This is a genomic window from Actinoallomurus purpureus (assembly GCF_024055795.1).
GTDB classification, from domain to species: Bacteria; Actinomycetota; Actinomycetes; order Streptosporangiales; family Streptosporangiaceae; genus Actinoallomurus; species Actinoallomurus purpureus.
In genome coordinates this window covers 112,059-158,615 of the sequence record NZ_JAMXMY010000024.1, presented here as the reverse complement: position 1 = coordinate 158,615, position 46,557 = coordinate 112,059, and the positions used below count along the sequence as shown (strand labels likewise).

Below are 46,557 nucleotides of genomic sequence, written 5' to 3'. Positions count from 1 at the left end.
GGCCCACCGTGGTGGGCCTGCACGACGGATTCGGCCGGGCGATCGCGTCAGGACAGCGCGGTGATGCGGTCCCTTGCCGGGACGGTGAGGCCGGTGGTGCCGGCGGCGCCGAGGTAGTCGACGAAGGCGTCGATGTCCTGGGCGCCACCGAGCGGCTCGGTGCCCTCGTTGAAGACGGTGAACCCGTCGCCGCCGGCCGCGAGGAAGTTGTTCATCGTGACGCGGAAACTCGTGGTCGGGGTGACCGTCGTGCCGTTCACCTTGATCTCACCGATCTTGCCGGCGCAGGTCGCGGCGGACGGGTTCGACTGGTAGGTGAGCGTCTTGGAGATCTGCAGGATCTTCTGGGTGCTCTGGCCGCCGCAGCCGGCGAACTGCTGCTCCAGGGTGCGCCGGAGCATGTCCCCGGTCATCGTCTTGGTGACGAGGCTGTTGCCGAACGGCTGCACCGTGAACGCCTCGCCGTAGGTGACCTCGCCGGGCGCTTCGCTGCCCGCGATGTCGCCGGTCTTCAGGTCGGCGCGGACGCCGCCGGGGTTCATCAGCGCGAGCTGCGCGCCGCCCTTGCTCGCGTCGGAGGTCGCGGCGAGCTGCGCGTCGGCGATCACATTGCCGAGCGTGGTCTCCCCGAGGGGCGTCGCGTCGCGGGTCAGGTCGCCCTGGATCTTGCCGACGATCTTGTTGGCCAGCGGCGCGGACGCGTCGACGTACTGCTTGACGACCTTGGCCACGGCCGGGTCGGCCTTGGAGGGGTCGTCCTTGCGGGTCACGCCGGGGCCGGGGGCGTTGAGGGCGTTCTCCACGACCGAGTTGGCGGCGTCGGCGGAGACGAGCGTGCCGGTCCGGTCGTCGACCGTGAGCTTGATGTCGCTGAGGATGCGGCCGTACGACGCGGCGCTGGTGATGAGGCGCGTGACGCCGTTGATCGTGATCGTGCAGCGGTACTCCGCGTGCGTGTGGCCGGACACGATGACCTTGATCGAGGGGTCGAGCTTCTTGGCGATGGCCTCGATGTCGCTGCCGGCGAGGTTGCCGGCGCAGCCGTTCGGCGCGGTCAGCGTGCCGGTCTGGAACCCGCCCTGGTGGATCACGAGCACCGGGACGTGCACGCCCTGGCGGGCGAGCTGCTTGACGGCGCGGTTGGCGGCCTCCGCCTCGTCGGTGAAGTCCAGCCCGGCGACGCCGGTCGGCGTGACGATCGTCGGCGTCGCCTGCAGCACCTCACCGATGAAGCCGACCCGGACGGACCGTCCGCCGACGGCGGGGAACCGCTTGATCCCGTACGCGGGGAACAGCGTCTTGCCGGTCGCCTTGTCCGTCACGTTGGCGGACAGGTACTGGAAGTCGGCGCCCGGGTAGGTGTTCGTCGTCGTCCACCGGCCGTGGCGCTTCACGTCGTACGGCGCGCCCTTGCAGCCGGTGGGTGCGCAGCCGCCGTTCTGGACGCGCTGCAGCTCCGTCTTGCCCTTGTCGAACTCGTGGTTGCCGACCGAGGAGAAGTCGACGTTCATGAGGTTGGCCATGATCGTGGCCGGTTCCTCGTTGAAGAGCCCGTTGACGAGGGGGCTCGCGCCGATGTTGTCACCGGCCATCACGGTCGCCTCGCGGGCGCCGTACTCCGCCTGCTTGTCGCGCACCGCCTTGGCGAGGTAGGCCGCTCCGCCCGCGTACTTGCCGTAGATGTTCAGGCCGGCGGGTTCGAGGTTGCCGTGGAAGTCGTTCCAGGCGAGAAGGTGGACGTCGGTCGTGCGGCCGGGCCGGTGCTTGCCCGCCCAGTCGACCGTGACCTTGTCGGAGAGCGTACGGGCGCCGGCGATGGTGACCGCGCCGGCCGGCTGGGAGCCGGTGACGGCCAGCGGCGCGGCGGCCACCGCGCCCAGCGCGACGGCGATCAGTCCCGCACGGGCAGCGCGGGAACGCAGGAAGGCAGGGATCAAGGATTTCTCCGAGGAGCCGGGGACCACGCCGTAGTCGGCGGTGGACGCTGATACGGGCCGTACGTTGCCATGATCGGGTGTCGGCCGGGAAGCCGCCGGGTTAATTCGTTTTCATGGCGTGATCTCGTCTTGTGACCGTTTTGCGGCGATGAGTAGATTGCCGGGTGTGCCGACCCCCGCCTCCTCTCCGGAGGCCCCTCCCGCCGCTGACGCGGCCGCGCCCGGCCGCCGTCCGCGCGGGGCCGGACTTCCGCTCGTCACCGTGCTGATCGTCGCCGCCGTGCTCCTGCGGCCGGTGCTGACCGGGCTGCTCGGCCACCCCGCCATCGCCAACTGGGCGACCGTCTTCGTCGCGATCACGATCCAGGCCCTGCCGTTCCTCGTCCTCGGCGTCGCCGTCAGCGCGACGATCGCGGCGTTCGTCCCGCCCGGACTGATCGCCCGGCTGCTGCCCAAGCGCCCCGCGCTCGCGGTGCCCGCCGCCGCGGTGGCCGGAGCGGCGCTGCCCGGCTGCGAGTGCGGGTCCGTCCCGGTCGCCGCGCGGCTCGTCTCCATCGGCGTGACCCCAGCGGCGGCGTTCGCCTTCCTGCTGTCGGCGCCGGCCATCAACCCGGTGGTCCTGGTCTCGACGGCGGTCGCGTTCCCCGGTCGGCCCGCGATGGTCGTCGCCCGCTTCGTGGCGAGCCTGGCCGCGTCCGTCGCCATGGGGCTGCTGTGGATCGTGCTGGGCCGCGACGACCTGATCACGCCACAGCGTTCGCACCGTACGGAGGACGGTCCCCGGCTCACCGTCTTCCTGGCCACCGCCCAGCACGACTTCCTCCAGGCCGGCGGCTTCCTCGTCATCGGGGCCGGCACGGCCGCCACCCTCCAGACCCTGGTGCCCCGGCGCATCGTGGACTCCGTCGCCGGGACCGGTCCGCTCTCGCTGCTCGCCCTCGGCGTCCTGGCCGTCGTGGTGGCCCTCTGCTCGGAGGCGGACGCCTTCGTCGCCGCCGGGCTGAAGCAGTTCTCCCTCACCGCCCGCCTGGCGTTCCTCGTGGTCGGGCCGATGGTGGACGTCAAGCTGTTCGCTCTGCAGGCGGGGACGTTCGGCACCCGGTTCGCGTGGCGGTTCTCGCTGGCGACGTTCGCGGTGGCGGTCACGTGCGCCGGCCTCGTCGGGTGGTGGCTGCTGTGACGGAGGACGCCCGCGCGACGACGGTCCTGCTCGTCGGGGCGATGATGGTGCGCCTCGCGCTGACCGGCGCGTACGCGAAGTACGTGCGCACCGGGATGGGCGGCGTGCTGCTGGCCGCCGGGATCCTCCTCGTCTGCCTCGGCCTCGTCGGCGTCGCCCGCGCGCTGGGATTCGGGCCGAAGACGGGAGACACCCGCGGGCACGACCACGCCCACGGCGATCGGGCCGGGTGGCTGCTGCTCGGGCCCGTCCTGGCGCTGCTGCTCGTCACGCCGCCCGCGCTGGGCAGCTTCGGCGTCGGCCGCAGCGCCGCGGTCGACGTCAGCTCCGGCGGACGGACCTTCGACCCGCTCCCCGCCGGGCGCACGATGCCGATGACACTGCTGGAGTTCGACGACCGCGCCGCCGATCACGGCGGCGCCAGCTTCGGCGCGACCCCCGTACGCCTGACCGGGTTCGTCACCCCGGCGAACGACCCGACCGGCTTCCGCATCGCGCGCTACCAGATCGCCTGCTGCGCTGCCGACGCCGTCGCGGCCGTCGTGCACGTCACGGGCACGACCGGGAACCCGCCCGTCCGCGATCAGTGGGTGACCCTGACGGGCACGTTCCAGCGCTCCGCCGACGGCGTCCCCGAACTGCGCGCCACCAGTTTCACCGAGGTGCCCGCCCCGCACGACCCGTACGAGTAGGCGCCCTCGTCACCGCCGCCGTACGCACCCGGTGCCCGCGCTCAACGCAGGAGCCGCTCCGGGAGGGGTACGTGCCGGGCGCGCAGCCATTCGCCCAGCGCCTTGGCCTGGGTGTCGAAGCGGCGTGCCTCGGTCGCGCCGCCGTCCAGCAGGCCACGGACGACGAAGTTGACCGCGCGCAGGTTCGGCAGGACGTACCGGTCGACGGTCAGCCCGCGCGTCTCGGGCAGCAGCTCCTGGAGCCGGTCGGTGGTCATCGTGGCGGCGAGCCACGGCCAGGCCTCCGGATCGCGGGTCCACAGGCCGACGTTGGCGTTGCCGCCCTTGTCACCGGAGCGGGCGTGGACGAGACGGCCGAGCGGCCCCTCGACGGTCGGCCCCGCGTCGTACGGGACGTCGTCGGCGGGGGCGGCCGTCTCGACGGGTTCGGCGGTCGCCGGGACCGGGATGATCTCCTCCCGCCCGTCGGGGTGCACGACCGTGTGCCGGAGCACCCGCTGGGGGATGAGCGTCGGCCAGTAGACGCCGTACGGGGAGCCGGCCGACGGCACGCCCATGCCGTAGATCCCCGGGTAGCTGGAGAGGGCCAGCTCGACGCAGATCGCGGAGAACGCCCGGCCCGCGCCGTGCTGGTCGCCGTCGACGGCGACGTGCAGCAGGCTGGACCCGGCCATCTGGTCGGCCGGGTCGGTCGCGGGCCGGCCGATCCGGGTGAAGCGCAGGTCGGTGACACGCGGGTCGCCGTCGAGCCGCGCGTGCACCGCCCGTTCGACGAGTGCGGCCTTGGCGTCGATGTCGAGGCCCGTCAGCACGAACGTGCAGCTGTTGCGCCAGCCGCCCAGCCCGGTCACGGCCACCTTGGTGGTCGGCGGCGGCGCGTGGCCCACCGCGCCGGTGACGCGCACGCGGTCGGGCCCGTCCCGATCGAGGCGGACGGTGTCTAGCCGGGCGACGACGTCCGGGTTGAGGTAGCCCGGCGCGCCGATCTCGTACAGCAGCTGGGCCGTGACGGTGTCGACCGTGACCGCCCCGCCGGTGCCCTCGTGCTTGGTGATGACGCTCGTCCCGTCGCGGTCGACCTCCGCGATCGGGAAGCCGGGGTGGCGCAGGTCGGCGATGCCGGTGAAGCCGGAGAAGTTACCGCCCGTGGCCTGTGCGCCGCACTCGATCACGTGCCCGGCGACGACGGCCCCGGCGAGGGCGTCGTGGTCGGCCGGCGACCAGCCCCACCACCAGGCGGCGGCGCCCGTCACCAGGGACGCGTCGGCGACCCGGCCGGTGATCACGATGTCGGCCCCGCCGACGAGGGCCGCGGCGATGCCGAACCCGCCGAGGTACGCGTTCGCGGTGAGCGGCTCGTGCCCCCAGCTCGTGAACGGCTCGCCGGTGTCGAGGTGGGACAGGTCGTGGCCCTGGGCCGCCGGCCCGGTCAGCCGGGAGGACAGGTCGTCGCCTTCGACGTGCGCGACCGTCAGGTCCACCCCGGCCTCGGCCAGCAGCGCGCGGGTGTCCCGCGCCAGGCCCGCCGGGTCGAGGCCGCCCGCGTTGACGACGACCCTGATGCCGCGCTCGGCGATCTCGGCGGCCACCGGCTTGAGCTGGCGCAGGAAGCTCGCGGCGTACCCGCCGGTGGGCTTCTTCATGCGGTTCTTGGCCAGCACGAGCATGGTGACCTCGGCGAGGTAGTCGCCCGTGACGACGTCGACCGGGCCGCCGCGCACCATCTCGGCGAGAGCGGAGAGCCGGTCGCCGTAGAAGCCGGAGCAGTTCGCGATTCGTACGGGCCGGTTCATGGGCAGCTCCCGGGTGACGACGCCTGCACCGGGGACAGGACCGCGTCGCCCCTGCCCCGGAGGCGAAGTTACCGTAGGGTCGCCCGCGGACGAACCCGGGACCACCGGCTGACCGCCGGTGTCCCGGGCTCGGATCGGCTCACTTCTACGCGTACGACGCTGGGACGCACACCGACAGCGGCTCGTTCGCCGTGTCGGACGTGTTGCCGACGTACGCCGTGATTCCGGCGTCGGCGTTCAGGCAGATCTTCCCGCCCTTGTCGATCCCCTTCCCGTCGCTGCCCCAGTGCCACTTGACCGGGGCGCCGCTGTTGAACTGCTCGTAGTGCGACCCCCGGCCGTAGCGCGTCGCCCGGTCGGCGGCCGTGGTGCTTCCGCAGCGTTTGGTCGTGTTGACGCTGACGCCCCACTTGCCCTCGTGGTCGACGCCGATCGTGATGCCGACCTTCCGGTTGCACTTCCAGTCGTACCAGCGCTGGTCGAGCCTGGTCCGGCTGACCGTGGCCTTCTTGGCGCCCTTGTCGCACTTGGTGGCGACCTTCACGTCGATCTTCGGATTGATCAGGGTCGGGTCGTGGAACCGCACCCGGATCCCCTTGTTGAACTTGTATGCGTTCCGCTGGTACTGCACGCGCCCCGACAGCCGCACGACGAACGACCTCTTCAGCTGCTTGGAGGTGAAGCAGTAGCCGGTGGAGTAGGAGTGACTCAAGGTCTTCTTGCCGAGCGGCGGATAGGCCGAGGCCAGCGCGGGCGTGGGCGCGATGAGCGCGCCCACGGCGACCGCGGTCGCGGCGACGATGACGCGGTGAATCACTTCGAGCCCCACGACGCCGTCACGCAGACATCGAGCGCCTGGCTGGCCATGTCGGACCTGTTGCGGATGTACACGGTCGCGGCGGCGTCGGCGTGCAGGCAGATCTTGCCGCCCTTCGTGATGCCCTTGCCATCACTGCCCCAGGACCAGCGCACGGGCGCACCGGAGTTGTACTGCGTGTAGTGGGAGCCCTTGCCGTAAGGGCCGGTGTTCCGGTCCGCGGCCTTCGTCTTACCGCACTTGTAGGTGCCGCTGACCCCGACAGCCCAGGGGTAGCCGACGAACACCGCCACCGTGGTCTGACACTTCCAGTCGTACCACTTCTGGGTGAGGTCGGCGTGGTCGACCTTGGCCGCCTTGGCGCCCTTTCCGCACTTGTTCGTGGTCGTGACGGTGATCGTGGGATTCACGAGCGTCGGGTCATAGAAGCGAACGCGGATCCCTCGGTTGAACTTGTACGCGTTCCGCTTGTACCGGACCGTCCCCGAAAGCTTCTCGGTGATCCCCCGCTTCAATTCCTTGGAATTATGGCAGAAGCTCTTCGAGTACGGCCGGCTCAGGGTCTTCATTCCGAGCGGCGGATACGTGCTGGCCTGCGCCGGGGCGGACACGAGCAGGACACCGATCATGGAGGCGCCCACGGCCGCCGCACCTGCCGTAACATTCTTGAAACTCAAGGCGGGACCCTTCGCTTTCGGCGGGGGATGTTCCGCAGAAAATAACACCCGAGATAGGCGCGGAAAATGAGCCTCGGGTCCCGATTAAACTGATACGGCAGTCCTATTGCCGACAGAGCGAACCCCTGCTACGCGCATCGCCTGCGGTCTGCGGGGAATGACGGCAGGCAGAGGGTGGCGAGCCGAGCCGCAGACAAGAGCGGGCCTCACGGGTCAGCGGAGATCACGGGCCGACTGGCCGATCGGGTTTCACAGCAGAGAGCGGCTGGACCCACCCGCCGCTCACCGCCCGCCGACTGCGATCCGTACCGACGCAGCCCGCCGTTTCCCGTACGGTGCCGTTGCGGCCGTAGGGTCGGTCCGGCGTGTCCGCCGGTTCGATCGGCCAGGGCCGTCGTTCACTCGAAGTCGTCCGGGCTGAAGTCCTCCGGATGGGCCGGTCCGGTGCTGGGACCGCTGTCCGGGTCCTCTTCTTCGTCGGTGGCGGTGGTCACGCCGGCCGGGCGCCGAGCGGCGTCCGCCTCGCTGGAATCGTCGGCGCTACCCCGCTGCCGGTCCTCGCCCTCGTACGGCTCTCCCATCGTCCGTCCCCTCCCCCCGGGACGCCCCTGAAGGGCCAGGCTTCCCCTACCCGCCCCTCGTCGACTGACACCCTCCCCTACGCCCTTCTCGGGATATTGGAACGCGTGTCGGATAGGTCGCCGTTAGGGTGATCAGCAGCAATGCCGACCGATGAGAGGTCAACGGGGTGGACCAGGCATTCCAAGTCGATCTGCGCGGCGTCGTCGATCTGTTGAGCAGACACCTCTACTCCAGCCCCCGCGTGTACCTGCGGGAGCTCCTGCAGAACGGCGTCGACGCCATCACCGCGCGCGGCGACGGGCCGGGGCGGATCCGGATCGAGACCGGAGACGAGCTCCGGGTGCACGACAGCGGGATCGGCCTGACCGAGGCCGAGGTCCACGAGCTGCTGGCGACCATCGGCCGCTCCTCGAAGCGCGACGAGCTCGGGCTCGCCCGCCACGACTTCCTCGGCCAGTTCGGCATCGGCCTGCTGTCGGCGTTCCTCGTCGCCGACGAGATCACCGTCGTCACCCGCTCCGCCCGTGGAGGAGACGCCGTGCGGTGGACCGGCTTCGCCGACGGCCGCTACCGCGTCGAACCCGGCACGCGCGACGAGCCGGGCACCACCGTGAGCCTGCGGCCCCGGCGCGGGGCGAGCGACTGGCTCACCCCCGCGACCGTCACCGAACTGGCCGAGACGTACGGCGAGCTGCTGCCCGTCGATCTGACGGTCGACGGGCGGCGGATCACCGGTGACGGCCTGCCCTGGCGGGCGGCATACCCCGATCCGGGCCGCCGCCGCGCGGCGCTCGACGAGTACTGCCGCCGGCAGTTCGGGTTCGCGCCGTTCGACGTGATCGACCTGGACGTCCCCGAGGCCGGGCTGACCGGCGTCGCGTTCGTCCTCCCGCAGCCGGTCGCCCCGACCGCGCGGGGCGCGCACCGCGTGTACCTGAAGCGGATGCTGCTGGCCGAGGGCGTCGAAGGGCTGCTCCCCGACTGGGCGTTCTTCGTACGCTGCGTCGTGGACGCCGGCGAGCTGCGCCCGACGGCCGGACGCGAGGCGCTGTACGAGGACGAGCTGCTCGACGCCACCCGCGACGCGCTCGGCCGGCAGGTCCGGCAGTGGCTCATGCGGCTGTCGGAGACCGACCCGGCCCGGCTGCGCGCCTTCCTGCGCCTGCACCACCTGGGCGTCAAGGCGATGGCCCTGCGCGACGACGACATGCTGCGGATCGTCGACCGGTGGCTGGAGTTCGAGACGTCCGCCGGTCCGATGACCCTGGCGGAGTTCCGCACCCGGCACCAGGGTGGCCGCTACACCGCGGACCTGGACGAGTTCCGGCGCCTGGCGGCCGTCTCCGGTGCGCAGGGCGTCGCGCTGGTCAACGGCGGCTACGTCTATGACACAGAGATCATCGAACGGCTGCCGGCCATCGACCCCGACGCGGTCCTGCCGCCGCTGGACGCCTCGGAGCTGACCTCTCACTTCGGTGTGATCGACCCGGAGACCGAGCTGGCGCTGCGCCCTTTCCTGGCCGTCGCGCAGCGGGCGGTCGACTCGCTCGGCTGCGAGGTCGTCGTCCGCGACTTCGACCCGGCGTCGCTGCCCGCCCTGTACATGACCAGCCGGGCCGCCCGTCACCAGGCCGAGCTGCGCGAGGCACGCGAGTCCGCCGACGCCCTGTGGTCCGACGTACTCGGCGCGCTGGAGGGCACGGCGTCCGTGAGCGACCGCCCGCAGCTGGTCCTCAACCACCGCAACCCGCTGGCCCGTCGCATCACCGCACTGACCGAGACCGGCCTCATCGAGCTCGCGGTCCAGGCCCTGTACGGCCAGGCGCTCCTGCTCGGCCACCACCCCCTGCGGGCCGCCGACACCGCCGTGCTCAACCGGTCCTTCCTCGGCCTGCTCGACTGGGCCGTCCACGACCCCGCCCCGGAGGACAAGTGACTGCCTCGGTCACCCCGCACAGCACCTCGGTCACTCCTCCGACGAAGGAGGACAAGTGACCGAGCGAAGCGAGAGAACCGATAAGCACAGCACCTCGGTCACTCCTCCGACGAAGGAGGACAAGTGACCGAGCGAAGCGAGAGAACCGATAAGCACAGCACCTCGGTCACTCCTCCGACGAAGGAGGACGAGTGACCGTCGAGCAGGCCTATGAGCTGATGAGCCGCGCCGGCGAGCTGCCGTACGGCCAGGCGCGGACCATCATGGTCGAGGAGGCGCTGCGGCAGGCCGAGGCCGCCGCCGACGAACGCCTGGCGTACCGGCTCCGCAACCACCTGCGCACGGAGTACGTCCAGAGCGGCGAGCGCGCCAAGGCGTTCGCCGTCTTCGTACGCTGCCTCAGCGACTTCGACCGGAACCCCGACCTCGGCGAGGAGCACCTCCTGTACTGGGGGTTCAAGTCGACCGTCACCGGGCTGACGAAGTTCCCCGAGATCCCCTTGGACCGCACACTGGCGGTCCTGGACGACATGGAGCGCCGCTACCGGCTCGCCGACGGGGGGCTGCAGCCGGTGCACATGTGCCGCACGGTGGTCACCCAGCACGTGCACGGGGCGGAGGCCGCCGAGGAGTGGTACACCCGGTGGCACGCGGCCCCTCGCACGCGGCTGTCGGACTGCGAGGGCTGCGACCCCAGCATGAAGGTCGCCTACCTGGCCGCGCGCGGCCGGGACGAGGACGCCGTGGCGCTCGCCGAGCCGCTGCTGCGGGGCGAGCTCGGCTGCGACGAACAGCCCCAGACGATCCTCACCGAACTGCTCCCCGTATTCGTCCGCACCGGCCGCCTCGAGGCGGCGGCGGACGCGCACCGCCGCGCCTACCGGGCCCAGCGCGACCGGCTGGCCGAGCTGTGGGGGATCGCCGTACACCTGGAGTTCTGCGCGCGCACCGGCAACGAGGCCCGCGGCCTCGAACTGCTGGAACGCCACCTCGGCTGGCTCGACCGCGCGCCGACCCCGCACGAGGGCATGCGGTTCGCCGCCACGGCCGCGCTCCTGCTGCGGCGGCTGACGGAGATCGGCCACGGGGACGTGTCCGTACGCCGGCCCGCGCACGGCGACCGGGCCGCCGCCGAGGTCCCCGCCGCCGAACTGCACGCGGACCTCACCCGGCACGCCCTCGACGTCGCCGCCCGGTTCGACGCCCGCAACGGCACGCCCGAGCAGGGCCGGCTCATCCGGGAGGTGCTCGACGCGGAACCGCTCGTCGACCACCTACCGCTCACCCCGTACGCGCGTCGCACCCCGGCGCCGCCGCCCGCCCCGGCCCCCCAGGCCGATCTCGCGGCCGTTGACGACGTCGACCGGCTACTCGACCTGGCCGAAGAGCACTGGAGGCGACGCGAGTCCGCCGCGGCACTCGCCGCCTGGCGGCGCGTCGACGCGATCGGGGGCGAACTGTCCCTCGTCCAGCAGGGCCGGCGGGTCGACGGCGAAGGCCTCGAACGCCTCCTCGCGGGAGACCCGCAGGGCGCGACGGACGTCTGGCGGCGGTCCGCCGAGCTGTACGCGCGGGGCGGTGACGAGGAGTGCGCCCAGGCGGCGACCAGCAGGTTCGCCGCGGTGCTCTGCCAGATCGGCCAGGCGGACGCGGGCCTGCCCCTGCTGGAGGCCGCCTTCGCGTGGCTCGACACGCACGAGGCGAAGCCCCGGCGGCGGCTGGCGGCCCGGGGGCGGCTGGCCGCGGCGTACGGCGAGGTCGGCCGCACCGACGAGGCGCTCGCCCTGCTCGACGGCGCGTCGCCGCCGGAGGATCCCGACGAGCTCGCCGACCTGGAGATGACCCGCGTCCGCGTCCTGGCATCCGCCGGGCGTGACGCGGAGGTCACCGCCGCGCTCCGGCGCGCCGTCGGCGGGTACCGGCGGAGCGGTCAGCGCGCGGCCCTCGCCGAGGCGGCCCTCCTGCTCGGCCGGCGGCTGGCCGCGAGCGAGACGGAGGAGGAGCACGCCGAGGCGGACGGGCTGCTGACCGAGGCCGTCACCAACGCTCCGGCCGACATGCCGGCGCTGCGCTCCGCCGCGTACGCCGTCCGAGGGGAGCGCCTGCTGGCCCGCGGGGACGCCGGCCAGGCCGCCGAGGATCTGATCGAGGCGGTCGCGGGCTTCACCGCCGAGGGCTCCCACTACCAGGCCGCCTACGCGCGTCAGGACCTGTGCGTCGCCTACCTCGAGACCGGCCGGCACCTCGAGGCGGCCGAGACCGCCGAGGAGGCGCTGCCGGTGTTCGAGGCGCACGGCGACACCGACGCCCTGCGCCGGACCCGCTACCTGCTCGCCAACGCCCAGCGTGAACTCGGCGAGGTCGATGCCGCCGCCGAGGCCTTCACCCGCCTCGCCGAGGAGGAACGCGCCGAGCAGCCGGCCATGGCCGCACGCCTCCTCCTTCAGGCCGGCGACCTGCTCAGCGACCTCGACAAGGACGCGACCGCCGCCGAACGCTTCGCCGCCGCCGCCGAGGCCTCCCTGGCGGCCGGCGATCCGTATGGGACCCTCCAGGCACGACGACGCCAGGCTCTGTGCGTGATGTGGAGCGGCAGGGCCGAGGATGGCCTGGCGGTCATGGCCTCCGCGCGGGCCGGGCTGGCCGCCCTGCCCGGCGACGAACCGGCCGCCCTGACCTGGGAGACGGCTCTCATCGACTTCGACGAGGCACGGATCCTCGGCGCCCTGGAGCGGTTCGACGAGGCCGTCGCCGCCGTGGAGCGCGCGGCCGCCGCATTCACCGCCCTCGACCAGAAGGATCCCGCCGAGGCGGCACAGAACCTGCGCGCCGACCTGATCGCCGCGAGCACCGGTGACCCCTCCGCGTCGGGGTGACCATCGCGCCCCGACCGCGTCCCCTTCCAGGAGGCCCATCGTGTACTCGGAGAAGCAGCGCCGACTGCTCGAGCAGCAGCAGCGCCGGCTGCTCGAGCAGCGGTACATCGTGGGCGAGGACCTCGCCAACGACCCCACCCTGCTCGACGACTGCCCGCATCGGTACGTCTTCGTCGTCGTGCCCGCCCGCGGCATGGCGCGTGGACCTCTGCGCGGGACCCTGCCGCTTCTGCTCGAATGCGTCGAGACGCTGGAGACCCGCGGGTGGGAGCCGGTGGCCTGGGACTTCGACACCCCTGAGAAGGGCGTGTTGATGCGCCGCAGGGGACCGGGACGCTCCTGACCGTGTCCGGCCTGCGCCAGTGCCCCGCTCCCGCGGCGACGAGCGTCGACCTCTGAGGGGCCTGTCGGGGGCGACCCGGCACGCTGCTACCGTCGCGCCTCGTGGTGGAGAACGTGTACGTGGGGAACGCCGCCGTGGACGCTGCCGGTGACCTGGGCTGGCTCCTCGGCCATTTCAAGCCGGTCGGCGACATCCGTCACAGCGACGACGTCGAGATCAAGTGGGGTGTGCACCCGCGCGGCGACCGGCGCGCGCGGTGGGCGACCGAGGAGAAGCGCACCGCCCTGCTCGTCCTGATCAGCGGCCGGTTCCACGTGGAGCTTCCCGGCCTGGACGTGGTCCTGACCGAGCAGGGCGACTACATCGTGTGGGGCCACGGCGTCGACCACTCCTGGTACGCGGAGGAGGAGTCGGTCGTCATGACCGTCCGCTGGCCGTCCATCCCGGGCTACGCGATCCCCGCCGACTGACCACCCCGACGCACGCGCTTACTCGCTCCTCTTTGGGTGGGGGTCACGATCATCAACGCCGGCCTGCGGAAACGCGAAGTACGAAGCAATCATCGACCCAACTTAGGACCGGATCGCCGGTGACGGTGCGTGTTCCGTCAGACCCGCTCAGCGGCCGGTGTCGCGCTGGCGGCGCGTTCGGCCTCCAGGCCGTCGAGAAGGACCCGGAGGCCGTACTCGAAGGTCTGTTCCGGCGCCCCGGCGTACTCGGTGGCGATCGGGGCGTCCAGGCGGGCGCGCAGGCGCGGGAACCGCATGGCGACCTCGGTCGCCTTGGTCATGGTGTCGGCGATGGCCTCCTCGGCGTTCTTTCCGTTGCGGCTCAGCCGCCTGGTCAGCGAGACCATGGCGGAAGTGCCGAGCACGTTGCCGAGCACGAAGGTGAAGACGGTGGCCGCGGCCCGGTCGGCCGCCGCGTCGTCGAAGCCGCCCGCCTCGTAGACGGCGAGACAGTGCTCGTCGTAGCGGGCCTTGCCCTCTCCGTAGAACAGGTACGAGCCGAACGCCTGGACGAGCCAGGGGTGCCTGCTGAACATCGCATGCAGGCCGGTCGCCATCCGCGTGGCCGCGCTCCGCCAGTCGACCGTGGCCAGGTCGGGCAGCTCGATCTCGCCCCAGACCTGGTCGGCGGCGAGCACGATGAGGTCGTCCTTGTTCTTGACGTGCCAGTAGACCGCGGTCGCGACGGCGCCGAGCCGCTTGCCCAGGCCGCGCATGTTGAGCCCGTCCAAGCCCTCTTCGTCGAGCAGCTGGATGGCGGTCTGGACGATCTGTTCCCGGGTGAGAGTGTCGCGCGGCATGCCCTCACGATAGGCCACACCACCAGTGCATTGCACTTAGTTCAAAACATGGACCTCCTCGTCGTCATCCATGAGGACGAGGAGGTCCCTGGCGTTCCGGGCCGCACGCCGGCCGCGATCGCGAATCGCCGGCGTAGGCCGAGGACCGTTCCCGCCCCGCGAGAGGACCCGTGCACTGGTCCCCTCACGAGGCCGGACTGTCGCCGGGCTCAGCCGGTGACGGGCAGGTTGCTGGGCACGGGGGTGGGCTTGGGCGCCTGGCTGGGGGGTGTGGTCGGGCCGGTCGGTGACGGGATCGGCTTACCGGTGGGCTGGCCGGGCGGCGGGGTCGGGCCCGGGGGCTGGGTGGGCGTGTCGGCTGCGTTGCAGGTGGCCGAGGAGATGCTGATGGTCTGGGCGTTTGCGAGGCGGACTTCGATGGCGGTGACGGTGAGGCTGCCGTCGGGGTTGTTGACCTGTTTGTTGAGGGTGACGGCGACGGCGCCCAGGCCTTGGACGGGGACGCTGATCGCGCTGTTGGGCGCGGCGTCGACGGCGAGGCGGTGGCCGGCGATCTGGGCGTCGGCCAGGTGGGAGACGCCGTTGCCGTTCTTGCAGGTGGCGGTGACGAGGTGGGCGGTGAGGGCGGCCTTGGCGACGCTCAGGTCGGTGACGCTGGCGCGGGCGTAGGCGGGTTTGGCGGTGACGTGCAGGATCTTGACGTCGATGAGGGGGTTGGCCGGCAGGTGGATCAGGCTCTTGTCGGCGGTGGCGGTGACGGCCGGCGTCTGGGGGATGGCGACCAGCCCCTGGGCGGTGACGCCATAGGCCGAGCCGGTGCCGGTCGTCGCGGAGGCGGGCGCGGCCAGGGCCAGCGGCGTCGCGAGCGCACCGGCGACCGCCGCGAACGTGGTCAGCTTCATCAAGCGCACAGTGCTGTCTCCTTGGGTCAGCGAGTGGGGAGGAGTAGAGATCGACATCGGGTCGGCCATACGAGCGCGGAGGTTCTCCAGGCCGAGGGACGGTCAGCGCACAAGAACTCTGTCTCCTCCCGCAGGTGTTCTGTGGCCCTTGAGTACGCATGAGCCGCAGAGAAGGTTGCACGACTTTCGACGGACATCCGCGGCCGTCGCGGCCGCCCGTCCCGGAGATCAGCCCGAAGGCACAAGAACTCGGACTGTTCCCTGCGGGAGCACGGCTCGCGGCACCCCGGATTTCTCGATTTCCGCACGGCGCGACGTCGAGTCGAACATCATCAATCCGTGGACGAATGGTCACTTCACGGATACACCACCCTCCGGGAGCTGGGACGGGGAGGTTTCGGCCGCGTCGTGCTCGCACGGCACGAGGCTTCGGGCACCCATGTCGCCGTCAAGTACCTCACCGCCCCGGACGAACGCTTCCGCGCGGAGTTCCGGGCGGAAGCGCAGATCCTGCGCGGTCTCGACGACCCGTACGTGGTGCGCCTCTTCGAGTACGTCGAGGAACCGCAGGGTGCGGCGATCGTCATGGAGGCGATCGACGGGGTGTCGCTCAGGGCGCTGCTCAGCGAGCGCGGCACGCTGGAGCCGGAGGCCGCGCTGGCGGTGCTGAAGGGATCACTGCTCGGCCTGGGGGCCGCGCACGACGTGGGCGTCGTCCACCGTGACTACAAGCCCGCCAACGTCATGGTCGAGAGTGACGGCCAGAGCAAGCTGATCGACTTCGGCATCGCACTGCGCTCCGGCGTGGCGGGTCAGATCGTCGGCACCCCGGCGTACATGGCACCGGAGCAGTGGGCCGGGGAACCCGCCTCGCCCTCCACCGACGTGTACGCCGCCACCTGCGTGTTCTTCGAATGCGTGACGGGTCGCAAGCCGTACCCGGGCGACACGACCGAGGCCTACCGCGCACAGCACACGAGCGGCGAGATCCCCGCCGGTCAGGCGCCACCATCGGTCCGGGCACTGATCTACCGCGGCCTGGCCAAACACCCGGCGGGTCGGCCACCGGGCGCGCTGGAGTTCGCCGAGGAGTTGGAGATCGCGGCCGCCGCCGAGTACGGGACCCAGTGGGAGTCCAACGGCTGGAGGCGGCTGGCCGAGGCCGCGGCCGGGCTCGCCGCGCTGTTCCCGTTCGCGGCTCTGGCGGCGGGTACGGCCCCCGGTGCGGCCGGCCACGCGGCCGGGGCCGCTGCGGGCCACGGAGCCGGTGCCGCGGCGGGCAAGGCCGGCGCGGCGACGGGGAAGGGTGCGCTCACCAAGATCTTGGGGAGCAACGCCGGGGTGAAACTGGGCGCCATCGCCACCGGCGTCGTCGTGGCGGGCTCGGCGACGACCGCCGCCATCGTCCTGACCCAGCACAAGCCGAAGAAACCGAAACCTGTCGCCGCACGGATCGAGCTGGCCTCCTACAACCAGTCCATCGCCGGCCTCGACCTGCGAGAGGCGCGCTACGCCCACGTGAACGGCGTCCGGAACGCCGCCGTTCAGCGCAAGATCGATCAGGCGCTGTTCGCCCCGCTCGACTGGGGCATAGTCCTCATGCAGAAGCAGGACGCGCAGGCCAATCCGCCCTGCACGAAACCGACTATCCTGCGCTCACAACCCCAGATCGGGATCAATGGGCCGCGTCTGGCATCGGTCCAGTACGCGCTGCCGGCGGTGTACTGCTCCCCCCTCGACTACCAACTCCCCCGGATCAACGTCAACGTCGACCTGCGCACCGGGAAGGCGTTGACCGCCGCCGACGTGTTCCGGCCCGAGACGCTCCGCCGGGACGGGCTCGCGACGCTGCTGAACCGGGTGTCCGCGCACGTGACCCAGCCCGACCTGCATACCGTGTGCGTCCGCTCACCTCTGCTTCACGGGGACTTCTTCCAGACCACACCTCAACTACCGGGGACGCGGCCCCAGCCGCCGCGTATCTCGCCGTTCTTCACGGCCGGTGGAATGGTCCTCAGCTGGTCGCACGCGGGCAGCGAATGCCCCTACTACGCGATCACCTTGCCGTACACCGAGATACGGGACCTGCTCACCCCGCAGATCGCCGCGGAGCTGCCCGGTTAGTTCTGCGCCGGTGGCTCGGACGGCGGCCCGCCCGGCATTGGTCGCAGTCAGACCGCCGCGCCGGCGAGCATCTCCTCGGCCGCCAGCAGCGCCGACCGCCAGGGAAAACGATCGATGCGCTCGCCGCCCGTGCCGGGAGGGTGTGGCTCGAACCATCCGGGCCCCAACAGGACGCGGATCCCTTCGGCCCGCAGCTCGTCGACGCTTCGGCGGAACGCCCGACGTCCCGCCAGCGCGGTATTCACGAAGGGCAGCACGACGACGGGCACTCCGAGACCCGGAGCTTCGGCCAGAACGCCGAGAGCGTACGTGTCGCTGATCCCGGCCGCCAGCTTGTTGATCGTGTTGTATGTGGCGGGGGCGACGATGACGGCGTCGGCCTTGGCCGATCGTGGCTCCCCCGGCTTCCGGTACCGGCTGCGGACCGGCCGCCCCGTCCGCGCCTCGAGTTCGGCCGCGTCGATGAAGTCCAGCGCCGCCGGTGTCGCGATGACCTGGACCTCCCAGCCCCGCTCATGGGCCAGGTCGACCAGCCGGCCGACCTCACCGGCGGGTCCGGCCCCGCACACGACGATGGAGAGGACCCGGGCCTGCCGCTCCTCGGTCACAGACGTACTCCCATCTGCGTGGCGAACTCGCCCACCCGCCTCCTGACGGTCGGCGGCGACGCGGCGTGGAGGTCACGGAGAAGACGGTGTACGGCGGGCCGCGCCGATACCTCTTCCGGCGCGAGCCGCTCGGCGGCCCGCATGATCTCGTACGCCTTCTCATGCTTCCCCCACTGCAGCAGAGCACGAGACGTGTCGACCAGCAACACCGCCTTGCGCTCGGTGATGGGGACACGGTCGAGATCGACGCAACGGGCCTGCACGACCGCCTGTCCCGCGTCACCGAGGCACGCGGAAATGCTGACGCGATGGAGCCGGACATTGGTCGGCCCGAAGGCGGTCCACCGATGGTTGTGATCTCCCCCGAGGCGGCGCGCGGCGTCGTCCGCCTCATTCAGCATCGTCGCCACAGTGGCGCGGTCGTTGCGGCGTCCAGCCGCTACCGCGCCGCAGAGCAGCAGCGCTCCGTACACCGACAACGAGTCGGGCGTGTGCTTACCGATGTCCCGGTCGAGTCGAGCGGCGAAGGCACCGGCCACCGCACTGGCCGCACCGAAGTGACCACCACGCATCAGCACACGCGTGAGGTTTCGTGCGCTCGCCGCCACCGTGAGGGGATCTTCGCTGCGGCGGGCACACTGCATGCTGCGGTCGGCCGCTAGCCAGGCGAGCCCTTCGCTGTCGAGTTTAAGGAGAATGCTGGCCGCCAGGTAGTGCGCTTCGGCGGACAATGCATGAGCCCGGAGACGGTCGTCACCGGTTAAGACGTCACACGCCGTCCGAACAGCGGCGAGGAGGCCGGGGAGGCTCTCGGTGACGGTCGAGTAGCTACATCCCTGGTACGCGCGCTTCGCCGAGGCGACGGAAGCGCGGAGGACGCTCAGGTCCGTGCGAGCCGGGTCGGGAAGGCCACCGAGGACATCGGGAGTGCCGGCCAGGACGGCGGCGAAGGCATCGACACCGCCCAGTGGTGCGTTACCGGGCGTCGCGTCACCGAGAACGGCTTCGAACAGACCTGCCGTCGCAAGACGGTGAAATGTACGCCTCTGCACGGACTCACCATCCTCGTCGCTCGCGTACGGACTCCCCCCAAGTGAACCCAAAAGTGACGGATCAGCCAACCACCCGGAGGAATCCCGGCTCTGGGCGAAGGATCGCGGGGCGAGGCCGAGGGTCATGCGCGCGTCGTCCGGCATGCCCAGGCCGTCGGCGATGCGCTCGAACACCTCCAGGGCCAGCACCTGCCGACCGCCCTGCTTCATGTATTCGCTGATCTTGCCCTGGGTCATACCGCACGCGATCGCGAGTTGCGTCTGACTTGCCCCCGCATATTGCCTTACGAGACGGAACAATTGCCCGATATCGCGACGACTTACGGCAGCGGTGACGTCGGCTCGATTCCACAGCGATGGAGGGATCGTCATCGCCTTCAAGATCCACCACCTTGGTCCGCGATATGCCGGTTACCGCGGAGCTTATATCCCGGCATGGGATAACGCCGGGTGATAGGACGTTCGGTCTCTCCGGCTCGACCTTTGAGTCGTGGAAAAGCAACGGAAGAAAGCCGGAGAGCTCACCATTCTGGTCGAACTATGCCGAGAGCTCGCGAAACTCGGCCTCAGCGTCGGCATGAGCGACGCGCGTCCCGCCCTGTCGGTGCGTCGCGGGCTCACCGGACGGAAAGTGTGGATCGAGGTCGACGCATCCTGCGCGTCGTACGTGTGGCGCCGCGACGATCAGGACCATCACCCGGTCGACGACCCGGCGGGTGCTGCCACCCGGATCGCGGCGTACCTGAACAAGCGGGACGATCGGCCGGGCACGAGTCCGTGAACGCGGACGCCGTCGCGATTCTGCGGAGGCGGTTCCCGGGGGTGGTGTTCTGGTACGGCCGGTACACCGGCTCGTGGTGGGCATTGCTCCCGCCCCCGGCCGGGTGGCGGCTGGTCGAGGCGCTCGACCCGGAGGAGCTGACGCGGGCGATCATCCAGGGCGGGTCCTGGCCCTGGCCACCGCGCTGAGGCGCATTGTCGGTGGCGACGCGTATGGTCCCGCGCATGTACACGGTCGACTTCGTCGAGTTCCCCTCCGGCTCCGCTTCCGGGTCCGGCCGATTCTTCGAGGAGGCGTTCGGCTGGACGACCACCTCGTACGGCCCCGACTATGTCGATGTGCACGGCGGAGGGGTCGGCCTCGGCTTCCAGGCGGATTCGGGCGAGAAGCCGACCGCGCCCTTGGTGGCCATCCACGCCGACGATCTCGAAGCCGCGCGACAGGCCATCGAGGCCGCCGGCGGAGTCGTCACCGTCGAGCCGTTCGACTTCCCCGGCGGCCGGCGCTTTCACTTCCGCGAACCGGGAGGCTGCGAGCTGGCCGTCTGGTGCCCGACCGGCGAGCCCACCCGTTGATCCCCCTGGTGGGGTCGGCCAGACCGCTGCCCGCCTAGAAAAGGAGCATCACCGTTCCGGAACGTACGGAAAGGGGCGGTGCCCCCTCAACGATGCGGATCCGTGGACGGTGGCCGTGGGCCGCGCCGAAGAGGCCCACCATCGACGCCCAGTTCTCCCCTGGCCGCTTCCATGAACGCGTGCCGTAGCTCCCGCTTACTCGTCGTCCCTTCCATGGGAGACCCGGAGCGAAGCAGACTTTGTAGGGCGATCGTGTAGTCGTGGGCGGCCTGGGCGGCATCGGCCGAGCACACGAGTTCACATGCCTTCTTGGTGAGCCACAGGGCATGGAGTTGATCCCACACCTCACCGTCGTCCTGCCCCGAGGCAGGGTGTTCTCGGCGATCCAGTAGCTGCTCCGCGCTCTGCGCGGCGGACAGGAAACTCAGGATCGCCTCCTTGCGCTCGGCCCGCTCCACCGCCAACTGCTCGTGCCGCTCCCGGCGCACATCGACTCGGGTCGTGAGGTACTGGCCGACCAGAGCGCCGGCCGACCCAAGGGCCACGCCGGCCAGCGGCAATACCGTCGAATACCACGCCATGACCGCCATACTCCGGCAGCGACAGCATCTGTGGCTACGGCCTCTGGTCGTGACGCCGCGCGTCCTCGCCCACGATTCGCGCTCTCCGGACCGGGTTCGGATCCACCGACGCTGTCAACGCGCACGGAGGCGGCCGGCCGGGTCACACCGTGGCGACCTGCCATTGGCGCTGGTGGGCGGGTTGCTCGGCAAAGAGGCCGATTTGGCGGCCGTACACGAGGGTCGTCCTGACCTGCCGCGACGATTACCGAGCATTCTGTACGTCGCCGATAGCGGGCGCCGCCTTCGAATCGACGCTATGAAGGCGCGCGTGCCCCTGACTACTGGTTCCCCCGCGACTGCCCACGGGCGATGACATGGGTCGGCCCCGGCACCTCGGACGCCGACCGCGAGCGGATCATCGGCCCTGGCGGCGGCACTCGTGTCCATGCGATCGAATACGGCTGGGTGACCCGGCTGCTCGACGTACGGCTGTTCGCGTACCGACTGCCCGCCTCATCGTTCCGGCCGATCGGGGAACCGACACCGTACGCGGTCGTCTCGACTGAGCCGGTCGAACCGCTCGGGCCGCCCGAGCCGGTGGGCGACCTGCTGCAGTTGCACGAGGCCGCAGGCATACAACTCCGGGTCCTCGAGAACCTCTGGGAGTTCTGGGACGCAGTCATCGAAAGCACGCTGGAATTCAGCGGAATCCGACTACGCAACGCACGCCCCCGGCCCAGTTCCTGACACGCATCCCCTTCTTGGACAGCCGACTGGGAGGTCAGCCCGCCGACGCCTTGACCGACAACGTCGCCGCGACCTGGGCGGCCAGGTGGCGCAGGGCGCGGGCGGTCGGCGTGTCCCGGTCGGCGGTCATGAACACGACCTGCTGGTCGTCGTCCGGAACCGTGAGGACGTCGCAGTTTATGCGCAGCCGGCCGAGTTCGGGGTGCACCATGGTCTTCGTCCGGTGGCCGGGTGCGCGGACCGGGTTGGTGGCCCAGATCTCGTTGAACTCCACGCTGCCCGCGCTGAGTTCGGCCAGCAGGGCGGCGAGGGCCGCATCACGGGGATACCGGTCGGCGGCGGCCCGCAACCGCGCCACGGCGAACTCCCCGAACTCCTCATGGCCCGTGGTCAGCACCTGATCGCGGAACAGGAAACGCCGCCGGGCAAGGTTGGGCTGGGCGCGAAGGTCACCGAGCAGCGCTTCGGCGAGCGGGTTCCAGGCGATCACGTCGTACGTGGCCGCGGTGACGACCACCGCCGTCTCCGGGATGCGGTGCAGCAGTCCCGCCACGTACGGGCGGACCTCCCGCGGCGGTCCGGCGGGCGGCTCCGGGGCCACGCCCGCCAGCCGGAACAAGTGCGTTCGCTCGGCGGGCGCGAGCCGGAGCGCATCCGCCAGGGACTCCAGGATCCGCGGTGACGGGCGCGGCCCACGCGCCTGCTCCAACCGGACGTAATAGTCGACCGACATGCGGGCCAGGTCGGCGACCTCCTCACGACGCAGCCCCGGCGTACGGCGGCGGGGCCCCGCGGGCAGGCCGATGTTCTCCGGGTGCAGCCCTTCCCGCCGGTCACGCAGGAAACGGGCCAGTTCCCGTCTGGCCATCGCGTACCTCCCTGGTCCCCTTCTCCTGGTATCGATTGTCCCTGGATCGGCCGCAATGCCGCCAGGCACCCTCGATCGCATGGACAACTCGATCGCGCTGGTCACCGGCGCCAACAAGGGCATCGGCAAGGAGATCGCGCGTCAGCTCGCGGACGCGGGCCTCACCGTTTACGTCGGCTCGCGCGACGCAGCGCGCGGAGAACGCGCCGTCGAGGAGATAGGCGGCGACGCCCGGCCGCTCGTCTTGGACGTGACCGACGCCGCGAGCATCGCGGACGCCGCGCGTCAGGTCGACGCGCTGGACATCCTGGTCAACAATGCCGGCATCTCGGGCGACGCCAAGACACCGGACCACGAGGACATCGATACCTTCCGCCGCATCTACGAGACGAACGTCTTCGGGGTGGTCGCGGTGACCAACGCCTTCCTGCCGGCGCTGCGACGGTCCGCCCACCCCCGGATCGTGAACGTGTCCAGCGGTACCGGATCGCTGACCTGGGGCACCGGGTCGCAGTTCCCGCATCGGGGCACCTACGCCGCCTACCGGTCGTCCAAGGCGGCGCTGAACGCGCTGACCGTGTACTACGCCCACGCCCTGGCCGATGACGGCATAAAGGTCAACACGCTCGCACCCGGCCTGCGCCGGACCGACCTCAACGCCACGGCCGCTGCCAGCGGCGGCGACCCGGCCGAGGCCGCGGCGGGCGCGGTCCGACTGGCGCTGCTACCGGACGACGGCCCCTCCGGAGAGTTCTTCTCCTGGGACGGAACACCGGTCCCGTGGTAGAGACGGCGCTCCGTGCCCGACTGGGCCCCCGCCGGCCGGCGACAGTCCGGAGTGATCGACCGGTGTGCCGCCCACGCGGCACGCCCGTCACCGATGCCCGGCGGTGGCCCCCATCCCAGAGTCGGAAACGCCTCACCGAGGGCCCGTCCTGTCAGGCCAGGCGCCTAACGCCGCCTTGAGGGCAGGAGGTCCCCGGAGAGGGTGCGTTGTCGGTCCGCCTCATGGGCGAGCACGGTGATCATGTCGTTGACCGCGTCGTCGCCGTGCCTCTGCTTGAGTCTGAGCAGGACGCCTTTGCGGCTGGCTTCGGTGAGCATGCCGGTCAGCGCGACGCAGGGGACCTCGCGACCAGCGGAGAAGTCGTCATACACGGCTTGAGTGACGTTCCACAGATCCGTGTGCGGGGTGGATTCCATGAGGACCATACGCGACGCGTCTTTGAGATCCATGTACGGATTCTAGTTGCTCATCGCTGACTTCACCGGCAGCCCAGCGAACGCATGCGTCCTCACCCGAACAAGGTGCGGACCGCTACCGAATGAACCGGCGACGACCACACTCCGGCGCCCTCGGGTCACCGTGACACGGACCCCGACCAGGCTCAGTTGGACCGCATATCAGCCGACGTGGTAATGCACGAATCACTTGCATCCTCCCTGCGATCGCCCTCAGCTGGCATAGAGAAGCGCTGAATGGACTTGCCGTCACCCAGACAACTCTGCCAAAGACCAGGCTCGGGATGATTTGGTCGCCGCAGTGACTGCAGGCCGGGACCGTTGCGTCGCTGTTCATCAGGACGCGATCCTTTCGATACCTGTGATCTCAACGCGGCCCGGGACGATAGCGCAGAGAGCTATCATAACGGGCCAGATCTTGTAGACGGTGTCGCCTTCCCGACGCCGTCTAACGAAAGGTAGTCGGCGCCCTCCTGACCGTGTTCAATCCGCATCCAGATCCGAAATACTCCCGGCCAACTCGCGCCGCACCGACCTAGTTCGTTGGCGCCGGGACCAATGACGGCACCCGCGACGAACCCATCAACCAGCAATTTTCGCCTCCCACAAATCTAGGCTGCGTACACGAATGAAGATCCTATGCCTCGAATGCCGGGCCACCGAATATGTTTTGGAGTATCCCACGCAATCCAGCGTCGAACTCGAGAATACGGCGCTGCCGTCACTCAATTGGGACCATTGCCTGCTGCTTCTCGTCACGATTGAACCTGGAGACTCAAAAAAGGTCCGCCACGCGGCGAAGGCGGTACGCAGAGTATTTCGCAAGACCAATGCCAAGTCCATCGTAATCAACGGTTTCGCACATCTATCACATACACTAGCGTCGATTGAAGAATCGCATCAGGCCATCGCCGCCCTGCGTGATCGACTCATGGAGAGCATCCCCTGCCAGGTCGAGATGACGCCTTTCGGATGGCAGAAGAGCTTCAAACTTGATGTAATGGGAAATAGCGGATCACAGCGGTTCATTCATGTCTAGTAAGTCGTTTCATCGTCCGTGAGCTCAGGCAGATGGCCCGAACCGATGCCACCCACCGTGGGTCACCCGACCGGCGCAGCCGGAGGGATCGGCGCCAACACCGCACGGCTGCGGCACGGAGTCGTTCGTCTGGCGTCGCCCCACCGGGAAGCGGTCCAAGCACCAGAGGTGAAGGCGCACACGCCCTACGATGCTCCCGTGCGCTTCAGCGGTCGATCACTACGAGGAGTGCCGGGTTATAGGAGCATCGGTGCGTTGCTGATCGTCATCGCCACCGCCGCTCTGCTTCCGTCAGATGCGCCGGTCTCAGATGTCGGCAAATCTGACGCGTGGAGACGGGGCCATGAGGCTGCGCGGATGGAGTTGACCAGCGCACCACAAGGCCAGCGCCACGGCAACCGAGGAGTATCGCATCGGCTGGATAAGGGGATGCATGGATCGCGCTACAGATCGCGGACGGTCGTCGTAGCGGAGCTTCGCGGATGACCAGGCTTCCACCTCACCCCGCGTCCACACGCTGGGCGATCCTCGCTCCGGCTGTCCGGGAAGCCAGAAGTTGTTACCTTCTCCTCGTGGATCTGCGGGCACGCGCATCGAATGAGCGCGGTGAGGTGATAGGTGGGCCGACCTCGGAGGATATCCGCGCGCTGCTGAGCGGCCTGACCTCTGCCAATCGGTTCGTCATCGTGGAGCGGCTTGATGCCGAGAACGATGAGCACTACATGCAGGCCTACCTTCAGGATGACGGCGCATACTGGCTCGAGTACCGGGAGGGCGATGCCGATACTCATTTTCAGACTTCTAGTCGGAGTCTTCGGCTGATATTCCAGACGTTCACGATGTGGCTGTACCGGTTGCCAGGTTGGCGGGACTCGTTTATTTGGAACTCCTGGCCGACTCAGTCGGTTCACGATGAGCCGCACGGCGGGGCGGTGGATCGAGGCCTCGCGGATCATTGAGGCGCTAGCAGGACGATCACTCCGGACCGAGCGGATAAGGGCGCTGACCTGAGCCTCCGCGCCCCCGCCGGAGCCATCTGTAAGAGCGACTCGCTCTCGGGGCGCCTAGGCAACGGACTGTTGAAACACTGCTGGTGGCCCAACAACCGTGCTGGTCATGCGACTCGTGGACTCTAGACGGTTGCCCGCCGGACTCGGTAGTTCCAACGCTTCAGGACTCGGACTATCACCTCAGCGCCGCTCGGATTGGCGCTATGGACGAAGATCATGCCGATGTTGAAGGGCCGGCCGTCGAAAGCTGCCTCTTCGAGCAGGGCCACGACCGGCATGATGCTGTCGTCGCCGCCCAGGTCGTGGTCGAGCCAGAGTTCGTCGATCTCATGGTCTCGATTTTCTTCAAGCAGCAGGATGCCCTCAAGGCTCGTGCGGGCGACCTGCGTGGCCCTTGGCAAAGCGCGCAGGTCGTCAATGCCGAGGATGACCGGCATCCGTTCTGCTGAGCCCTCGTTCACCTGGCCATCATCGCAGCCCGGGGCCTGTCGAATCCCTGGTCAGGAGATGACGTGAGCGGGGCTGCCGTGCCGGAGCGGGCTACTGCGGCGCGCGTTTGACCAGGGCGGCACGGATCTACCTGAACGCTCGGTGGGAGCGGGATGTGGAGATCGCCGCGACCCCGGTCACGATGGCCGCCCCGCCATGCATCATGCGGCCGATTCCTCGGCGAAGCGGGGGGCCGCCCATGGCCAGGATGTGCCGTTCCCTGGCAAGATGGTCATTAAAGAAACATTTGCGTTCTTCTGACGAGGTGTGATGAGCGACAGGCTGCAGCCTCTCCAGCCAGGTGATCCGAAGTGGGTCGGTCCGTACCGGTTGCTGGCGCGGCTTGGAGCCGGCGGGATGGGTCGGGTCTACCTGGGCCGATCGCAGGGCGGACGTACGGTCGCGGTCAAGGTGATCCACCCGAACTTCGCCGAGGATCCGCAGTTCCGACGGCGGTTCACGCTGGAAGTCGCGGCGGCACGGCGCGTCGGGGGCTTTCACACCGCGCAGGTGGTGGATGCCGACACCGATGCCGACCCGCCGTGGCTCGTGACCGAGTACATCGCCGGTCCGTCGTTGCAGGAGGCCGTCGACGATCACGGTGCGCTACCCGAACGGTCGGTGGCGGCGCTCGGCGCGGGTCTGGCCGAAGGGCTGACGGCGATCCACAATCAAAAAGTGGTCCACCGGGACCTCAAACCCGGCAACGTGCTGCTTGGCACGAACGGGCCCCGGATCATCGACTTCGGCATCGCCCGCGCGATGGACGCCACTTCGCAGACCACCCGCACCAGCGTGGTCGGCACGCCCGGGTACATGTCGCCCGAGCAGTACCGGGGCCACGAGGTCGGGCCGGCCAGTGACGTGTTCTGCCTGGCCGCCGTGCTGGCCTTCGCCGCCACCGGCCGGCGGCCGTTCGGCGAGGGGCCGGGCGAAGCCCTCGGCTACCGCGTCGTCAACGAGGATCCGGACCTGACGGGCGTACCGGCGTCGCTGCTCCCGCTGATCGCGGCCGGCCTGGAGAAGGACCCGGACGACCGGCCCGGCGTCGAAGAATTCCTCGACCGCTGTTCCACGTTGGCGGCAGGCGACAGACTGTGGCTGCCCACGCCCGTCACCACGATGATCACCACCCGGGTGACGGAGACCGAGGCCCTGACCGCCGCCGCGAAAGCCGCCAATGCGCAGACCGCCGAGAAAGGGGACACCGGGAAGGTACCCCTGCCGCCGGACGTACTCCGCGTCACGCCGCAGTCCCCGCCTCTGCCGCAGCGTCCCCCAACACCTCCGCGCCCGTCACAGACCCCGTCGAGCAATCCGCCGACGCAGCCCTCGTCGGGCAAAGGGGTGGCCGCGGTCGTGGGTGCCCTGCTGATCGGCGCGGCCATTTGGTTCATCGCCAACCACAAGGACAAGCCCGACGCATCGGGTTCCGGCATCGCCCGGGCGACCGTGTCCCAGACGTCCGGCACCGAGCTGGAGAGCCCGACTCCGGACCCCACCCCGACCCCCGACCCCACCGCCGAGGCGTTCGAGGCCATCTCAGCCGGCGACTGCCTGGACGCGTACATGAACCCGTACGAGTTCAACGACTGGAGCAAGGAGCTACCGAGCACGGTCGACTGCGACCGGACGGACGCCTACGTGCGAGTGACCAGGGTGGCGCACAGCGGCGGCGTCAGTGACTGCGACGCCAAGTCCCTGGACGGGGAATCGACGTGGAGCTACGTCAGCGGAGGGAAGGCGATCTACCTTTGCCTGGAACGCCAGCTCCGCGTGGGCGAATGCTTCCTGGGCGTGAAAGGCTCACAAAAGGGCAGAATCGCCATCAACAATCACGGCCTGATGACCTCGTGGGGATGCGGCAAGAGCACCGTCCCGAAGGCTTTCGACTACATACTCCAGGTCACCGGCCTCACCAACGGCGACTGCCCCACCGACTCCCGTAGTTGGGACTTCCGCGGCGGCAACCTCTGCGCCAAGGTCACCTGAGGACCTCGGCGCCGAAACCGAACGGCCTTTGCTGTGGAGCGGGTGACGGGAATCGAACCCGCGCTGCCAGCTTGGGGAGTCGCTTCAAGTGATCGTTGACCACCTGCGGTGCCGCTGAGCTGCGCCTTCTCGGCGCCCTCCCCGTGAACGACCGTGATCGTCCGCTCTGACGGGAACGCAGTGGGCCCCCCGAAGCCTTAAATCTGTTCGTAGAACGCAGACTAGCAACCGTAGGCTTCGGACCCGGCCGACGAGGCGAGGTGAGCAGCGTGAAAGAGCGGTTGCGAAAGCTGTACGCGGACGGGCGAGATTTCGCATGGACGGGCCAGATCTACCACGTGGCCGGTGAGCGCGACTGTCACAGATGCATCCGCGTGCGTGTTTGGGGCGCCGGGAAGAACAGCCGTGCACTCCAGGCGGACCTGTTGTCAAAGGCGGTCTTGCCGTGGGGCTGTGCGACCGATTGCAACTATCCGACCCCAAAGGATGTACGGAGCGTAATCGACTACGCCTTGGCGCACGGTTGGAATCCCGACCTCAACGGCGGGACGTTCTTCCTGAGCGAGAGTGAGCACGCTTCCGCGTTCGAACTGGCCGACTTCCTGCTCACCGATCGCCTTAGGGACGAAGGAGCACCGGACCCGACCACACGGGTGTTTCGCTCCTTCGACGAGAACCCGAGACCGCTGATCCCGGCCCCGTCGGTTAAGCCCTCGCCTGAAGACCGATCTGGCCCGCTTACTCCGGCACCATAGCCCCGCCGGCCACCCGGACCAGGAGTTCGGGTCGTCGACCCGAACTTCCTCTAACGTTCCGTGGCACGCTCGCCACTTCGGGTGAACGTGTCGGGCGGGAGCGAACCTCAACCATCTCCATCGCCCGGCTCCGATCACGTGATCAGGGGGTTGGGTGCGATGCAGGACCATGAGCGTCGGCTGGTGTTCATCAAGGACGTGGCCATGGCCGGCACGTCGATGTGGGTGAATGGCGGAGCGGCGGCGGTTTCATCGAGGTTCTTCGTCGTCGGAAGTACCAAAGATCTAGACGATCACCCGGTCCGGGACTGCGCCGTCGTCCCACCCATCGGGAAGCGGGCCGGGCCCTACGGGTTGGGTGGAGCTCCCACTGGAAGAAACGACCTCGACCCGTAGGGCCTTGGCCTGCTCGGCTTCGCCTGGGACATCGGCGCAGGGGATGACCCGGTTCCCACCTCAACCGTCCTCAGACCTTCCGACGCATGCCGGCTGGGCCATCCCCGAGCCGGAGCGCCCCGCCGGAGGCATCTGGTGTCGGCGGGCATTTGGTACAGCCCTCCAACGGAACGATCATGTCGGCTAAGAACCTGGTTTTCGTTTGGGCGGTCGGCCAGATCTGTCATGTTGAGGATGGAACGTTGAGAGCATCTGTTTCATGATCAGGAGGCCCCATGAGCACCAGTCCGCGCGACATCTTCCTCCAGCTCGTCCATGGCGTGGCCGAAGGTCGCTCCAACGAGCTGCCGGACTTGTATGCCGAGGTCACCGACGTCCGGCACCCGATGGCGACGCCCGAGTCCGAGCCGTTGACGAGCCGGGATGCACTTCGGGAACACTTTTCGGTGCCGCCGGAGGCCCGGGCGTCGATTCCTAAAAGGCGGGTCGTCGATGTCATCGTCCACGAGACCGCGGATCCCGAGGTGATCGTCGCCGAGTTCGCCTACGAGTTCCCGATGTCGAGCGGTTCGGTAACTCAGGTTCCCTGCGTCTTCGTCATGCGCGTCCGGAATGGGGAGATCGTCGAATCACGCGACTACATCGATCCGATCCGCGCCCACCAGGCACGCGATGACATTGACGCCCTGGTTGCCATACTCCGCGCGGTTACACGTGTGTAGAGGACGGTAGCCGGCCGCGGTGGGTGTCTGCCCACCGCGGCAGAGGCCTGACGAAGCTGCTGTGGAGTCTGCCGGCGAACTTGCGCGGTGGGCCGCCCGATCGGCAGGACCGGAGGGAACGGCACCCACGCCGCACGCCCGTAGGGCGTGCGGCAGCGGGCGGCCTGCGGCGGCGCGAAGCGCCGCCGCCTTGATGCGCTGGTGAAGGAAGCTCGTCCGGCTGAGGGGCACGTAGCGGGCACGACCCGATGCAGTCTCGGCGCCGTCAGTCCGCGCAGCTTCCGGCAAGCTTGGCAACCAACCGCCAGGCCATAACGTCACATGGGCATGCGCCGATTGGTGTTCGCCCTAGCCGTCCTTCTCGGTGTCTCAGCATGTACACCTGATAGTTCGAACAGCCCTGTAGATCCCACGGTGCTCTATTCGGCGTCACCTCCTGTTTCCGGCCTGTGGTCGCTGCTGGGAAAGGTCCGCAACGACCAGACGACTTTCACCGTGCGCTACGCGCGCGTGACCAGCGCAGGTTCCTATACTGACGGGACCCGTCGGCCGCAGGTGGCCGGAAGGGGCCGGCGGCTTGAGATCGTGGAGCTTCTCGTAACCAACATCGGGAACCAGCCGGGGGAGTTGGGGCACGGCAACCCTCATCCCGTCACGCTCATCAACGATGCGGGCAACACCTACGCCACCGACAGGTCCTGGGCGTCGGGCGACGCTATTAATCCTGGTCAGTCGAAGACGGAGCCTTACGTGTTCGTTGTACCGGAGAGCGCAACCGTGCACGGCGTTACGGTGTCGTTGACCGACGCGAGCGGGACATCGTCGAAGGCCAACGTCTTTCCGTAAACATCAGTGTTGTGGCCGTGACCAGTAGTCGGCAACGTGACGACCACTGGAGCGGGTGACGGGAATCGAACCCGCGCTACCAGCTTGGGAATTAAATGGAGAACGGCCGCCAGCGGCCCTGACCTGCGGCTGCAACAGCCCGCGAGTGACCCTTATTGCCCCCTATTCACCCTGGCTAGTTGCACGCTAATTGCACGCATCGCCTACACCGAGATCCACGAGATGAAAGCCACCACCGCAATCGAGGTGCTGCGCAACGCCGCGCATCACACCACGATTGCGGTGGCCTCATCGCTGGGCTGGGTCGCCGCAGAACTCATCGGCGATGAGCGCGTTGATCTCGTCTCCGGCGGCCGGGTTCAGTGTGAGGCTGCGGTTGACCGAAATTGTGATCTGGCGTGCGCTCTGAGGGCTGGTGAAGCTGTAGGTGCCGTACCCGGGCACGCCCCCGACGTGGCCCCAGACCTGCTGGCCGCACATCTCGGTGTGTCCGAGGCCCAGCCCGTACTCGAAGCCGGGGAAGGCGGGTTCGGACTGCTGCATCTGGCGGAGCAGGGTGGGCGGCACCAGTCGCCCGTCGAGCAACGCCGAGTAGAAGAGGTTCAGGTCGTGGGTGGTGGACACGATGTCGCCGCTCGCCCACGCGACGGACATGTTGTAGGTAGTGAGATCCGTCAACCGGGTCGGCGAATGCACGGCCTCGTATCCGCGTGCCGACGGCTGCCGCAGGCGCGGGTCGTGTCCGGCGAGGTAGGTGTGCCGCAACCCGGCCGGGTCCAACACGCGTCGGGACAGCTCGTGTGCGTAGTTGTCGCCGGTGACCTTTTCCACGAGCATGCCGAGCATGATGTAGTCGGTATTGGAGTACAGGAACTGGCTGCCCGGGGTGAACTGCAGCGGCTTCTGCGTGGCGATGCGCACGAGATCGGCCGGAGCATAGTCCCGGTATCGCGACTGGGCCACGAGCTTCGGATTCGCCCACAGGACGCTCCCGTAGTCGAACAGACCGCTTCGGTGCTGCAGCAACTGACGGACAGTGATCGGCTCGGAGTAAGGCAGCACCCCCGGCAGGTAGCGGTCGATCGGAGCATCGAGTTGGATCCGCCCATCCGCGACGAGGCTGAGCACCAGGGTCGCCGTGAACGACTTGGTGACGCTACCGATGCGGAACTGGCCGGAGGGCCGCGGCGGTTCGTGGGTGCGGAGATTCCCTACACCGGCTACGACGGACTGGGTGCCACGCTCATCGCGCGTCTCGATGTTGACGCCCGGTACGCCGGCCGAGACGACCCTGCCCGCCTGTTGCACCAACGTCGACCGAGACGGCGGCGGGACCGATGATGCGACGTCCGCGGCCGCGGCGGTCGGTGTGATGGGCAGCGCTAGGCACACGAGTGCGGATCCGGCAGCGACGGCGGCCGCGTGCTTCAGGATTCTCATGATGGTGAAGTTAATGACGCGTCAGGGCAGGCACATTGGAGTCAGCCCTCTCATTTGAGGTAGGGCCAGCTCCACCGATCGAATGCCTGAGACCTCGGAGTCGACACCGGCGCCGGGCGGTAGTCCGTACGCTGGATTGGTCGTGGTCTGACCTTCCACCCGCCGGACACCTGTCCTGACGTCCACATGTGATGATCAGGAAGGATGTCGCGCATGCCCAGACCAAACCCTCGGGTTCCGGCGCAGCGCGGTCAAGCTGGCGAACGGATTTCGGGGCACTGGGCCTTGGCTATTGGAGCGGGTGACGGGAATCGAACCCGCGCTACCAGCTTGGGAATTAAATGAGGATCGGCCTTCAGCTCCGCTGACCTGCGGCTGCGACACTCCGCGAGTTACTCCTATTGACCCCTGCTCGCCCTGGTTACGCTAATTGCCCGCGCTCCGGCCGAGCGGATGGTGCTGGCCTGCGGAGACCTCCGGCGGCGTCCAGGGGACGCATCGGTCCGGAGCGCTCGCCCGCGCGAACGGCGAGACGGTGTGACAGACGGTTTCGCGCGGGTGTGTGCTCCGGCGCGCGGCCGTCCTGGCCTTCGCCCGACGACGCGTCAACGTCCTATGGGCCCTCATCCGTGACCGCCGCTACTACCAGCCCGAATGCCCAGCCACCAAGGCCGCGTAATCCTCTGCCGCCCTTGACAACTCTATTGAGAAATCGTCCCACCCTCCGGGGTAGCGGGCCATGCCCCCGGTGGTGAAGGTGGAGCGCCCCACTGGAAGAACGGCCTTCGCCCGCGGGGCCCTTCTGACAGCATTTCCCGGAAGGGCAGGGGTGATGTCGGCGCTCATTGACATCCGGTGCCGGTTATCGACTACAAAACCAGTGGTCGACCAACGTGTGCTCTGGCAGGTCCCCGTCGGCAACCCGATGGCCTACACGAACAGATTCGAACAGATTCGAATACCTTGCTGCCGATCTGATGGTTCGCCAGTATCGCCATTGACTAACCGCCGCGCCGCGCCCGTGCCAGTTGGCGGCATAGGGGGCGCCCGTTTCAAAGGAGATTCACGTGCGAATCCGAACCACCCTGGCCAGCATGGCCGTGGGAGCCTCGATGATTCTGCCGGTGAGCTTCATCGGTGCTTCGCCAGCGTCTGCCGCTACATGTACCACATGGCACGACAAAAACACTTACGGGGTAAATTGCACAGGCAGCGGGCGCTGGTACCAGGCAGTGGGAGTGTGTAACGACGGAGGGTATGTCTGGGGTGACACAAACTACTCTGGGACGGCTTATGCATACTGTTATGCTGACGGTGGACTGAATTACGGATACATGCGCTGGGTATCGTAATTGCTTGTTTCCGAACTCGAACCGTCGTGGTCGTGCCTACGCTGGCTGGACCACGACGGTTCGGGGACGCGCTTCTTGCCGTCGAGCTCGCCAGTCGGCGGACTGTATCGATCCCCAGGGCCATCGTTCCGGCGCTTCGGCAGCACCTCGACGCCTATGTCGGCAAGGAGGGCGACGCCTTCCTGTTCGCGGGGCCAAAGGGCAAGCTCCCACGGAGGAGCAACTTCCGCGTCGCGGCAGGCTGGACCTCGGCCGTGGAGAAGCTCGGTGCTCCCGGCCTGCGCTTCCACGATCTTCGCCACACAGGCAACATGTGGGCGGCTCCAGGTACGAGCCTGGCCGACCTCAAGGCACGGATGGGGCACGCCAGCGTTCGGGCCGCGATCATCTACCAGCACGCGACCAACAAGGCGGACCAGGCGATCGCCCCGGGCCTCGATGCCCTCCTGAAGGCTCAGCGCGACAACCGCGAGGATGACGGCGACGGCGGTGCGGTGGGCGTGCTGGTGCCTGTGGCCTAATTGCACGCTAATTGCACGGGAGATCGTTAAGGCCCCGAAAACGATCAAGGCCCGGGTCGGGATTCATGCCCTGACCTGGGCCTTAGCTGTTGGAGCGGGTGACGGGAATCGAACCCGCGCTACCAGCTTGGGAAGCTGGAGTTCTGCCATTGAACTACACCCGCATCGGTCGCCTTCTCAGGGACCGCCCGCACATGCTACCGGAACCCGCGCCCTTCATGCCCAGGGGTTCCGGCTCCCGCCCGGATCACTCGGCGGCCGAATCGGCCCGTGCCGATCGGTTGGCGTCCGGTGCGCATAGGGACGCAGTAGGTGCCAATGATCAGGACCCGCGGCCGCCGCCGCGGGGTGTGTCACACGGCGGAGGCGACCATAGCGGCATATGTCGGGGCGTGTCGCCGACCTCAGGGACCCACACCCGTCGTGCCCGGGCCCCGTTCGCCGTGGTCCCCGGCCAGCGTCCGAGCAGCCGCTGGTTCCGGATGATCCGATCCGGCGTTTACGTGTCGGGGTGATTACCCGGTAGTTTCTTGTCGTGCTGCTCTCCGATCGTGATCTCAAGGCCGAGATCGAGTCCGGACGGATGAAGATCGATCCGTTCGAGCCCGGGATGGTTCAGCCGTCCAGTGTGGACGTGCGCCTGGACCGTTACTTCCGGGTGTTCGAGAACCACAGGTATCCGCACATCGATCCGGCGGTGGAGCAGCCCGACCTCACCCGGCAGGTCGACGTGGAGTCGGATCAGGCGTTCATCCTGCATCCGGGGGAGTTCGTGCTGGCCTCGACGTACGAGGTGTTCGGTCTGCCGGACGACCTGGCCGCGCGACTGGAGGGGAAGAGCAGCCTCGGGCGCCTGGGGTTGTTGACGCACTCGACGGCGGGCTGGATTGACCCGGGGTTCTGCGGGCACGTGACGCTGGAGCTGTCGAACGTCGCGACGCTGCCGATCAAGCTGTGGCCCGGTATGAAGATCGGGCAGATGTGCCTGTTCCGGACGAGTTCTCCGGTGGAGCATCCGTACGGTTCCGAGCATCACGGGTCGCGTTATCAGGATCAGCGTGGTCCGACGCCGTCGCGGTCGTACCTCAACTTTCACCGCACGCGCATCTGATGGGCGTGTCGGCCAGGCGGCTGCGCAAGGTGCCGGCGGTGGTGCTGCCACGGCCGCCGGAGCCGCAGCGGTGGCTCGCCGCGATCCGGATCTTCGATCCGGGGGCCGCGCCGGTCGACGGCGGGGTCGCGTTCGGGGCCGGCGTACGGCTGGCGGGGCCGCAGCCGGTGACACCCGACCTCGCCGCCAAGGGCAATCTGCCGCAGGGTCACGCCTTCGTGGCCAGCGACTCGGGACCGTTCCAAAACTGGCTGGCGCGTGGGCTGGCGCGCCGGTTCGGCGGGTACGCGCATCTGCCGCAGCAGCTGGTGGCCGACGACCCGACGGAGGTCGTCGTCGTCCACACGCCGCGGAAGGTGTCGCCGGGGGAGCTCGCGGCGCGGCTCAGCGCCTTCATCCCCGGTCTGGTTCCGGACGGGCCCGAGGAGGACGGCTCTTTCTTCCTCACCACGCCGCACGCGCCGATCAACATCCGCTGTGACGGGCCGGAGGTGCCGAGCCTGCGCTGGTTGCTGCCGCTGGCGCTCGGGCCGATGCGGCGGGAGCCGGGGCTGCACGGCTACCGGTTCGGCATCGCGGGGCAACGTGATCCCCGTTTCGTACGACTGGCGGCGTCGGCCGCGCTGGAGCTGGCGCACGGGGTGGATGGCGTCACGACCGATCTGGACCGTTTCCGGATCTACGGACCGGGCGACCCGGGCCTCTATCGCTGACGCGGCACAGGGCCGATATGGCCGTGCTTCTCGCGCCTGCTTCCCTGATTCGTGGCGCTTAAACCGATCATTAGCGCATTGTGATCGTTCGCACACGGATGTGCATTACTTTTCGCCTGCCGCTAAGGTTCCCTGACGCATGACCCATTCGGTCGGTTGGCGACCGCAAGAGTGACGTGCGTCACATCTTGTTTCCCCTGGGTCGTACAGGCGAGCCGGTGGTGGAGCGGGCACCGCGGCTCGCACAGACAGCCGCGCGGTCCGACGGGGACGATGACCTCTGGGCGGCGGCGCGGCCGGATCGGAAGGACGATGTGCCCAGAATCCGCGCGCAACATGTGTCAAAGATCTTCGGCCGTAGGTCGGCCGAAGCCCTCCGAAAGATCCGTCAAGGAGCCGAACCCGACGAGCTTCGCCGCATGGGTGTGACCGCGGCCGTCGCCGACGTCTCGTTCGAAGTGAACGAGGGCGAGATCTTCGTCGTCATGGGGCTGTCGGGCTCCGGCAAGTCAACGCTGATCCGCATGCTGAACGGCCTGCTCGAGCCGACGGCCGGCAGCATCGAGATCGACGGTGTCGACATCACCGCCATCGGCGGGAAGGACCTGCGCCGGCTCCGTCAGGAGAAGGTCAGCATGGTCTTCCAGCACTTCGCTCTCTTCCCCCACCGCACCGTCCTGGAGAACGCGGCGTACGGGCTTGAGGTTCGGAACGTTCCAAAACAGGAACGGCTGACCAAGGCCAAGGAGTTCCTGGCCTACGTCGGTCTCGACGGTTGGGAGGACCGCTATCCCGACCAGCTGTCCGGCGGCATGCAGCAGCGGGTGGGCATCGCCCGGGCGCTCGCGGCCGAGACGGACATCCTGCTGATGGACGAGGCGTTCAGCGCCCTCGACCCGCTGATCCGTCGGGAGATGCAGGACCTGCTGCTCGAACTTCAGGGCGAGCTCGGCAAGACGATCGTCTTCATCACGCACGACCTGAACGAGGCGATGCGGCTCGGCGACCGAGTCGCCATGCTCCGCAACGGACGCGTGATGCAGATCGGCACCGCCGAGGAGATCCTCACCGACCCGGCCAACGACTACGTCGCGCAGTTCGTCGCCGACGTCGACCGTACGCGGATCCTCACCGCGCGCTCGGTCATGGACAAGCCGATCTCCGTCGTGGACGCGAACGGCGGCCCCCGCGCGGCCGTACGCGTCATGCGGGAGCAGCAGACGTCCTTCGCGTTCGTGGTGAGCCGTGACCGGCGGCTGGTGGGCGTGGTGTTCGCCGAGCCCGCGGCCAAGGCCGTACGGGAGGGCCACAACACCCTCGACGGCATCATCGAGGACGGTCTGCAGCCGGTCGACCCCGACACCGCCGTCGCCGACCTGTTCACCCTGTGCGCGGAGAGCCCGCTGCCCGTGCCCGTCACCGACCGGACCGACAAGCTGCTCGGCGTGATCCCGAGGGTGACGCTGCTCGCCGCGCTGGGCAACCTGAACGGCAACGGCCACACCGGGGAGGCCGCGCCCGCCTCGGCGGCGACGGCTCACACGGAGGTGACCGCCGATGCCTAGGATCCCCCTCGGTGGCTGGGTCACCGACGCGGTCAACTTTCTGACCAAGCACGGCAGGCCGGTGTTCAGCGCGATCAGTGACGTGGTCGGCGGCGTCGTTCACGGGCTGGGTCACGTGCTGACCGCCCCGCCGTCGCTGGCGTTCGCGGCCCTGGTCGCGATGCTGTGCTGGTGGCTGCGCGGCCTGCTCGCGGGCGTCCTGGCGTTCGTCGGCCTGATGCTGATCGACGCGCTCGGCCAGTGGAACGCGGCGATGGAGACGCTGGCGCTGGTGCTGGTCGCCAGCGGCGCCGCGCTCATCGTCGGCATCCCGTTGGGCATCCTCAGCGCACGCGTGCCGAAGTTCGGCGCGGTGGCGCGGCCGGTGCTGGACTTCATGCAGACCATGCCGGCCTTCGTCTACCTGATCCCGGCGATCTCGTTCTTCGGGCTCGGCGAGGTGCCGGGCGTGATCGCCACGATGATCTTCTCCATCCCGCCGGGCGTACGCCTGACCGAGCTCGGCATCAAGCAGGTCGACCGGGAGATGGTCGAGGCGGCCGAGGCGTTCGGCGCGCCGTCATCGCGGATCCTCACGCGTGTACAGCTGCCGCTGGCGCTGCCGACCATCATGACCGGGGTCAACCAGGTCATCATGCTGTCGCTGTCCATGGTCGTCATCGCGGGCATGGTCGGCGCCGAGGGACTCGGCGCGAACGTCTTCGGTGCGATCACGCAGTACAACCTCGGGGCGGGCGCCGAGTCCGGCCTGGCGGTCGTGCTGCTGGCGATCGTCCTGGACCGGATGACCAGCGCCCTCGGGCAGCGTCTCGCGCCGGCCGCCCGACGGCACGCCGAGCGGGCCGTGCACGGAGGCGTGTCCTCCGTCCTGCGGTACCGCCCGCGTCCGGCGCTGGCCCTGTCCGGCGTGGTGGTGTTCGCCCTGCTGGCCGCGACGCTCGGCGTCGTGGGCTCCGGCGGTGGCAGTAAGGGCAAGCCGATCACCATCGGCTACATCCCGTGGGACGAGGACATCGCCGTCACGCAGCTGTGGAAGGCGCAGCTGGAGAAGAAGGGCTACCAGGTCACGCTCAAGCAGGTCGACGCCGGTCCGCTGTTCGCCGGGCTCGGCCAGGGCGACATCGACCTGTTCTTCGACGCGTGGCTGCCCGCGACGCACGCCGACTACTACAACCGGTACAAGAACAAGATCACCGACATCGGGACCTGGTACCAGAACGCCAGCATGCAGCTGGCGGTCCTGAAGGACGACCCGGCGAGCTCCGTCGCCGACCTCAAGGGACAGAGCGCCCGGTACAAGGGTCGCGTGGTCGGGATCGAGCCGGGCGCCGGCGAGATGAAGATCGTCAAGAACAAGGTGCTGCCCGGGTACGGCCTCGGCGACTACAAGGTCCTGGAGAGCAGCACGGCGGCGATGCTCGCGGAGCTGAACCGCTCCGTCCAGAGCAAGCAGCCGATCGTGGTGACGCTGTGGAAGCCGCACTGGGCGTACACCAAGTTCCCGATCAAGCCGCTGGCCGACCCGCAGAACGCCTTCGGCTCGGCGGAGAAGGTCCACACGCTCGGTCGTCAGGGCTTCGCCAAGGACTTCCCGCAGGTGAACTCCTGGCTGAAGAACTTCCGGATGACCGATACGGACCTGTTCCCGCTCGAGGACCTGGTGATGAACAAGTACAAGGACAAGCCCGCCCAGGGCGTCGCCGAGTGGGAGAAGCAGCATCCCGACATCGTCAAGAAGCTGACGGGCTGATCCGGCCGCCGGGCCCGGCCAACCCGGGCCCGGCGCTCGCCCGGTCAGCGACGGCACCCGTGATTCTTTCCACAACGGGTGGCCAACCCGGAGCAAAGTCGATAGTTTCGGACGACGCGTTACCGACCAATCTGGTTGACGTCTACTCTTGTGGTCTTCGTCACATCTGGTGGGTACGTCAAGGCGGTGCCATCCCAACTCCCCGCTCCCCCGGGATGGCACCGCCTTTTTCATGCCCGAAGGGCCCGTCACCGCTCACTGCGGTGACGGGCCCTTTTCGGAGGTCCGGCCGGTATGCCTACTCGGCGGCTGCGGGGGCGGGCTCGCCCTTGACCGACTTGATCAGCAGCTGGGCGACGTCGACGACCTCGAGGGACTCCTTGGCGCCGCCGCTGTTCTTCTTCTCGTTGATGGCGTCGCCGAGCATGACGAGGCAGAACGGGCAGGCCGTGGAGACGGTGTCCGGGTCGGTCTCCAGCGCCTCCTCGACGCGCTCGGTGTTGATGCGCTTGCCGATGCGCTCCTCCATCCACATCCGCGCGCCACCGGCACCGCAGCAGAAGCCCCGCTCCTTGCAGCGGTGCATCTCCTGGGTCTTGACGCCGGGGACCTGGGCCATGATGTCGCGCGGCTGGGCGTACACCTTGTTGTGCCGGCCGAGGAAGCACGGGTCGTGGTAGGTGATCTTCTCGTCGATCGGCGTGACCGGCGTGAGCTTGCCGGTCTCGACCAGGTGCGACAGCAGCTGGGTGTGGTGCACGACCTCGTACGTGCCGCCGAGCTGCGGGTACTCGTTGGCGAGCGTGTTGAAGCAGTGCGGGCAGGACGCCACGATCTTCTTGACGCCCGCCTCGTTGAGCGTCTCGACGTTCTGCTGGGCGAGCATCTGGAAGACGAACTCCATGCCCAGGCGGCGGGCCGGGTCACCGGAGCAGGCCTCCATCGGGCCGAGCACCGCGAACTTCACGCCCGCGATGTGCAGCAGCTCCGCGATGGCCTTGGTGGTCTTCTTGGCGCGGTCCTCCAGGGCACCGGCGCACCCGACCCAGAAGAGGTACTCGGTGTCCTCCGGCATCTTCTCCTCGACGACCGGCACCTCAAAGTCAAGATCCTCGATCCAGTCGAGGCGCTTCATCTCGGACATGCCCCAGGGGTTGCCCTTGTTCTCGAGGTTCTTGAGCATCACGCCCGCCTCGGACGGGAAGCTCGACTCGATCATGACCTGGTAGCGACGCATGTCGACGATGTGGTCGATGTGCTCGATGTCCACCGGGCACTGCTCGACGCAGGCGCCGCAGTTGGTGCAGGACCACAGCACGTCGGGGTCGATGACGCCCATGACGTCGGCACCGCCGACCAGCGGGCGGCCCGCCTCCTTCAGGACGTCCTCGGGGAGGTTCTCCCGCTCCTCCTCGGAGGCGAAGATGTACGGCGCCTTCGCCATCGCGTGGTCGCGCAGGTCCATGATGAGGGTCTTCGGCGACAGCGGCTTGCCGGTGTTCCACGCGGGGCACTGCGACTGGCAGCGGCCGCACTCGGTGCAGGAGGCGAAGTCGAGGTAGCCCTTCCAGGTGAAGTCCTCGATCTTGCCGCGCCCGAAGGTGTCCTCGTCCGGGTCGGCCTCCTCGAAGTCGATCGGCTTGCCGTCGCTCATCATCGGCTGTACCGCGCCGAGACCGTCCGGGCGGCGCTTGAACAGCACGTTGAGCGGCGCGACGAAGATGTGCAGGTGCTTGGAGTTCAGCACGATGATCAGGAACACCAGCATGACGCCGATGTGCAGCAGCAGGCCGACCGACTCCAGCGCCTCGGCGGTGTCGTGACCCAGCCCCTTGAGGCCGTTGCCGACCAGGTGCGACATGAACGCCGCGTTCCCGTACGGGAAGTTGCCCGTCGCCACGCCCGCGCCCCGGAACAGGAACATCGTCCAGATCACGTTGAAGATCATGAACAGGACGAGCCAGGCGCCGCCGAGGTGCGAGCCCTTGAAGCGTGACTTGCGGTCGAGCTTCTTCGGGGAGTTCTTGATCCGGATGACCGAGAAGGCGATCAGACCGAGCAGCGCGGCCACCGCGATGAAGTCCTGCAGGAAGCCCAGCACGCCCCACTTGCCGACCAGCGGGATGTGGAAGTCCAGCCCGAAGAACAGCGCGCCGTACGCCTCCAGGTAGACGCTGGCGAGGATGAAGAACGCCCACATGACGAAGAAGTGGGCGAGGCCGGGCACGGTCCACTTGAGCAGCTTCCTCTGCCCGAGGACCTCCACGGCCTGCAGCTTGACGTCCTCACCGACGTTCGCCTTGGCGAGCGCGATGCGGTCGGGGGCGGGCTGGCCGTTCGTCGCGAGCCTGTAGAGGAACAGGACCCGCCGAACGGCGAACACCAGCGCGACCACCGTTGCGGCAAGCCCGATGATCAACCTGAGAACCAATGTTCCGCCCTCCTGAGGTACGGCCTTGGCAATCAGCGTACGGCTCGCGACTGACAGCCATCGACTTGGGACCCGCGAATTCTACCGAGCAGTAGCTTCATGGGACACCGCCAGGGAGCGGATCGAAACTCTTCACCCCCGAACCGCCCCGGCCACGCCGTGACCGGGGCGATCGCCGCTCACGGGAGGTGGCGTACGACGTCGGCGTCCTGCGGCGCGCACCCCTCCTCGGGCACTTAGTCACCGCCCCGCGCCACGAGGGCGGCCGCAGCATCGGCGTCGGGTGTGTCGTCGGTCCAGGCCGCCGACGCGTACGCCTTCTCGGCGACGATCGCTCCCGCCGGGCGGCGCCCCGGACCGGTCACGACCTCCTGGACACCCAGGACGCCGCCCGTCTCGGGATCCATGATCCAGCGCAGTTCGGTCCCGTCGAGGCCCAGGCCGCTGATCGCCACGCCCTGCCCCGTACGGCCGAGCGCGTCCTCCACCTTGCCCACGGCACGTACGCCCGGCAGGTCGGCCATCATCCGCAGCACCGCCGCGCGGATCTCATGACGGAGCGGCAGATCGGCCGTCAGCTGCGGGAGAACGACGTGACCGAACACGCCCAGGCCGCCCCGGTGCGCCGTCGCGAGCTTCGCCTCGACCTGGCGACGCAGGACGGCGGCCTCGGGCGAGAGGTTGTCCAGCCAGATCGACGAGACGGGGACGTCCGCGAGACGGTAGTCGGTGGCGGTCGTGAGGTCGGCGCTCCGCTCCGCCGGTCCGGGCCCTCGCGCGCAGATCCGCGCGGCGGCGGAGTCCGCCGGCCAACCCCGGGCAGGCCGGCCGGCCCGCTGTGCCCGCTCGGCCGCGGTCAGGGGGCGTGCACCGAGACACTGGCGATACGCGACGCTCTGCCCACCGGTCGCGGCGAGCCAGATCCCGTCCCGGACCCGTACCTCGATCGGACCTTCTCCGCCGCTCCTGGAATCGAGCGTGTACCGGCCGATCTCGACGACTCTCCAGTAGTTGCCGGTCGCCGCTTCCCCCAAGTTGTCCACGGCGGTGGCGGCCGCGAGGAGGACGTCCCGGCCGGACGGCGCGTGGGACCGGCCGGTGTGCGCCGACCCGACGGACAGCGCGACCGCGACCGTCGCGCCGGTCACCGCCAGGCCGAGGGGGATTCCCACGCCCAGGCGCGACCCGCGGCGCCGGAACACTCCCTTCCAGGAGGACGCGAGGTCACCCCGGGAAGGGGCGGAAGGGTCGTCCTCGAGGTCACCGATGGTGGGCATCGAGTCCATCACGCGTCAGGCTCCCTTCCGCCGGATGCGCGGCGCGCCCCGGCACCATGTCGGGGAAGTCACCCCCCGGCACTGGCCATGGCCGGCGGCCCCAGGCCCGCAGCGGGGAATCCGTCATCTCTTAGTCTCCCGATGTCCGCGATCATGTTCCCGGTCCCCCGGCGGGGGGTTTCGCATCATCTGAAAAACACCGCTGCGGCCGCCCGTAAGAATCTTCACCCGAACGGGACCGCGTGCGGCGAGGACGGCTTCTCCCAGGTCCGTCCGGAGGTCCGCACCCGCCGGTGGCCGGCCATGAGGCGGAACTGGCGGGCGTGGTCCTCGCCGCCCGCCGCGAGGAGGGCCGGCCGCTCACCCGTGCGCTCATCCGAGATCAGCTCCTCTGGTCCGGCATCCCCTTGTGCTCTGTACGTATGAGTTTCCTCTCACGGGTCGGTGGTTTTCAGGCAGAGACGAAACTCGCCCGTCGCGCGCGGTCCCGTGTCACCATCGAAGCCGTCGACCTTGGGAGTGGCAGGTGGCAGGCGCCTCACCTCGTCGATGGGCCGTCGGCGTCGCGGCGGTCGCCGCGATCTCCGCGGCGGGCACGATCATCGTGGTGGAGAGCCGGGGACGGGATGGGACCCACGGCACGGCCTCACCACCGAGCGCGTCGCGGTCTCCCGCCACGCCGGCCGCTCCGCGCGGCCAGAGGGTGGACCACATGGTGGTCGCCGTCGGGTACGACCGGCCGATGGGCACCGTCACCGTCTTCGACCCGTGGCCGGAGCCAGGCGGCCTGCGCACGCTGCCGGTGGCGGCGCTCGCCAAGGCCCTTCAGATCGGCGGCATTCAGTTCATCTACCAGCGGAGCTGGGAGTGGGAGGCGACGACCACCCCCACGCCGAGCCCCCGCGTTTCGCCCGGCGGCAGTCCGCGATGACCGTGGCCGGGTCGCCTCGTCGATCGACGAGGCGCGTCTCGCGCCCGGCCCGGCTGACGACGTAGGCGTACACCCGAGATTGATACGTGTCGTACAACGCGGTGAACCGGCGCTCCCTGTCGGGGTCGGTCATGCGTCGCCTCCTTCGCGTGAGGTGCGCGGTCACCTGGGGAGTGACGAAGGCGGGCCGGTTCTTACGGAGATCGCACGATTTTCTCCCGGGACGGGAACACTGGGGGACCCCTCCCTCGTTGTACCAATCAGCAAAGTTGAGCGAGGCCGACTCAAGTCATTTGACAGAGCCGGAGCGGTTTGGCAACCTTGCGACCGCTGGACTCAGCTTCAGTGGCTAACAAGCTCACAGTCGGAGGAACCAACTCATGGCACGTGCGGTCGGTATCGACCTTGGAACGACCAACTCGGTCGTCGCCATCCTGGAGGGTGGCGAGCCCACCGTCATCGCCAACGCGGAGGGGTCGAGGACCACGCCGTCCGTCGTCGCCTTCGCCAAGAACGGCGAGGTCCTGGTCGGCGAGGTCGCCAAGCGTCAGGCGGTGACCAACGTCGATCGCACCATCCGGTCGGTCAAGCGCGAAATGGGCACCGACTGGAAGACCACGATCGACGGCAAGGACTTCACGCCGCAGCAGATCAGCGCGTTCGTGCTGCAGAAGCTCAAGCGCGACGCGGAGGCCTACCTCGGCGAGAAGATCACCGATGCGGTGATCACCGTCCCGGCCTACTTCTCGGACCACCAGCGGCAGGCCACCAAGGAGGCCGGGCAGATCGCGGGCCTCAACGTCCTGCGCATCATCAACGAGCCGACCGCCGCGGCGCTGGCCTACCACCTGGAGAAGGAGGGCGAGGCGACGATCCTCGTCTTCGACCTCGGTGGCGGCACCTTCGACGTCTCCCTGCTCGAGGTGGGCGACGGCGTCGTCGAGGTCAAGGCGACCAACGGCGACAACCACCTCGGTGGCGACGACTGGGACCAGAAGGTCGTCGACTGGCTGGTCACCCGGTTCAAGAACGCCCACGGCGTCGACCTGTCCAAGGACAAGATGGCGCTGCAGCGGCTCCGTGAGGCCGCCGAGAAGGCGAAGATCGAGCTGTCCAGCTCCTCGGAGACGAGCATCAACCTGCCCTACATCACGGCCTCGGCCGAGGGCCCGCTCCACCTGGACGAGAAGCTCACCCGCGCCGAGTTCCAGAAGATGACGTCCGACCTGCTCGACCGCTGCAAGAACCCGTTCCAGCAGGTCATCAAGGACGCCGGCATCAGCGTGAACGACATCCACCACGTCGTTCTCGTCGGCGGCTCGACCCGCATGCCCGCCGTCGCCGAGCTCGTCAAGGAGCTGACCGGCGGCAAGGAGGCCAACAAGGGCGTCAACCCGGACGAGGTCGTCGCGGTCGGCGCGTCCCTGCAGGCCGGCGTGCTCAAGGGCGAGGTCAAGGACGTCCTGCTGCTGGACGTCACGCCGCTGAGCCTGGGCATCGAGACCAAGGGCGGCATCTTCACCAAGATTATCGAGCGCAACACCACGATCCCGACCAAGCGGTCGGAGGTGTTCACCACCGCCGACGACAACCAGCCGTCCGTGGAGATCCAGGTCTACCAGGGCGAGCGGGAGATCGCGTCGTACAACAAGAAGCTCGGCACCTTCCAGCTGACCGGCCTGCCGCCGGCGCCGCGCGGTGTCCCGCAGATCGAGGTCACGTTCGACATCGACGCCAACGGCATCGTGAACGTCGGCGCCAAGGACCTCGGCACCGGCAAGGAACAGTCGATGACCATCACGGGCGGGTCGGCCCTGCCCAAGGACGACATCGACCGCATGATGCGCGAGGCCGACCAGTACGCTGAGGAGGACCGCCAGCGCCGCGAGGAGACCGAGACCCGCAACAACGCCGACACCCTCGCCTACTCCACGGAGAAGTTCCTCCGGGAGAACGACGAGAAGATCCCCACCGAGGTGAAGACCGAGGTGCAGGCGGCGCTGGACGAGGTCAAGAAGGCCCTCGAGGGTACGGACGTCGACGCGATCCGCACCAGCTCCGAGAAGCTGGCCCAGGTCAGCCAGAAGATGGGCGCCGCGATGTACGCCCAGACCCAGGGCGCCGAGGGCGAGGCCGCCGGTGCTCAGGCCCAGGGCGAGCAGGCGAAGGACGACGAGGTCGTCGACGCCGAGATCGTGGACGACGACAAGGACGCCAAGGGCGGTGCGGCGTGACCGGGGCCGTCCCCGCACACCGTGACGAGCCGGCACTCGAGGAGGAAGCGTGACGGAGCGTCGTGACGACGCCGAGGAGCGCCAGGGCCCGGTGATCCGCGACAAGCGGCGCATCGATCCCAAGACCGGTGAGGTGCGGGAGCCGGCCGAGCCGGCTCCCGCGTCCCCCACCGCGAAAGCGCCCTCCGGCGCGGACGAAGGAGAGGCCGCCAAGCTCAAGAAGGAGCTGGCCGAGCGCACGACCGACCTGCAGCGGCTTCAGGCGGAGTACTCCAACTACCGCAAGCGGGTCGACCGTGACCGTGCGGCCGTGCGTGAGCAGGCGCTCGCGTACGTGCTCGGCGAGCTGCTGCCGGTGCTCGACGACATCGGCCGCGCC

General features: G+C 68.8%; 41 protein-coding genes, 1 tRNA gene and 1 pseudogene (1 of these 43 cut by a window edge). 26 read left to right on the top strand and 17 right to left on the bottom strand.

The window, feature by feature from the left end; genetic code table 11:
- Positions 1-47 precede the first annotated feature (47 nt).
- Positions 48-1,937: a bifunctional metallophosphatase/5'-nucleotidase gene (locus NE236_RS35060; RefSeq protein WP_252846536.1), complete on the bottom strand. Its 1,890-nt coding sequence runs from the start codon at positions 1,935-1,937 to the stop codon at positions 48-50.
- A gap of 148 nt (positions 1,938-2,085) precedes the next feature.
- Between NE236_RS35060 and NE236_RS35055 the strand changes: the two genes are divergently transcribed.
- Positions 2,086-3,117, top strand: a complete 1,032-nt coding sequence (locus NE236_RS35055; protein WP_252846535.1) for a permease — start codon at positions 2,086-2,088, stop codon at positions 3,115-3,117.
- A complete protein-coding gene (locus NE236_RS35050; RefSeq protein WP_252846534.1) occupies positions 3,105-3,809 on the top strand; it encodes a TIGR03943 family putative permease subunit in 705 nt (234 codons plus the stop codon). Before NE236_RS35055 ends, NE236_RS35050 begins: the two co-directional genes overlap by 13 nt.
- A 41-nt stretch (positions 3,810-3,850) precedes the next feature.
- On the opposite strand, the gene NE236_RS35045 is transcribed toward NE236_RS35050, so the two are convergent.
- The 4 genes from NE236_RS35045 to NE236_RS35030 all read right to left on the bottom strand — a co-directional run bounded on the left by NE236_RS35045 (position 3,851) and on the right by NE236_RS35030 (position 7,677).
- Positions 3,851-5,602, bottom strand: a complete 1,752-nt coding sequence (locus NE236_RS35045) for an acyclic terpene utilization AtuA family protein (RefSeq protein WP_252846533.1) — start codon at positions 5,600-5,602, stop codon at positions 3,851-3,853.
- Positions 5,603-5,747: 145 nt separating this feature from the next.
- Positions 5,748-6,431: a hypothetical protein gene (locus tag NE236_RS35040; protein WP_252846532.1), complete on the bottom strand. Its 684-nt coding sequence runs from the start codon at positions 6,429-6,431 to the stop codon at positions 5,748-5,750.
- The gene (locus NE236_RS35035) at positions 6,416-7,060 is read right to left on the bottom strand and encodes a hypothetical protein (RefSeq protein WP_252846531.1); all 645 of its coding nucleotides are present in this window, start codon (positions 7,058-7,060) and stop codon (positions 6,416-6,418) included. Before NE236_RS35035 ends, NE236_RS35040 begins: the two co-directional genes overlap by 16 nt.
- 434 nt (positions 7,061-7,494) lie before the next feature.
- Positions 7,495-7,677 carry an RNA-protein complex protein Nop10 gene (locus NE236_RS35030; protein WP_252846530.1) on the bottom strand — a complete coding sequence of 61 codons (183 nt, stop codon included), beginning with the start codon at positions 7,675-7,677 and terminating at the stop codon, positions 7,495-7,497.
- Positions 7,678-7,844: 167 nt separating this feature from the next.
- On the opposite strand from NE236_RS35030, the gene NE236_RS35025 reads away from it, so the two are divergent.
- The 4 genes from NE236_RS35025 (at position 7,845) to NE236_RS35010 (ending at position 13,303) form a co-directional block, all read left to right on the top strand.
- A complete protein-coding gene (locus NE236_RS35025) occupies positions 7,845-9,614 on the top strand; it encodes an HSP90 family protein (RefSeq protein ID WP_252846529.1) in 1,770 nt (589 codons plus the stop codon).
- Between the two features lie 191 nt (positions 9,615-9,805).
- Positions 9,806-12,490, top strand: coding sequence for a hypothetical protein (locus tag NE236_RS35020; protein ID WP_252846528.1), 2,685 nt, complete (start codon positions 9,806-9,808; stop codon positions 12,488-12,490).
- A gap of 40 nt (positions 12,491-12,530) precedes the next feature.
- Positions 12,531-12,833, top strand: a complete 303-nt coding sequence (locus NE236_RS35015; protein WP_252846527.1) for a hypothetical protein — start codon at positions 12,531-12,533, stop codon at positions 12,831-12,833.
- 104 nt (positions 12,834-12,937) lie between these two features.
- Complete coding sequence (locus NE236_RS35010; protein WP_372494483.1) at positions 12,938-13,303, top strand: cupin domain-containing protein; 366 nt, start codon at positions 12,938-12,940, stop codon at positions 13,301-13,303.
- Positions 13,304-13,440: 137 nt separating this feature from the next.
- On the opposite strand, the gene NE236_RS35005 is transcribed toward NE236_RS35010, so the two are convergent.
- Together NE236_RS35005 and NE236_RS35000 are read right to left on the bottom strand one after the other, a co-directional pair.
- Positions 13,441-14,142, bottom strand: a complete 702-nt coding sequence (locus tag NE236_RS35005; RefSeq protein ID WP_252846525.1) for a TetR/AcrR family transcriptional regulator — start codon at positions 14,140-14,142, stop codon at positions 13,441-13,443.
- A gap of 209 nt (positions 14,143-14,351) precedes the next feature.
- On the bottom strand, positions 14,352-15,044 hold the full coding sequence (locus tag NE236_RS35000; protein ID WP_252846524.1) for a choice-of-anchor P family protein: 693 nt from the start codon (positions 15,042-15,044) through the stop codon (positions 14,352-14,354).
- Between the two features lie 339 nt (positions 15,045-15,383).
- On the opposite strand from NE236_RS35000, the gene NE236_RS34995 reads away from it, so the two are divergent.
- Positions 15,384-17,168, top strand: coding sequence for a serine/threonine-protein kinase (locus NE236_RS34995; protein WP_252846523.1), 1,785 nt, complete (start codon positions 15,384-15,386; stop codon positions 17,166-17,168).
- A 47-nt stretch (positions 17,169-17,215) separates the two neighbouring features.
- Here the strand turns inward: NE236_RS34995 and NE236_RS34990 are convergent, their stop codons facing one another.
- On the bottom strand, positions 17,216-17,776 hold the full coding sequence (locus tag NE236_RS34990; protein ID WP_252846522.1) for a flavoprotein: 561 nt from the start codon (positions 17,774-17,776) through the stop codon (positions 17,216-17,218).
- On the bottom strand, positions 17,773-19,200 hold the full coding sequence (locus tag NE236_RS34985) for a helix-turn-helix domain-containing protein (RefSeq protein WP_252846540.1): 1,428 nt from the start codon (positions 19,198-19,200) through the stop codon (positions 17,773-17,775). The genes NE236_RS34990 and NE236_RS34985 overlap by 4 nt, the downstream gene beginning before the upstream one ends.
- 118 nt (positions 19,201-19,318) lie before the next feature.
- On the opposite strand from NE236_RS34985, the gene NE236_RS34980 reads away from it, so the two are divergent.
- From NE236_RS34980 to NE236_RS34970, 3 genes are read left to right on the top strand one after another with little or no spacing between them, the layout of a single operon-like run.
- Positions 19,319-19,609 (top strand): hypothetical protein, encoded by a 291-nt coding sequence (locus tag NE236_RS34980; RefSeq protein ID WP_252846521.1) that lies wholly within the window; start codon positions 19,319-19,321, stop codon positions 19,607-19,609.
- On the top strand, positions 19,606-19,797 hold the full coding sequence (locus tag NE236_RS34975) for a hypothetical protein (RefSeq protein ID WP_252846520.1): 192 nt from the start codon (positions 19,606-19,608) through the stop codon (positions 19,795-19,797). Before NE236_RS34980 ends, NE236_RS34975 begins: the two co-directional genes overlap by 4 nt.
- A 36-nt stretch (positions 19,798-19,833) precedes the next feature.
- Positions 19,834-20,184 carry a VOC family protein gene (locus NE236_RS34970; RefSeq protein WP_252846519.1) on the top strand — a complete coding sequence of 117 codons (351 nt, stop codon included), beginning with the start codon at positions 19,834-19,836 and terminating at the stop codon, positions 20,182-20,184.
- An 86-nt stretch (positions 20,185-20,270) separates the two neighbouring features.
- On the opposite strand, the gene NE236_RS34965 is transcribed toward NE236_RS34970, so the two are convergent.
- The gene (locus NE236_RS34965) at positions 20,271-20,765 is read right to left on the bottom strand and encodes a hypothetical protein (RefSeq protein WP_252846518.1); all 495 of its coding nucleotides are present in this window, start codon (positions 20,763-20,765) and stop codon (positions 20,271-20,273) included.
- Positions 20,766-21,083: 318 nt separating this feature from the next.
- Here NE236_RS34965 and NE236_RS34960 point away from each other — a divergent pair.
- A pseudogene (locus NE236_RS34960) lies at positions 21,084-21,494 on the top strand (DUF6886 family protein); the annotation flags it as partial.
- A 34-nt stretch (positions 21,495-21,528) separates the two neighbouring features.
- Here NE236_RS34960 and NE236_RS34955 read toward each other — a convergent pair.
- A complete protein-coding gene (locus tag NE236_RS34955) occupies positions 21,529-22,362 on the bottom strand; it encodes a helix-turn-helix transcriptional regulator (protein ID WP_252846516.1) in 834 nt (277 codons plus the stop codon).
- Positions 22,363-22,441: 79 nt separating this feature from the next.
- On the opposite strand from NE236_RS34955, the gene NE236_RS34950 reads away from it, so the two are divergent.
- Positions 22,442-23,149 carry an SDR family oxidoreductase gene (locus NE236_RS34950; RefSeq protein ID WP_252846515.1) on the top strand — a complete coding sequence of 236 codons (708 nt, stop codon included), beginning with the start codon at positions 22,442-22,444 and terminating at the stop codon, positions 23,147-23,149.
- Between the two features lie 164 nt (positions 23,150-23,313).
- On the opposite strand, the gene NE236_RS34945 is transcribed toward NE236_RS34950, so the two are convergent.
- A complete protein-coding gene (locus tag NE236_RS34945; RefSeq protein WP_252846514.1) occupies positions 23,314-23,598 on the bottom strand; it encodes a hypothetical protein in 285 nt (94 codons plus the stop codon).
- Positions 23,599-24,232: 634 nt separating this feature from the next.
- On the opposite strand from NE236_RS34945, the gene NE236_RS34940 reads away from it, so the two are divergent.
- The gene (locus NE236_RS34940; RefSeq protein WP_252846513.1) at positions 24,233-24,643 is read left to right on the top strand and encodes a threonyl-tRNA synthetase editing domain-containing protein; all 411 of its coding nucleotides are present in this window, start codon (positions 24,233-24,235) and stop codon (positions 24,641-24,643) included.
- 572 nt (positions 24,644-25,215) lie between these two features.
- Positions 25,216-25,602 (top strand): hypothetical protein, encoded by a 387-nt coding sequence (locus tag NE236_RS34935; RefSeq protein WP_252846512.1) that lies wholly within the window; start codon positions 25,216-25,218, stop codon positions 25,600-25,602.
- 173 nt (positions 25,603-25,775) lie between these two features.
- Here NE236_RS34935 and NE236_RS34930 read toward each other — a convergent pair whose 3' ends face one another.
- Complete coding sequence (locus tag NE236_RS34930; RefSeq protein ID WP_252846511.1) at positions 25,776-26,114, bottom strand: cyclic-phosphate processing receiver domain-containing protein; 339 nt, start codon at positions 26,112-26,114, stop codon at positions 25,776-25,778.
- 298 nt (positions 26,115-26,412) lie between these two features.
- On the opposite strand from NE236_RS34930, the gene NE236_RS34925 reads away from it, so the two are divergent.
- The 4 genes from NE236_RS34925 (at position 26,413) to NE236_RS34910 (ending at position 30,853) form a co-directional block, all read left to right on the top strand.
- Positions 26,413-28,134 carry a serine/threonine-protein kinase gene (locus tag NE236_RS34925; RefSeq protein ID WP_252846510.1) on the top strand — a complete coding sequence of 574 codons (1,722 nt, stop codon included), beginning with the start codon at positions 26,413-26,415 and terminating at the stop codon, positions 28,132-28,134.
- Between the two features lie 269 nt (positions 28,135-28,403).
- Entirely contained in the window at positions 28,404-28,889 is a 486-nt protein-coding gene (locus NE236_RS34920; RefSeq protein ID WP_252846509.1) for a hypothetical protein, read from the top strand.
- 671 nt (positions 28,890-29,560) lie between these two features.
- Positions 29,561-30,007 (top strand): nuclear transport factor 2 family protein, encoded by a 447-nt coding sequence (locus NE236_RS34915; protein ID WP_252846508.1) that lies wholly within the window; start codon positions 29,561-29,563, stop codon positions 30,005-30,007.
- 414 nt (positions 30,008-30,421) lie between these two features.
- Complete coding sequence (locus NE236_RS34910; RefSeq protein ID WP_252846507.1) at positions 30,422-30,853, top strand: DUF4352 domain-containing protein; 432 nt, start codon at positions 30,422-30,424, stop codon at positions 30,851-30,853.
- 288 nt (positions 30,854-31,141) lie between these two features.
- Here NE236_RS34910 and NE236_RS34905 read toward each other — a convergent pair whose 3' ends face one another.
- Positions 31,142-32,293 (bottom strand): serine hydrolase domain-containing protein, encoded by a 1,152-nt coding sequence (locus tag NE236_RS34905; protein ID WP_252846506.1) that lies wholly within the window; start codon positions 32,291-32,293, stop codon positions 31,142-31,144.
- A gap of 1,384 nt (positions 32,294-33,677) precedes the next feature.
- Between NE236_RS34905 and NE236_RS34900 the strand changes: the two genes are divergently transcribed.
- On the top strand, positions 33,678-34,166 hold the full coding sequence (locus NE236_RS34900; RefSeq protein ID WP_252846505.1) for a tyrosine-type recombinase/integrase: 489 nt from the start codon (positions 33,678-33,680) through the stop codon (positions 34,164-34,166).
- A gap of 90 nt (positions 34,167-34,256) precedes the next feature.
- Here NE236_RS34900 and NE236_RS34895 read toward each other — a convergent pair.
- A tRNA-Gly gene (locus tag NE236_RS34895) sits at positions 34,257-34,330 on the bottom strand.
- Positions 34,331-34,701: 371 nt separating this feature from the next.
- On the opposite strand from NE236_RS34895, the gene dcd reads away from it, so the two are divergent.
- From dcd to NE236_RS34875, 4 genes are all read left to right on the top strand, one after another.
- Entirely contained in the window at positions 34,702-35,277 is a 576-nt protein-coding gene (gene dcd, locus NE236_RS34890) for a dCTP deaminase (RefSeq protein ID WP_252846504.1), read from the top strand.
- Positions 35,277-35,990: a hypothetical protein gene (locus NE236_RS34885; RefSeq protein WP_252846503.1), complete on the top strand. Its 714-nt coding sequence runs from the start codon at positions 35,277-35,279 to the stop codon at positions 35,988-35,990. Before dcd ends, NE236_RS34885 begins: the two co-directional genes overlap by 1 nt.
- 419 nt (positions 35,991-36,409) lie before the next feature.
- On the top strand, positions 36,410-37,555 hold the full coding sequence (locus tag NE236_RS34880; RefSeq protein ID WP_289851253.1) for a quaternary amine ABC transporter ATP-binding protein: 1,146 nt from the start codon (positions 36,410-36,412) through the stop codon (positions 37,553-37,555).
- Complete coding sequence (locus NE236_RS34875; RefSeq protein ID WP_252846501.1) at positions 37,548-39,305, top strand: ABC transporter permease/substrate binding protein; 1,758 nt, start codon at positions 37,548-37,550, stop codon at positions 39,303-39,305. The genes NE236_RS34880 and NE236_RS34875 overlap by 8 nt, the downstream gene beginning before the upstream one ends.
- Before the next feature lie 298 nt (positions 39,306-39,603).
- Here NE236_RS34875 and NE236_RS34870 read toward each other — a convergent pair whose 3' ends face one another.
- Positions 39,604-41,736, bottom strand: coding sequence for a (Fe-S)-binding protein (locus NE236_RS34870; protein ID WP_252846500.1), 2,133 nt, complete (start codon positions 41,734-41,736; stop codon positions 39,604-39,606).
- Positions 41,737-41,972: 236 nt separating this feature from the next.
- Positions 41,973-43,025 carry a hypothetical protein gene (locus tag NE236_RS34865; RefSeq protein ID WP_252846499.1) on the bottom strand — a complete coding sequence of 351 codons (1,053 nt, stop codon included), beginning with the start codon at positions 43,023-43,025 and terminating at the stop codon, positions 41,973-41,975.
- A 514-nt stretch (positions 43,026-43,539) separates the two neighbouring features.
- Between NE236_RS34865 and NE236_RS34860 the strand changes: the two genes are divergently transcribed.
- The 3 genes from NE236_RS34860 to grpE all read left to right on the top strand — a co-directional run.
- The gene (locus NE236_RS34860; protein WP_252846498.1) at positions 43,540-43,944 is read left to right on the top strand and encodes a hypothetical protein; all 405 of its coding nucleotides are present in this window, start codon (positions 43,540-43,542) and stop codon (positions 43,942-43,944) included.
- A 380-nt stretch (positions 43,945-44,324) separates the two neighbouring features.
- On the top strand, positions 44,325-46,178 hold the full coding sequence (gene dnaK / locus NE236_RS34855) for a molecular chaperone DnaK (protein WP_252846497.1): 1,854 nt from the start codon (positions 44,325-44,327) through the stop codon (positions 46,176-46,178).
- 49 nt (positions 46,179-46,227) lie between these two features.
- Positions 46,228-46,557 carry the start of a nucleotide exchange factor GrpE gene (gene grpE, locus NE236_RS34850; RefSeq protein WP_252846496.1) on the top strand. 336 nt of this gene lie beyond the right edge of the window, so the window shows 330 of its 666 coding nt (coding positions 1-330); its start codon is at positions 46,228-46,230; the stop codon falls past the right edge of the window.

What these genes read in the sequence shown, in the direction of transcription:
- NE236_RS35055 (WP_252846535.1), top strand. Translation starts at nt 2,086, where the DNA reads ATGAGTAGATTGCCGGGTGTGCCGACCCCCGCCTCCTCTCCGGAGGCC.
- NE236_RS35045 (WP_252846533.1), bottom strand. Translation starts at nt 5,602, where the DNA reads ATGAACCGGCCCGTACGAATCGCGAACTGCTCCGGCTTCTACGGCGAC.
- NE236_RS35030 (WP_252846530.1), bottom strand. Translation starts at nt 7,677, where the DNA reads ATGGGAGAGCCGTACGAGGGCGAGGACCGGCAGCGGGGTAGCGCCGAC.
- NE236_RS35005 (WP_252846525.1), bottom strand. Translation starts at nt 14,142, where the DNA reads ATGCCGCGCGACACTCTCACCCGGGAACAGATCGTCCAGACCGCCATC.
- NE236_RS35000 (WP_252846524.1), bottom strand. Translation starts at nt 15,044, where the DNA reads ATGAAGCTGACCACGTTCGCGGCGGTCGCCGGTGCGCTCGCGACGCCG.
- NE236_RS34985 (WP_252846540.1), bottom strand. Translation starts at nt 19,200, where the DNA reads ATGACGATCCCTCCATCGCTGTGGAATCGAGCCGACGTCACCGCTGCC.
- NE236_RS34970 (WP_252846519.1), top strand. Translation starts at nt 19,834, where the DNA reads ATGTACACGGTCGACTTCGTCGAGTTCCCCTCCGGCTCCGCTTCCGGG.
- NE236_RS34965 (WP_252846518.1), bottom strand. Translation starts at nt 20,765, where the DNA reads ATGGCGTGGTATTCGACGGTATTGCCGCTGGCCGGCGTGGCCCTTGGG.
- NE236_RS34955 (WP_252846516.1), bottom strand. Translation starts at nt 22,362, where the DNA reads ATGGCCAGACGGGAACTGGCCCGTTTCCTGCGTGACCGGCGGGAAGGG.
- NE236_RS34950 (WP_252846515.1), top strand. Translation starts at nt 22,442, where the DNA reads ATGGACAACTCGATCGCGCTGGTCACCGGCGCCAACAAGGGCATCGGC.
- NE236_RS34945 (WP_252846514.1), bottom strand. Translation starts at nt 23,598, where the DNA reads ATGGATCTCAAAGACGCGTCGCGTATGGTCCTCATGGAATCCACCCCG.
- NE236_RS34940 (WP_252846513.1), top strand. Translation starts at nt 24,233, where the DNA reads ATGAAGATCCTATGCCTCGAATGCCGGGCCACCGAATATGTTTTGGAG.
- NE236_RS34925 (WP_252846510.1), top strand. Translation starts at nt 26,413, where the DNA reads ATGAGCGACAGGCTGCAGCCTCTCCAGCCAGGTGATCCGAAGTGGGTC.
- NE236_RS34915 (WP_252846508.1), top strand. Translation starts at nt 29,561, where the DNA reads ATGAGCACCAGTCCGCGCGACATCTTCCTCCAGCTCGTCCATGGCGTG.
- NE236_RS34905 (WP_252846506.1), bottom strand. Translation starts at nt 32,293, where the DNA reads ATGAGAATCCTGAAGCACGCGGCCGCCGTCGCTGCCGGATCCGCACTC.
- NE236_RS34885 (WP_252846503.1), top strand. Translation starts at nt 35,277, where the DNA reads ATGGGCGTGTCGGCCAGGCGGCTGCGCAAGGTGCCGGCGGTGGTGCTG.
- NE236_RS34880 (WP_289851253.1), top strand. Translation starts at nt 36,410, where the DNA reads ATGGGTGTGACCGCGGCCGTCGCCGACGTCTCGTTCGAAGTGAACGAG.
- NE236_RS34875 (WP_252846501.1), top strand. Translation starts at nt 37,548, where the DNA reads ATGCCTAGGATCCCCCTCGGTGGCTGGGTCACCGACGCGGTCAACTTT.
- dnaK (WP_252846497.1), top strand. Translation starts at nt 44,325, where the DNA reads ATGGCACGTGCGGTCGGTATCGACCTTGGAACGACCAACTCGGTCGTC.